General features: G+C 43.1%; 59 protein-coding genes, 1 tRNA gene and 1 pseudogene (1 of these 61 running past the window's edge). 35 read left to right on the top strand and 26 right to left on the bottom strand.

The window, feature by feature from the left end; translation table 11 throughout:
- The 3 genes from dnaK to lpxD all read right to left on the bottom strand — a co-directional run.
- On the bottom strand, positions 1–333 hold the 5' portion of the coding sequence (gene dnaK, locus IGQ44_13180; protein ID HIK38928.1) for a molecular chaperone DnaK. 1,683 nt of this gene lie to the left of the window's left edge; the window shows 333 of its 2,016 coding nt (coding positions 1–333); it begins with the start codon at positions 331–333; the stop codon falls past the left edge of the window.
- 72 nt (positions 334–405) lie between these two features.
- A complete protein-coding gene (grpE, locus tag IGQ44_13175; GenBank protein HIK38927.1) occupies positions 406–1,218 on the bottom strand; it encodes a nucleotide exchange factor GrpE in 813 nt (270 codons plus the stop codon).
- Positions 1,219–1,558: 340 nt separating this feature from the next.
- Positions 1,559–2,593: a UDP-3-O-(3-hydroxymyristoyl)glucosamine N-acyltransferase gene (gene lpxD / locus IGQ44_13170; GenBank protein ID HIK38926.1), complete on the bottom strand. Its 1,035-nt coding sequence runs from the start codon at positions 2,591–2,593 to the stop codon at positions 1,559–1,561.
- 28 nt (positions 2,594–2,621) lie between these two features.
- Between lpxD and IGQ44_13165 the strand changes: the two genes are divergently transcribed.
- Positions 2,622–3,194 carry a TerD family protein gene (locus IGQ44_13165; protein HIK38925.1) on the top strand — a complete coding sequence of 191 codons (573 nt, stop codon included), beginning with the start codon at positions 2,622–2,624 and terminating at the stop codon, positions 3,192–3,194.
- 8 nt (positions 3,195–3,202) lie between these two features.
- Here the strand turns inward: IGQ44_13165 and IGQ44_13160 are convergent, their stop codons facing one another.
- Positions 3,203–3,730, bottom strand: coding sequence for a DUF1269 domain-containing protein (locus tag IGQ44_13160; GenBank protein ID HIK38924.1), 528 nt, complete (start codon positions 3,728–3,730; stop codon positions 3,203–3,205).
- Between the two features lie 34 nt (positions 3,731–3,764).
- Positions 3,765–5,369: a radical SAM protein gene (locus tag IGQ44_13155; protein HIK38923.1), complete on the bottom strand. Its 1,605-nt coding sequence runs from the start codon at positions 5,367–5,369 to the stop codon at positions 3,765–3,767.
- 129 nt (positions 5,370–5,498) lie between these two features.
- Here IGQ44_13155 and IGQ44_13150 point away from each other — a divergent pair, with 129 nt between their 5' ends.
- Positions 5,499–6,329: an inositol monophosphatase family protein gene (locus IGQ44_13150; protein ID HIK38922.1), complete on the top strand. Its 831-nt coding sequence runs from the start codon at positions 5,499–5,501 to the stop codon at positions 6,327–6,329.
- A 247-nt stretch (positions 6,330–6,576) separates the two neighbouring features.
- On the top strand, positions 6,577–7,377 hold the full coding sequence (locus tag IGQ44_13145) for an RMD1 family protein (GenBank protein ID HIK38921.1): 801 nt from the start codon (positions 6,577–6,579) through the stop codon (positions 7,375–7,377).
- A gap of 40 nt (positions 7,378–7,417) precedes the next feature.
- On the opposite strand, the gene rpsJ is transcribed toward IGQ44_13145, so the two are convergent.
- The 7 genes from rpsJ to IGQ44_13110 all read right to left on the bottom strand — a co-directional run bounded on the left by rpsJ (position 7,418) and on the right by IGQ44_13110 (position 13,328).
- A complete protein-coding gene (gene rpsJ / locus IGQ44_13140; protein HIK38920.1) occupies positions 7,418–7,732 on the bottom strand; it encodes a 30S ribosomal protein S10 in 315 nt (104 codons plus the stop codon).
- A gap of 115 nt (positions 7,733–7,847) precedes the next feature.
- Positions 7,848–9,077, bottom strand: a complete 1,230-nt coding sequence (gene tuf, locus IGQ44_13135; protein HIK38919.1) for an elongation factor Tu — start codon at positions 9,075–9,077, stop codon at positions 7,848–7,850.
- A 38-nt stretch (positions 9,078–9,115) separates the two neighbouring features.
- A complete protein-coding gene (fusA, locus tag IGQ44_13130; GenBank protein HIK38918.1) occupies positions 9,116–11,191 on the bottom strand; it encodes an elongation factor G in 2,076 nt (691 codons plus the stop codon).
- Positions 11,192–11,332: 141 nt separating this feature from the next.
- Positions 11,333–11,803, bottom strand: coding sequence for a 30S ribosomal protein S7 (gene rpsG / locus IGQ44_13125; GenBank protein ID HIK38917.1), 471 nt, complete (start codon positions 11,801–11,803; stop codon positions 11,333–11,335).
- 65 nt (positions 11,804–11,868) lie between these two features.
- The gene (locus IGQ44_13120) at positions 11,869–12,243 is read right to left on the bottom strand and encodes a 30S ribosomal protein S12 (protein HIK38916.1); all 375 of its coding nucleotides are present in this window, start codon (positions 12,241–12,243) and stop codon (positions 11,869–11,871) included.
- A gap of 129 nt (positions 12,244–12,372) precedes the next feature.
- Entirely contained in the window at positions 12,373–12,732 is a 360-nt protein-coding gene (locus tag IGQ44_13115) for an iron-sulfur cluster assembly accessory protein (protein ID HIK38915.1), read from the bottom strand.
- 155 nt (positions 12,733–12,887) lie between these two features.
- Positions 12,888–13,328, bottom strand: coding sequence for a phosphomannose isomerase type II C-terminal cupin domain (locus IGQ44_13110; protein ID HIK38914.1), 441 nt, complete (start codon positions 13,326–13,328; stop codon positions 12,888–12,890).
- Between the two features lie 172 nt (positions 13,329–13,500).
- On the opposite strand from IGQ44_13110, the gene purS reads away from it, so the two are divergent.
- The 8 genes from purS (at position 13,501) to grxD (ending at position 18,760) form a co-directional block, all read left to right on the top strand.
- Complete coding sequence (gene purS, locus IGQ44_13105; GenBank protein ID HIK38913.1) at positions 13,501–13,758, top strand: phosphoribosylformylglycinamidine synthase subunit PurS; 258 nt, start codon at positions 13,501–13,503, stop codon at positions 13,756–13,758.
- Between the two features lie 12 nt (positions 13,759–13,770).
- Positions 13,771–14,451: a phosphoribosylformylglycinamidine synthase subunit PurQ gene (gene purQ, locus IGQ44_13100; protein HIK38912.1), complete on the top strand. Its 681-nt coding sequence runs from the start codon at positions 13,771–13,773 to the stop codon at positions 14,449–14,451.
- A gap of 177 nt (positions 14,452–14,628) precedes the next feature.
- On the top strand, positions 14,629–15,312 hold the full coding sequence (locus IGQ44_13095) for a uracil-DNA glycosylase (protein HIK38911.1): 684 nt from the start codon (positions 14,629–14,631) through the stop codon (positions 15,310–15,312).
- Position 15,313: 1 nt separating this feature from the next.
- Positions 15,314–16,603 carry a competence protein ComE gene (locus IGQ44_13090; GenBank protein ID HIK38910.1) on the top strand — a complete coding sequence of 430 codons (1,290 nt, stop codon included), beginning with the start codon at positions 15,314–15,316 and terminating at the stop codon, positions 16,601–16,603.
- Between the two features lie 44 nt (positions 16,604–16,647).
- The gene (locus IGQ44_13085) at positions 16,648–17,424 is read left to right on the top strand and encodes an HAD family hydrolase (protein ID HIK38909.1); all 777 of its coding nucleotides are present in this window, start codon (positions 16,648–16,650) and stop codon (positions 17,422–17,424) included.
- Positions 17,425–17,481: 57 nt separating this feature from the next.
- Complete coding sequence (locus tag IGQ44_13080; GenBank protein HIK38908.1) at positions 17,482–18,054, top strand: hypothetical protein; 573 nt, start codon at positions 17,482–17,484, stop codon at positions 18,052–18,054.
- 64 nt (positions 18,055–18,118) lie between these two features.
- The gene (locus tag IGQ44_13075; protein HIK38907.1) at positions 18,119–18,373 is read left to right on the top strand and encodes a BolA family transcriptional regulator; all 255 of its coding nucleotides are present in this window, start codon (positions 18,119–18,121) and stop codon (positions 18,371–18,373) included.
- 63 nt (positions 18,374–18,436) lie between these two features.
- Positions 18,437–18,760 (top strand): Grx4 family monothiol glutaredoxin, encoded by a 324-nt coding sequence (grxD, locus tag IGQ44_13070; protein HIK38906.1) that lies wholly within the window; start codon positions 18,437–18,439, stop codon positions 18,758–18,760.
- 50 nt (positions 18,761–18,810) lie between these two features.
- Here grxD and msrA read toward each other — a convergent pair whose 3' ends face one another.
- Positions 18,811–19,473: a peptide-methionine (S)-S-oxide reductase MsrA gene (msrA, locus tag IGQ44_13065; GenBank protein HIK38905.1), complete on the bottom strand. Its 663-nt coding sequence runs from the start codon at positions 19,471–19,473 to the stop codon at positions 18,811–18,813.
- Between the two features lie 188 nt (positions 19,474–19,661).
- On the opposite strand from msrA, the gene IGQ44_13060 reads away from it, so the two are divergent.
- Positions 19,662–19,734: transfer RNA gene (locus tag IGQ44_13060), tRNA-Ala, on the top strand.
- 360 nt (positions 19,735–20,094) lie between these two features.
- On the opposite strand, the gene bioF is transcribed toward IGQ44_13060, so the two are convergent.
- The gene (bioF, locus tag IGQ44_13055; protein HIK38904.1) at positions 20,095–21,264 is read right to left on the bottom strand and encodes an 8-amino-7-oxononanoate synthase; all 1,170 of its coding nucleotides are present in this window, start codon (positions 21,262–21,264) and stop codon (positions 20,095–20,097) included.
- 62 nt (positions 21,265–21,326) lie between these two features.
- Here bioF and IGQ44_13050 point away from each other — a divergent pair, with 62 nt between their 5' ends.
- Positions 21,327–22,031: a 2-C-methyl-D-erythritol 4-phosphate cytidylyltransferase gene (locus tag IGQ44_13050; protein HIK38903.1), complete on the top strand. Its 705-nt coding sequence runs from the start codon at positions 21,327–21,329 to the stop codon at positions 22,029–22,031.
- A 7-nt stretch (positions 22,032–22,038) separates the two neighbouring features.
- Here the strand turns inward: IGQ44_13050 and IGQ44_13045 are convergent, their stop codons facing one another.
- Positions 22,039–22,653: a 7-carboxy-7-deazaguanine synthase QueE gene (locus IGQ44_13045; protein HIK38902.1), complete on the bottom strand. Its 615-nt coding sequence runs from the start codon at positions 22,651–22,653 to the stop codon at positions 22,039–22,041.
- A 160-nt stretch (positions 22,654–22,813) separates the two neighbouring features.
- On the opposite strand from IGQ44_13045, the gene polA reads away from it, so the two are divergent.
- The 4 genes from polA (at position 22,814) to IGQ44_13025 (ending at position 28,726) form a co-directional block, all read left to right on the top strand.
- Positions 22,814–25,648, top strand: a complete 2,835-nt coding sequence (polA, locus tag IGQ44_13040) for a DNA polymerase I (GenBank protein ID HIK38901.1) — start codon at positions 22,814–22,816, stop codon at positions 25,646–25,648.
- A gap of 31 nt (positions 25,649–25,679) precedes the next feature.
- Positions 25,680–27,452 (top strand): ABC transporter substrate-binding protein, encoded by a 1,773-nt coding sequence (locus IGQ44_13035; protein HIK38900.1) that lies wholly within the window; start codon positions 25,680–25,682, stop codon positions 27,450–27,452.
- 155 nt (positions 27,453–27,607) lie between these two features.
- Positions 27,608–27,916: a hypothetical protein gene (locus tag IGQ44_13030; protein ID HIK38899.1), complete on the top strand. Its 309-nt coding sequence runs from the start codon at positions 27,608–27,610 to the stop codon at positions 27,914–27,916.
- Positions 27,917–28,033: 117 nt separating this feature from the next.
- Positions 28,034–28,726, top strand: coding sequence for a hypothetical protein (locus tag IGQ44_13025; protein ID HIK38898.1), 693 nt, complete (start codon positions 28,034–28,036; stop codon positions 28,724–28,726).
- Here IGQ44_13025 and glgX read toward each other — a convergent pair.
- Positions 28,681–30,753, bottom strand: a complete 2,073-nt coding sequence (gene glgX, locus IGQ44_13020; GenBank protein HIK38897.1) for a glycogen debranching protein GlgX — start codon at positions 30,751–30,753, stop codon at positions 28,681–28,683. The genes IGQ44_13025 and glgX overlap by 46 nt on opposite strands.
- A gap of 249 nt (positions 30,754–31,002) precedes the next feature.
- Here glgX and IGQ44_13015 point away from each other — a divergent pair, with 249 nt between their 5' ends.
- The 10 genes from IGQ44_13015 to IGQ44_12970 all read left to right on the top strand — a co-directional run bounded on the left by IGQ44_13015 (position 31,003) and on the right by IGQ44_12970 (position 36,327).
- On the top strand, positions 31,003–31,827 hold the full coding sequence (locus tag IGQ44_13015; protein ID HIK38896.1) for a PAS domain S-box protein: 825 nt from the start codon (positions 31,003–31,005) through the stop codon (positions 31,825–31,827).
- The gene (locus IGQ44_13010) at positions 31,773–32,246 is read left to right on the top strand and encodes a PAS domain S-box protein (GenBank protein ID HIK38895.1); all 474 of its coding nucleotides are present in this window, start codon (positions 31,773–31,775) and stop codon (positions 32,244–32,246) included. Before IGQ44_13015 ends, IGQ44_13010 begins: the two co-directional genes overlap by 55 nt.
- Before the next feature lie 73 nt (positions 32,247–32,319).
- A complete protein-coding gene (locus tag IGQ44_13005; protein ID HIK38894.1) occupies positions 32,320–33,117 on the top strand; it encodes a hypothetical protein in 798 nt (265 codons plus the stop codon).
- Positions 33,020–33,634, top strand: a complete 615-nt coding sequence (locus IGQ44_13000; GenBank protein HIK38893.1) for a hypothetical protein — start codon at positions 33,020–33,022, stop codon at positions 33,632–33,634. Before IGQ44_13005 ends, IGQ44_13000 begins: the two co-directional genes overlap by 98 nt.
- Entirely contained in the window at positions 33,598–34,173 is a 576-nt protein-coding gene (locus tag IGQ44_12995; GenBank protein ID HIK38892.1) for a PAS domain S-box protein, read from the top strand. The genes IGQ44_13000 and IGQ44_12995 overlap by 37 nt, the downstream gene beginning before the upstream one ends.
- A complete protein-coding gene (locus tag IGQ44_12990) occupies positions 34,170–34,289 on the top strand; it encodes a hypothetical protein (GenBank protein HIK38891.1) in 120 nt (39 codons plus the stop codon). Before IGQ44_12995 ends, IGQ44_12990 begins: the two co-directional genes overlap by 4 nt.
- Positions 34,243–34,644: a hypothetical protein gene (locus IGQ44_12985; protein HIK38890.1), complete on the top strand. Its 402-nt coding sequence runs from the start codon at positions 34,243–34,245 to the stop codon at positions 34,642–34,644. The genes IGQ44_12990 and IGQ44_12985 overlap by 47 nt, the downstream gene beginning before the upstream one ends.
- 133 nt (positions 34,645–34,777) lie before the next feature.
- Positions 34,778–35,287: a response regulator gene (locus IGQ44_12980; GenBank protein ID HIK38889.1), complete on the top strand. Its 510-nt coding sequence runs from the start codon at positions 34,778–34,780 to the stop codon at positions 35,285–35,287.
- Between the two features lie 16 nt (positions 35,288–35,303).
- Positions 35,304–35,912: a response regulator gene (locus tag IGQ44_12975; GenBank protein ID HIK38888.1), complete on the top strand. Its 609-nt coding sequence runs from the start codon at positions 35,304–35,306 to the stop codon at positions 35,910–35,912.
- The gene (locus IGQ44_12970) at positions 35,860–36,327 is read left to right on the top strand and encodes a hypothetical protein (GenBank protein ID HIK38887.1); all 468 of its coding nucleotides are present in this window, start codon (positions 35,860–35,862) and stop codon (positions 36,325–36,327) included. The genes IGQ44_12975 and IGQ44_12970 overlap by 53 nt, the downstream gene beginning before the upstream one ends.
- A gap of 75 nt (positions 36,328–36,402) precedes the next feature.
- Here IGQ44_12970 and IGQ44_12965 read toward each other — a convergent pair whose 3' ends face one another.
- Positions 36,403–37,506 (bottom strand): threonine synthase, encoded by a 1,104-nt coding sequence (locus IGQ44_12965; GenBank protein HIK38886.1) that lies wholly within the window; start codon positions 37,504–37,506, stop codon positions 36,403–36,405.
- Positions 37,507–37,613: 107 nt separating this feature from the next.
- Positions 37,614–38,315, bottom strand: coding sequence for an energy-coupling factor ABC transporter ATP-binding protein (locus IGQ44_12960; GenBank protein HIK38885.1), 702 nt, complete (start codon positions 38,313–38,315; stop codon positions 37,614–37,616).
- Between the two features lie 71 nt (positions 38,316–38,386).
- Here IGQ44_12960 and IGQ44_12955 point away from each other — a divergent pair, with 71 nt between their 5' ends.
- On the top strand, positions 38,387–39,328 hold the full coding sequence (locus IGQ44_12955; GenBank protein ID HIK38884.1) for a hypothetical protein: 942 nt from the start codon (positions 38,387–38,389) through the stop codon (positions 39,326–39,328).
- 35 nt (positions 39,329–39,363) lie between these two features.
- Here IGQ44_12955 and IGQ44_12950 read toward each other — a convergent pair whose 3' ends face one another.
- Positions 39,364–39,885 carry an adenine phosphoribosyltransferase gene (locus IGQ44_12950; GenBank protein ID HIK38883.1) on the bottom strand — a complete coding sequence of 174 codons (522 nt, stop codon included), beginning with the start codon at positions 39,883–39,885 and terminating at the stop codon, positions 39,364–39,366.
- A 98-nt stretch (positions 39,886–39,983) separates the two neighbouring features.
- On the opposite strand from IGQ44_12950, the gene IGQ44_12945 reads away from it, so the two are divergent.
- The gene (locus tag IGQ44_12945; GenBank protein ID HIK38882.1) at positions 39,984–40,226 is read left to right on the top strand and encodes a hypothetical protein; all 243 of its coding nucleotides are present in this window, start codon (positions 39,984–39,986) and stop codon (positions 40,224–40,226) included.
- A 7-nt stretch (positions 40,227–40,233) separates the two neighbouring features.
- Here IGQ44_12945 and IGQ44_12940 read toward each other — a convergent pair whose 3' ends face one another.
- The gene (locus IGQ44_12940; GenBank protein HIK38881.1) at positions 40,234–40,683 is read right to left on the bottom strand and encodes a DUF3531 family protein; all 450 of its coding nucleotides are present in this window, start codon (positions 40,681–40,683) and stop codon (positions 40,234–40,236) included.
- A gap of 10 nt (positions 40,684–40,693) precedes the next feature.
- Between IGQ44_12940 and IGQ44_12935 the strand changes: the two genes are divergently transcribed.
- Positions 40,694–41,356 (top strand): ComF family protein, encoded by a 663-nt coding sequence (locus tag IGQ44_12935; GenBank protein ID HIK38880.1) that lies wholly within the window; start codon positions 40,694–40,696, stop codon positions 41,354–41,356.
- A gap of 2,769 nt (positions 41,357–44,125) precedes the next feature.
- Here the strand turns inward: IGQ44_12935 and IGQ44_12930 are convergent.
- Positions 44,126–44,503 carry a hypothetical protein gene (locus IGQ44_12930; GenBank protein HIK38879.1) on the bottom strand — a complete coding sequence of 126 codons (378 nt, stop codon included), beginning with the start codon at positions 44,501–44,503 and terminating at the stop codon, positions 44,126–44,128.
- 432 nt (positions 44,504–44,935) lie between these two features.
- Between IGQ44_12930 and IGQ44_12925 the strand changes: the two are divergent.
- From IGQ44_12925 to IGQ44_12910, 4 genes and pseudogenes are all read left to right on the top strand, one after another.
- A pseudogene (locus tag IGQ44_12925) lies at positions 44,936–46,208 on the top strand (NAD(P)/FAD-dependent oxidoreductase).
- A 58-nt stretch (positions 46,209–46,266) separates the two neighbouring features.
- Positions 46,267–48,852 carry a M1 family metallopeptidase gene (locus tag IGQ44_12920; protein HIK38878.1) on the top strand — a complete coding sequence of 862 codons (2,586 nt, stop codon included), beginning with the start codon at positions 46,267–46,269 and terminating at the stop codon, positions 48,850–48,852.
- The gene (locus IGQ44_12915) at positions 48,849–51,209 is read left to right on the top strand and encodes a CHASE2 domain-containing protein (protein HIK38877.1); all 2,361 of its coding nucleotides are present in this window, start codon (positions 48,849–48,851) and stop codon (positions 51,207–51,209) included. Before IGQ44_12920 ends, IGQ44_12915 begins: the two co-directional genes overlap by 4 nt.
- Positions 51,210–53,111: 1,902 nt before the next feature.
- Positions 53,112–53,258, top strand: coding sequence for a hypothetical protein (locus IGQ44_12910; protein ID HIK38876.1), 147 nt, complete (start codon positions 53,112–53,114; stop codon positions 53,256–53,258).
- 183 nt (positions 53,259–53,441) lie between these two features.
- Here the strand turns inward: IGQ44_12910 and IGQ44_12905 are convergent, their stop codons facing one another.
- The 4 genes from IGQ44_12905 to IGQ44_12890 form a co-directional block, all read right to left on the bottom strand.
- Positions 53,442–53,597, bottom strand: coding sequence for a hypothetical protein (locus tag IGQ44_12905; GenBank protein HIK38875.1), 156 nt, complete (start codon positions 53,595–53,597; stop codon positions 53,442–53,444).
- A gap of 720 nt (positions 53,598–54,317) precedes the next feature.
- The gene (locus IGQ44_12900) at positions 54,318–54,563 is read right to left on the bottom strand and encodes a hypothetical protein (GenBank protein ID HIK38874.1); all 246 of its coding nucleotides are present in this window, start codon (positions 54,561–54,563) and stop codon (positions 54,318–54,320) included.
- Positions 54,564–54,618: 55 nt separating this feature from the next.
- A complete protein-coding gene (locus IGQ44_12895; GenBank protein ID HIK38873.1) occupies positions 54,619–54,759 on the bottom strand; it encodes a hypothetical protein in 141 nt (46 codons plus the stop codon).
- 741 nt (positions 54,760–55,500) lie between these two features.
- Positions 55,501–55,653, bottom strand: a complete 153-nt coding sequence (locus tag IGQ44_12890; protein ID HIK38872.1) for a hypothetical protein — start codon at positions 55,651–55,653, stop codon at positions 55,501–55,503.
- On the opposite strand from IGQ44_12890, the gene cofH reads away from it, so the two are divergent.
- Positions 55,652–56,809 (top strand): 7,8-didemethyl-8-hydroxy-5-deazariboflavin synthase subunit CofH, encoded by a 1,158-nt coding sequence (cofH, locus tag IGQ44_12885; protein ID HIK38871.1) that lies wholly within the window; start codon positions 55,652–55,654, stop codon positions 56,807–56,809. The genes IGQ44_12890 and cofH overlap by 2 nt on opposite strands.
- Before the next feature lie 118 nt (positions 56,810–56,927).
- Here the strand turns inward: cofH and IGQ44_12880 are convergent, their stop codons facing one another.
- Positions 56,928–57,131 (bottom strand): hypothetical protein, encoded by a 204-nt coding sequence (locus IGQ44_12880; GenBank protein ID HIK38870.1) that lies wholly within the window; start codon positions 57,129–57,131, stop codon positions 56,928–56,930.
- Between the last annotated feature and the right edge of the window lie 540 nt (positions 57,132–57,671).

The raw sequence follows: 57,671 nt of genomic DNA, 5'->3' as shown, positions 1-57,671 counted from the left end.
TTGGGGGGTGTATTGTTTCCCCATCACTTCCACATTGACAGTGTTGTCTTTCCCGCGAACACACTTGTAGGTAACCCGTTTTCTTTCTTCTTCTGTTTCATCCCATCGCAAGCCGATAAAGCGTTTGATGCTGTAGATGGTATTTTCGGCGTTGGTGACGGCTTGTCGCTTGGCCAGTTGTCCTACCAGCCGTTGGTTATTTTTGCCAAAGGCGACGATACTAGGAGTAGTCCTGGCCCCCTCCTGGTTTGGGATTACCATGGGTTTGCCCCCTTCCAAGAAGGCGACGCAGGAGTTGGTGGTGCCCAAATCGATTCCAATGATTTTTCCCATAGTTGCTACTGGCTTTGGACTAGAGGGTTTGCGGGTGAACTGTGGCTTAGGTAGCTATAGCCTAGAGGGGTGTTAGTTGTTTTCCTCTCCCTTTTCTTCCTGGGGTTGTTCAGGAGGGGATTGGCTTTCTGCTGGTGCTGATTCTGTTTCCAGGGGCACAGCCACTTTTACCTGGGCATGGCGCAGCACTACACCGTCCAGCATATAGCCTCTAGTAAGTTGTTCAATTACGGTACCTTCTGGATATTCATTTGTAGGCTCCCGTAGTAGGGCTTCATGGTAGTTGGGGTCAAAGGGTTGATTTTCGGCGCGCATAGCTGAAACGCCCAGTTGTTTGAGCCCTTCTACAAAGGTCTTGTACACTCCCTGGTAACTTCTATGGATAGCCATTTCCCCGTCGTTGGCGGGTTTAATTTGACTCCTTGCCCTTTCAAAATTGTCTACTGTTGGTAGTAGAGCGGTAATTACCCTCTTTTTCACTTGGAATTCCAGTTCTTGTTTTTCCTTGCTTGTGCGCTCTCTAAATCGGTCGAAGTCTGCTTGAAGGTTTCTGTATTGGGCTATAGCCGCTTGTAACTGCGCCGTAGTTTTTTCTAATTCGTTTTTAGTTCTAATTAATTCTTGTTTTAGGGATTCTATAGTTGCCTCTAGGTTTTGAATTTTTTCATCTGGTGACAGTTCCTGCTGCTCTTGTGTTTCTTGTGTAGTTTCTTTTGTCTTTTCTTGTGGAGCTTCCCCTTCTGTAGTGGTGGTTTCTGGGGATTCCGTGGCTGTGGTGGCACCGGCACTTTCTGTTGCCACTTCCGGTGTTGCTTCTGGTGCCACTTGCTCTTCCCTAATTTCTGTTTCTTGTGCTATTTGGGTGTTTTTTTCTTGGTCGTTCATCATAATGAAGGCTGTTTTGATTGGTATTTTAGAGAAGGATACTACTGTCTGGGGTCTTAAATCAAGACGGGGTAATTGGTGTTTTTTTTTTCTTCGTATTTTTGCTACCTTATTCTATTATGCTAGCATATTTATCTCCTTGCAGTCTATCATTTGGCTATTTTTTTTGCTATTCTTTTTTGGCTTTATGGGTTCTGTTTTTTTGTTATTTCTGTAATTTGGGCTAGTGTTTTTTTTGTGGGCTTTGTGGGTAGAATACCCAATTTTGTCTTGGGTACTATCATGGTAGCCAGGATTTTTCATGGTTGTTTTCTAACGGGCTCGTCGCTATTGAAAAGGTTTAAAGATTCTTCTTTAGTTTTTTAAAGGCTTCGTAAATTTCAGGTAATTTCTTGTAGATGGCCGAGGCTTTTAGATATAACTTGTTGCTGACGGCGGGGGAGCCAGAAACTACTTCTCCTGGTTTAACATGGTTATGGATGCCTGTTTGGGCGGAGGCTACTGCCCCGTCACCTATTTGTACTTGATTTGCAACACCAACTTGACCGGCCAGAATAACGCGATTGCCGATTCTGACACCCCCTGCTAGTCCTACCTGGGCGGCTAAAATACAATTTTCGCCGATGGTAACGTTATGTCCTACATGAACGAGGTTATCGAGTTTTGTATTTTTGCCAATACGAGTAACACCGACAGCGGGACGATCTACTGTGGTATTACATCCTATCTCCACCCCGTCTTCCAGAATCACATAGCCAGACTGGGGCATTTTATACCAGCCTTCGGGGGTAGGCACAAAGCCAAAACCTTCACCACCAATTACAGCACCACTGTGGATGATACAATCGGCGCCGATTTGTGTCCTTTCTTCAATGGTAACGTTACTATGGATGATAGTACGGGGGCCAATGACTACATGGGGATAGATAACCACATTGGGGAAGATGCAAACATCGTTGCCAATTTTAACCCCCTTCTCTATCACCACATGGGCGCCGATGGACACATTCTCTCCCAATTCTACTCCCTCGGCAATTACTGCTGTGGGGTGGATTTGGGGTTGAGGTTTAAAGGGTTGGTAGAATAGGTTAAGGGCTTGGGCAAAGGTTAAACGGGGATTGGGGGTGGCTAACCAGGCAATACCTCTGGCGGTGGCTTTCTTTTGCAGTGAATTGGCCTCTTTTGGCAAAATCAGGGCGGAAGCCTTGGTGGTATTAATCCAAGAGGCGTATTTGGCTCCTTCAATATAACTTAGACTATTGGCATCTGCTTCTTCCAGGGACGCCAGGTGGGTGATTTCTGGGTTACAATCAGGATTGGTCTGTAAACTGTTATTTTGAACTGATAGCCTGGCAACTAGTTCACTAAATTTCATAATTGAATTTCATAATTGGGGTTGGTATATGGCTATATCTTTGAAGAAAGGAGAAGGGATTTCCCTCACCAAAGCCGCACCCAGTTTGACGGCGGGGTTTGTTGGCTTGGGATGGGATGTCAACAACACCACTGGGGCAGACTTTGACTTAGATGTGTCAGTCTTTATGTTAGGGCAAGATGAGAAGCTGGTCTCCGATAGACATTTTATTTTCTACAATAACCTAGTTAGTCCCGATCCAGATCACTCGGTTAAACTTTTAGGGGATAATCGCACTGGTGAAGGGGAGGGGGATGACGAGGGTATTATCATTGACCTGCGCAAAGTACCTCCCGAGGTAGCTAAAATGGTTATTGCCGTTTCTATCTACGAGGCAGATAAGCGGAAACAAAATTTTGGCCAGGTACAAAATGCCTATGTCCGTCTTGTGGATGTGCAAACCAAGGAGGAAATCCTCCGTTATGATTTAGATGAGGATTTCTCCACGGAAACCGCCGTAGTTATGGCTGAAATATACAGGGACAACGGTGACTGGCGGGTAAGGGCGGTTGGTGCTGGTTATCCTGGGGGTTTGGAGGGGCTTCTCAACAGATACCAGTAGTGTAATTCTTACGCACCTGGTTGGCTGGAAGAGGTGTCTAAGGGTTTAAGCCCACGATTATTTAACACCTCTTGTAATTGTCTTTCATCGTCTTTGCTGAGGGAGGTGCGTAATATTTTCCCCCCGTATTTGCTAATTTCGTCTAACACCTTGTCGGGGGTTACTTTTTTGACTAGAATAAACAGGGCGGAGGTATTGGGTTGCAGAGTTTCCCCCAATTCTCGCATGAACTCATCGTCAATACCAATGTCACTCAAAGCCCCACTAATTGCTCCAGTGGCTGCCCCCACCGCTGCCCCGAGGAGGGGCACTAAAAAAAGGGTGCCAATTAGCAGCCCCCAGAAACCGCCACTTGCCGCCCCTGCCGCCGCTAGGTTGATAGACTGATTCAGTTTTACCTTCCCGTCTGCAGTCTTTATGACTACGGCGGCATCTTCTAGTTCGATCAGGTGTTCTCTTTGTAGTTTGAACAGTGTCAATCTTACCTCTTCTGCCTTAAATATGTCATCATAGGCTATAGCTATTAGATCACTCATAGATATTTCTCCTTTAACTTCACTACCAAACATTCTAAGGGGTCGAGAGGGACTGGTGTAGATGTTTAACCAATGTTTCCTCACTGAGGGCGGCTTTTATGTGTTGCCAGGGTAGTACTTGTCCTATCGGCCAGTTTTCGTATACATAGTACTCTAGGGGTGGTATTTCTCCTTTTAATTCCTTGAATGCCCTTTTGTAACTCCCTAGACTATCACCATAATTGCGGGTAAGTTGTAGTATTTTGCTTAAACGTCTGTCTCCTCTGGAAATTAGGGCTTGGATTACTGACCAATTGTAACTTTCTGGCCGAAAATCTACCCCTATCTTCCTCAAATTTTTCTCTAAATACTGTAGTCTTTTGTTACCATCTTTGCTTACCCCAAACCATTGAAATGGCGTATGAGACTTGGGCACAAATGTACTGCAGCCTAGGGTAATTTTAAGACTGGGGGCAGCCTTTTTGACGGCCCTAAGTATTTCTACTGTAGCATCGAGGTCTTCATACTCTTCCTGGGGTAACCCCACCATTCCGTAGAATTTTATACCCTTTAACCCTCCTGCCTGGGCGTTTATTGCAGCTTGGATAATCTCTTGGTTAGTGAGTTTTTTGTTGATAATTTCTCTAATTTTTTCACTGCCACTTTCCATGGCAATAGTGATGGACTTAGTATCTCTTTTTGTCAAAAAGTTGGCCAGTTTTTCTGTTACTGTATTGGTACGTACTGAGGCTATACTTACTCTAACATTGTCAAATTGTGGTTGGCTCAAATAGTCTATTAGGGCTTCAAATTCGGGGTGTTGAGTGACTGATGCCCCTAATAATCCCAGACGATTAGTCACGGTTAATCCTCTTTCTATGGCTGGGATAAGAGAATTTTCTACACTGGCTACCCGGAAAGGAAGGGTTAGATAACTTGCCAGACAAAAACGACACATTTCCGGGCAACTTCTCACCACCTCTACCATGTAAATGTTTTCCCAGGCTGCCCTGGGGGTTACCACTGTAGATGCCGCCAGAATATTGCCTCTATAGGTTTGTTTTTCTATTCTCTTTGGCAGGGAATCATTTACGGGTTTTATTGCTTTTATTTTCCCTGTTTTGTCTTCATATTCCACTGAATATAAACTGGGGACATAAATCCCCGGTTTGGTGGCTAAATATTCTAGTTTTTCTTCCCTAGGGGCGTTTCTAACCTCCTGGTAACTGTCAAGAAAATTGTCTACTAAATTCTCGGCGTCTCCTAGGAGGATAATGTCAAAGAAATCGGCAAAAGGCTCGGGGTTTGCTGTTAAAACTGGCCCGCCTCCGAATACCAAGGGATGGTTGTCATTTCTGTCTTTACTGGTAATTGGAATGTGTAGATATTCTAACAGTTTGAAGATATTAACATAATCTAATTCCCAAGAAAAAGAAAACCCCACCAGCTCTGGAAATCTGGGTAGTTTTTCATGAATATCAGTAAACAGACGTCTGACATCTACGTCTTTTCTTAAGCAAAAATTTGCCCATACCAATTGATAGCCTAGACTGGTGATTCCCACAGAGTAATCACTGGGAAAAGCGTAAATTACAGGTATGGCATTAATGTCTTTAGAAACGGGTTTGAATAGGATTTTTTCCTCGGCAAATAGATTCATGGTATTTATCTAGGAAGAAATATTGTACTTAAACCAGAACTCTATGGTAAAATGTTAGCGGTTGTAGGAAAGAGAACCCATGGGTGAAAAAATTAAGACAATAAACAAGCAGCCAACAGTGGTGAAGAAATGATATATTTCTGGTATCAGGTTTACAATTTCTGTGTACAAGTAACTCAAAGGGTGGGGGAAACCCTCTTAAGGAATTTCGCAAGAGTGGAAGCCACCCGCAAACCGGATGGTAGTCTTGTAACCAAAGCCGATAAGTGGGCGGATGACGAGTTAAGACGGGCTGTCAAACAGTGCTTTCCCACCCATGGGATTTTGACTGAAGAGACAGAACAGATTTTGCCAAGCAATGAGTGGTGTTGGGTAATCGATCCTATTGATGGTACTACCAATTTTACTAGGGGCATACCAATCTGGGGGATTTCCATAGGCCTATTGTATCGGGGGATGCCAGTATTTGGCTTTGTGCATTTCCCTCAAACTGGACAGACTTACCACGGCTACTACTTCGCCAACACGGGCCTAACTGGCCCCAAGGGGGCTTATCTTAATAATACTCCTATATATACCAGTTCAGCCACTCCCAGTCCGAATCATGTAGTAGCTTTGTGTAACCGGAGTCTGGAAAAGCTGAAACAACACTTGCCTTGTAAGGTGAGGGTTACTGGTGTTACCAGCTACGACTTAATTTCTGTGGCTTGTGGTGCCACTTTAGGGGCTATTGAGGCGAATCCGAAAATCTGGGACATTGCCGGCGCCTATCCCATTCTCTTGGCAGCAGGTGGTTGTTTTCTGCATCTTTCCCCTGATTCTACTTTCCCCTTAACCCCTGGCAGGGATTATGGCAAGGTGGGTTTTCCCTCCCTTGCCCTGGCCCATGAGAATCTTATCCCTATATTCAAACCACTAGTAGCTCCAATTGTTCCCCCTAAATCTGTGGTTATAGGCTGATATACACCTCTTTTGGTTAAAATATTTCTAACTTCATTTTTAGGTTTAAATTTTTGGCCGACTGTAGACTTTTGGTTCAAATATGGTTTGTTTCGGGAATAAGGCAGGCTCTAAAAGGTGGCACTGGTTTTATTGTCATGCTTTTATATTTCATTTTTTTGAGAGGAAAACGGGCGGGAGGAAAAGTATTTGAGCAGGGAAGAGAGAGCTGTTATATTTTTAAGATGGAAGAACTGGAAAAAATTTTATGGAAGAAACTATATTTGCTAACAGGGAAACAATCAAAGTAAGGGCGTTATTTTTAGGACAAAGAATAGACTTAAGGGCATTAGAAAATGTTGAGCGAGTAGCCACCAATCCATTGACAGTTGCCGCCGGGGAGACGGGATATGCAGTTTTATTCCGTTATGGGGTTGCGGTTTTATTTGACCTACAGCCCATTGAGGAGGCAACATTTCTGAATAACCTAAAGCCCCTTATTTCTTCGCCTTTTGAGAAACCGGAGGTGGAAGATACGGAAATCCAATTGGAGGGCAAGGGGGAAAATATGGCCAGGGTAGTCAATGGCAATATTGTCCTACCGCAGTTGACTATCAGTAGTCTGCAGATAGTGGCAGACGTGCTAGCTAAAAGTGTAGTTTTAGCCCACTACGAACAACAGACAAGCGCGGCTTTTGACAGAATCGAACCCTTTGCCACGGGGTTACAAAATGCCAGCTGGAGTCGCAAACAAGTGCGGGAATTACTAAAGCTACTTGGTACTACTTTGTTAATACAGAATGAAGTAATGGGGAGAGTGGAGGTGATTGACAAGCCAGACTTGTTGTGGGATTGTCCGGAGTTGGAAAGACTATATTTGCGTTTGGAGAGTGAATACGAGATTAGAGAAAGGGATCAGGTTTTGGAGAAAAAACTGCAGTCGGTATCCCGCACAGCAGAAACTGCTTTGGGGTTACTGAAACACAATGCCAGTTTGCGGGTGGAGTGGTACATCGTGTTCTTAATTATAATGGAGTTGGTTCTGTCTTTGTATCAACTGTTTCGCTAAAGGGGGTTGGGCTGGCGAAGGTAAACCCAACCGATTAGCCTTACAGTTTTACTTCAATGTCAACCCCTGCTGGCAGGTCTAACTTCATGAGGGCATCGATGGTTTTGGAGGAAGGTTGATAAATGTCGATGATACGAATATGAGTACGGGTTTCAAAATGCTCTCGGGAGTCTTTGTCGATGTGGGGTGAGCGCAACACACAGTAGACTCGACGTCTGGTGGGGAGTGGGATAGGGCCTACTGGTTTAGCGTTGGTCCTATTGGCGGTTTCTACAATTTTATTACAAGAGGTGTCCAACAGACGACGGTCGAATGCCTTTAGACGGATACGAATTTTTTGTTGCAGGGTAGCCATAGTAACACTCCTTTGTTTTTAATTGTCAAGGTGCGATGGAAAAATGGAGGGAAAACAATAGAAGAAAAAAGGGCGCACGGGGATGATAGGCACGCCCTGTAGTTTATAAAGTCAACTACTCGATAATTTTAGAAACGGCGCCGGCGCCGATGGTACGACCCCCTTCACGGATAGCGAAACGCATCCCCTGCTCGATGGCGATGGGGCTTATCAACTCTACAGTCATTCTGATGCGATCGCCAGGCATTACCATTTCTGGTTTGCTGCCGTCGTCGGCGGTGAAGTCTGTAATAGTACCGGTTACATCCGTTGTACGAACATAAAATTGGGGGCGATAGCCGGTGAAGAAGGGGGTGTGACGGCCACCCTCTTCTTTTTTTAGAACATACACCTCGGCTTCAAACTTGGTGTGAGGGGTGATAGTGCCGGGTTTGGCCAATACCATGCCCCGCTCAATTTCATTTTTCTGAATACCCCGCAGCAGTACACCCACGTTGTCGCCGGCAATGCCCTCGTCCAGGGTTTTCTGGAACATTTCTACCCCGGTTACAGTAGTAGTACGAGTTTCGCCGAGGCCGACGATTTCCACGGTGTCGCCCACTTTGACCCTGCCCCTTTCAATACGGCCGGTGGCAACGGTTCCACGACCGGTGATGGAGAAGACGTCTTCTACTGCCATCAAGAAGGGCTTATCCACGTCACGCTGAGGAGTGGGGATGTATTCGTCCACGGCGTCCATCAATTCGTAGATCTTGTCTACCCACTCATTTTCCCCCCTTTGGGTGCTGGGGTTAGCAGTCATGTGTTCCAAAGCCTTGAGGGCAGACCCCTTGATGACGGGTACTTCATCCCCCGGGAAGCCGTATTGATTCAACAAGTCACGGACTTCCATTTCCACCAGTTCCACCAACTCGGGGTCGTCTACTTGGTCTTCCTTGTTCAAGAATACTACAAGGTTGGGAACGCCCACTTGTCTAGCCAGAAGGATGTGTTCCCTGGTTTGGGGCATAGGGCCGTCAGCGGCGGATACCACCAGGATAGCACCGTCCATCTGAGCGGCACCGGTGATCATGTTTTTCACGTAGTCAGCGTGTCCAGGGCAGTCTACGTGGGCATAGTGACGTTTTTCGGTTTCGTACTCTACGTGGGCGGTGTTAATGGTAATACCCCGTGCTCTTTCTTCGGGAGCGGCATCAATTTCGTCGTATCTTTTGGCCTTAGCACGACCTTGAGCGGCCAATACCATGGTGATAGCCGCAGTCAGGGTAGTCTTGCCGTGGTCAACGTGACCGATAGTACCGACGTTTACGTGTGGTTTCTTTCTTTCAAATTTTTCCCGTGCCATTTTTGCTGTGTTTCCCTATTTTTGGCTAATTAACTAATTTATAGAATTCCTTTACTTTTCGCAATGATATTGTTAGCGACATTGCCGGGGACTTCGGCATAGTGGCTGAATTCCATGGTGAATATGCCACGCCCTTGGGTCATAGAGCGGATATCGGTGGCATATCCAAACATGGTTTCTAGGGGCACTATAGCGGTTACCTTAGCGATGCCGTTTTCGGTGGTCATGCCTTCGATGAGGCCACGACGGGAGTTAAGGTCCCCCATTACATCGCCCAGGTAATTTTCCGGCACTTCTACTTCCACTTTCATCATGGGTTCGAGGAGTACCGGATCGGCCTTTTGGACGGCTTCTCGGATGGCGATGGAACCGGCGATTTTGAAGGCCATTTCCGAGGAGTCCACCTCGTGGTAGGAGCCATCCAACAGGGTCACCTTAAGATCGATTACCGGGTAGCCGGCGATGACCCCTGATTCACAGGCTTCTCTTACTCCCTGTTCCACAGCGGGGATGAACTCCTTAGGTATTACCCCACCCACGATTTGAGAGACGAACTGTAAACCGCTGCCCCTTTCTGCGGGTTCGATCTCGATTACCACGTGACCATATTGACCTTTACCACCACTTTGACGGATGAATTTGCCCTCAGCGCTTGCTTTTTTGCGGATGCTTTCTCGGTATGCCACCTGTGGTTGTCCCACATTGGCTTCTACCTTATACTCCCGCAACATGCGATCTACCAGGATTTCCAGGTGTAGTTCACCCATCCCAGCGATCACAGTTTGGTTAGTTTCTGGATCCACCTTAACCCTGAAGGTGGGGTCCTCATCGGCGAGACACTGAAGGGCTTTGGACAGCTTGTCCATATCTTGGACGGTTTTTGGTTCCACCGCCACGGAGATAACCGGTTCGGGGATGTAAAGGGATTCTAGGATAATGGGGTGTTCTTCGTCGCAGAGGGTGTCACCGGTGGTAGTTTTCTTCAGGCCAATGGCTGCCCCCAAATCTCCGGCTCGTAACTCGTCCACCTCAATGCGCTCATTGGCTTTGAGTACTATGAGTCTGGATACCCTTTCTTTGATGTTCTTGGTGGAGTTGTACACATAGGAGCCCTTAGTTAGTACACCGGAGTACACTCGCAGGAAGGTGAGACGGCCAAAGGGGTCAGCGGCTATCTTGAATGCCAGAGCGGAGAAGGGCTCGTCGTCACTGGAACGACGGGTTGCCTCTGTTCCATCTGGTAGTACCCCTTTAATATCTGCTACTTCATCTGGGGCTGGCAGGTAGTCTACCACCGCATCTAGAAGTAGCTGAATGCCCTTGTTTTTGAAGGCCGAGCCGCAGAGCATTGGCACTAGTTGGCCGGCGATGGTGCCTTTGCGGATGACAGCCTTGAGTTCCTCTGGGGTGATTTCTTCTTCTGCTAGGTATTTCTCCAACAACTGCTCATCCAACTCAGCGACGGCTTCCAACAGGATATTGCGGTATTCCGCCGCTTTATCTTTGTAATCCTCCGGTATTTCTGTTACCTCTATGTCTTTCCCTAGGTCGTCTTTGTATATGTAAGCTTTTTGTATAACTAAATCCACTACGCCGTGGAAATTATCTTCACTGCCCAGAGGTATTTGGATGGGTACAGCTGGTGCTCTTAGCCGCTCTTTGATTTGCTGGTATACCTTGTAGAAGTTAGCGCCCGTGCGGTCCATCTTGTTGACGAAGGCAATACGGGGCACCCGGTAACGATCGGCTTGTCGCCATACCGTTTCCGATTGAGGTTGTACTCCCCCTACAGAACAGAATACAGCGATCACCCCGTCTAGCACTCGCATCGAGCGCTCCACCTCAATGGTGAAATCCACGTGTCCTGGGGTATCTATGATGTTGATTTTGTGTCCACGCCAGCTAGTACTGATAGCCGCGGCGGTGATGGTGATTCCCCTTTCCCGCTCTTGTTCCATCCAGTCGGTTACAGTGGTTCCCTCGTGGACTTCCCCCATTTTGTGGACTACGCCGGAGTAAAAGAGTATTCTTTCTGTTGTCGTTGTCTTGCCCGCGTCTATGTGAGCGGCTATGCCTATATTACGGACTTTCGACAGGGGGACTGTACGAGCCACAACTACCTCCTATGAGCGAATCCACTTATGCTTCCATTACAATTCTACACTTTTCTTTACACACAAAAAGGGGGGCAACTGGTAGAACTAGATAATGGTTTAGGCCACGGCCTTCCTTGATAGTTAAAATGGTTAATGGCCTTAATAGCGGTAGTGGGCAAAAGCCTTGTTGGCCTCAGCCATTTTATGGGTTTCTTCTTTCTTCTTAATTGCCCCTCCTGTTTCATTGGCGGCATCCATTATTTCATTGGCCAATTTCATGGACATGGTTTTGCCGCTTCTTTTCCTGGCAAACTGGACTATCCAACGGAGGGCTAGACTTACCCCTCTTTCTGGACGCACTTCTACTGGTACTTGGTATGTAGCGCCCCCCACTCTTCTTGCCTTTACTTCCACAAGGGGGGTGACGTTTTTGACTGCTTTCTCAAACAATTCTACCGGGTCGCCACCAGTTCTTTCGGATATGAGCTTAAAGGCATCGTAGAGGATTCTGGATGCCAGGGATTTTTTTCCGTCTTTCATAATCCGGGTTATAGCCATGCTTACCAAGCGGCTGTTGTATACCGGATCTGGTGGCACTTCTCTTGGTTTAGCTCTTTTTCTGCGAGACATTAACCTTTACCTCTTCCTCCCTATTGCTATATTGCCATGGAAAGCTCTTGTTTATCTTTGATTGTTTAGGACTTAGGACGTTTTGTCCCGTATTTAGAACGTCCTTGTTTTCTGTCCTTTACCCCGGTAGCATCGAGGGTTCCCCTAATAATGTGGTATCTTACACCGGGCAAATCTTTTACCCTTCCCCCTCTTATCAATACTACCGAGTGTTCTTGTAGGTTATGTCCTATCCCCGGGATGTATGCCGTCACCTCGAATCCCGAGGTTAGACGCACCCTTGCCACTTTTCTCAGGGCTGAGTTCGGTTTTTTGGGCGTTGTGGTGTATACTCTGGTGCAAACACCTCTACGTTGGGGACATCCCTTTAGTGCCGGTGATTTTGTTTTTCTCTTTACCCTTATACGCTCTTGGCGTATTAGTTGTTGTATTGTTGGCATGAGACGATTTTTTTTCTACTGCCTTCCGTATATACGAATATATCCTGCCCCTAGTATAATGCTACCAGTGACAATCCCCTATCATATCCTATTTCCGGAAGGCTTGTCAACAGTTCTTTTTCTCGCCCTTTAGGATTTTTCCGTGGTTCCAGTCCCGTTTTCCAGACAGAATGACAGTCCACAGGTACATTGTCGTGCCATAGTAACACCCTTAAATTGAAACGAGCCCCCCATTAAGTCTTCCAGGTAGTCTATTGTTAGCCCTTCCACGTGGGGGTAACTGTCATAGTCAGTAACGATGGTTATTCCCGAGGGGTGGGTTAGGGTTACATCTGAGTCTTTTATGTGGGAGTCAAACCTTAAATTGTAAATGTAGTCCAGACAACCACCCTTTACCAGTTCCACCCTCAGATATGGCTTTTCTTGGTTTAGCTGACTACTTTTTAGTCTTTTTAATTCTGCTAGTGCCCTTTGTGTTATGTTAACCATGGGGGGTTGAGGATTGGGGCCGGCCATTAAAATCACAAGCCCGCATGGGGCCTACGTCAATAGGCTTGCCTTCTTTTGGAGGCTGGAAGCCTACAGGGGTATGCCGTTGCGGGTTAGACTATAGGAATTATTTTCTCTCTATTTGCCCGTTGTTGTCAAGTTTCTCTTTGTGGACGGGCGTAGTCATCTTGTAAACGGACTATGTCATCTTCTCCTAGGTATTCCCCGTTTTGCACTTCAATTATTACTAGTTTTATCACCCCTGGGTTTTCCAATCGGTGGGGAGTACAAGGAGGCACATATGTTGATTGATTTGGCCCTATTATCTTCTCTTCGTCTCCACATATTACTTTTGCTGTGCCTGATACTACTATCCAATGCTCACTACGATGGTAGTGCATCTGTAGGCTGAGACGGTGGCCGGGATTAACCTCAATGCGTTTAATCTTATAGCCAGGGCCTTCTTCTAAGACGGTAAAACTGCCCCATGGACGAGTTTCGGTGACTTGGATTTCTGACTTATGGGGGTGGAATGTTGTGGCTGTCAGAGAAGTATTTGCCATGGTGTTTTGTTGGTTATCCTTTGTTTTGCTCATTTTTCCTCCTTTGTGGTGGATTAGCTCTTTCCTGTTTCACCTCCTCTTCTTATAGAATAGCAATTCCCCATTATTTTCATCTATTTTCCTCCATGGGTCTGCCATTGGGAGATATTGTCTTTTTGTCCCCATCCGCTAAAATAAACAGTGTTTAATCGGTCACACTCGCTTTATGACTCAAAAGTTCCAGTCGCGTATTTATATTACTTTACGACCATCTGTTTTGGATACCGCCGGTGTTGCCATAGAAGCGGGTTTGCATCAACTGGGTTATCAGGGGGTGGAAAATGTCCGTATTGGTAAATACATTGAATTGGTTTTGACTGCCAAAGACGCTGAAGAAGCAGATAAACAACTACATCAGATGTGTCAGCAACTATTGGCTAACCCTGTCATTGAAAACTACCGTTTCGAGTTTACACCCCTATAGAGGCTGGAAGTCATGAAATTTGGCATTGTAGTCTTTCCTGGGTCTAATTGCGATCGCGACGTAGCTATGGTAACACGGGGCCTACTCGGACAACCCACCCGTATGGTGTGGCATCAGGATACCGACATCGACGACTTGGATGTGATTATCCTCCCCGGTGGCTTTAGTTATGGAGACTACCTTCGTTGTGGAGCCGTAGCACGCTTCTCCCCCGTCATGAGGAGTATTATACAACACGTGGCCGCTGGCAAGTATGTTTTAGGCATTTGTAATGGTTTTCAGATTCTCACCGAGGCTGGTTTGTTACCTGGGGCACTGATTCGCAATCGGGATTTACACTTTATTTGTGACCAGGTGTATGTTAGAGTGGAACACAATCGTTTCATCTGGACGAAAAACTATCAGCCACACCAGGTAATTTGCTTGCCCATTGCCCATGGAGAGGGCAATTATTATGCTGATGAGGATACCCTCAAACAGTTGGAAGACAATGGTCAAATTCTCTTTAGATATTGTAGTCAAAATGGGGACACTTCCCCCCAATATAATCCTAATGGTTCCCTTCATAATATTGCCGGTATCACCAACAAACAGGGAAATGTGTTGGGCATGATGCCTCATCCTGAAAGGGCTAGTGATATTCTCCTCGGTTTTACCGATGGTAAGGCTTTATTTGAGGCTTTAGTTAACTAGTTTTTCTCCCCTACGGTCTATTTTTTGGTGACCCTATTCTCTGCCTATTCTTTTCTTATAAATCCCCGCATTTTTTTATAATATTCTATTTTTCTGTTAGAATTGTACTAGCATTACTTTTTAGACAATGGTAATAATTGCCTTAAGATAGTATAAAATGGCGTGAAATAGCAAGAAATGTGCACGATAGAATGGCTAATAAAACGAATTAAGGAGGAGGCAGAGAGAGAGGAATTTCCCATTGACCTTGCCACTTATCGGGAGTACAATAAAAACCCAACTGAGCCCATACTATACTTTGGCAATTTAAGGAGTACTATTTGTTTTTTTGGGAGGGATTTAGGCCGAGATGAAGTCAGAACGGGACAGCCTCTGATTGGCGCCGCAGGTAGCATGGTAAGAAGAGGTTTCTTTAAGGCATTGTATAAGAGAAAACCACAAAACGAAGAGGAATTGTCCTCCATCAAAAACCATGTTATCTTAACCAACACTGTACCTTATAAGCCCCCAGAAAACAAGGCATATAGTCTGAAGGTAAAACAGAGATTTCGACCATTTATAGAGCAGTTGTTGGTGATATTTTGGCGGGGAAATCAGATAATTACTCTAGGCACTGAGGCTTTTAAATGGTTTCAAGAATATGCTACTTTCAAGGAGGAATTTGATGCTTTTTGGAATCAGGGGGATTCTCGTTATGAAAAAAGTATTAGTCTAACTATCTCCGCCAAAGACGAGGAGGGAAATATTCACCAAAAGCCAGTGACAATCTACCCGTTACCGCATCCCTCTCCTCTAAACCAGAAATACTATCAGCGGTTTCCCCTCCTTCTAGAAAACACCCTCTCTAGATTGGCCTTCTAACATGTTTAAAAATTCTATCTATTTGGCAATAGCATTTACCTTTTTTTCCCTAGGAGGCTGTAGTCAGCCGCCGGTAAAACCACTGCCTCCCCCTCAGGATAAATACATTCAAGTCTATTTTAATCACAACCAAGCCCGGGGTAAAGAATACACTGAAAAATATCGCAATTTAAAACGTTTCGGAGATGACTTGGAATCAGTGCTGATTAGGGAGGTAAATTCTGCTAAATACTCCATAGATATAGCTGTGCAGGAGTTTAATCTCCCCCAATTGGCGGAAGCAATAGTAAAAAAAAGAAAACAAGGAGTAAAAGTTAGAATAGTTTTGGAAAACCTCTATAATTTTCCTCTTGAAGGATTACCAGAAAACCACGGTTTAGCTATTTTAAAAAGAAACAATATCCCCATAATCGACGACAGGGAAGACGGCTCGAAGGGAAGCGGATTAATGCATCATAAGTTTGTGGTAATCGATGGGAAAAAAGTAATAACAGGCTCGGCTAATTTTACCACCAGTGACATACATGGGGATGGGGAAAATCCAGAAACTAGGGGGAATGCTAACCATTTAATATTAATTGATAGTCCGGAATTGGCCAAGGTTTTCACAGAGGAATTCAACTATATGTGGGGAGATGGCGTCGGAGGCAAGGAAGATAGTCTTTTTGGGGTTAAAAAACCGGCAAGGGGATACAGGATGGTTAAAATTGGTACTGGCATTGTGCTGGCAAAATTTTCCCCCAACAGCCGCAATACTTTTTGGAGATATACTAGTAATGGCTTCATAGCAAGTCAACTGGAAAAAGCAGGCAATTCCATTGATATTGCCCTGTTTGTGTTCAGTGATCAAGGAATAGCTGATACCCTAGAAAGACAACATATCAAAGGGGTAAAAATTAGAACATTAATTGACCCAGGTTTTGCCTACCGCTATTATAGTGAAGGTTTAGATTTGCTAGGAGTAGCTTTGCCAAACAAATGCCAGTATGAAAAAGGAAATAATCCTTGGGAAAACCCCGTTACGACTGTGGGAATACCTAGTCTGGCTAAGGGAGATAAATTACACCATAAATTCGCTATCATCGACGATTATATAGTAATAACTGGCTCTCACAATTGGTCCGATGCGGCAAATTATATCAATGATGAAACAGTCTTGGTTATCTACAACTCTGTTGTAGCCGCCAATTTTGCAAGGGAGTTTGAATACCTATACAGTCAGGCAATATTGGGCGTTACCCCCTCTCTGGAAGCCAAAATCCGTAGGGAGAAGTCTAAATGTGGAATGTAAGTGGCCTATTATAATGGTGACTTGGTTTTAGAAAAGGGTTTTATATGAGTCTAAGGGCACTGATTTTTGACGTAGATGGTACACTAGCAGAAACAGAAAAAGATGGACATAGGGTGGCATTTAATTTGGCTTTTGCGAAAAAGGGGTTGCCATGGCATTGGGATGTGGATTTATATGGCAGTCTCGTAGAAATAGGGGGTGGCAAGGAGAGAATTAAGCATTATATATCCCATTATCAACCATCCTTTGCCCCTGACCAGCCCCTAGAAGAGTTCATAAAAGAGTTACATTCTTTAAAGAATCGTTATTATCGTCAAATCCTAGAAAACCACTCCCTTCCCCTGAGAATAGGAGTAAAACGTCTGATAAGAGAGGCAAAAGATGAGGGGATAAAATTGGCTGTGGCTTCCACCGCCAGTGAAGACAATGTCAAAGCCTTGTTGGAAACCCTTTTCCCCGAAGAGAAAGGATGGTTTGAGGTGATAGCGGCGGGAGACATGGTAGCCAACAAAAAGCCTTCTCCAGATATATACCTGTTAGCCTTGGAAAAACTCAATCTCTCCCCAAGGGAATGTCTTGCCATAGAAGATACTCAACAGGGGTTAAAAGCAGCAGTAGCAGCAGGATTGAAAACCGTTGTCACTGTCAGTCAGTATAGCCAGGGACAGGATTTTCAAGAAGCTATATTAGTATTAAACCATCTAGGGGAACCAGATTTCCCCTTTCAAGTCATAAAGGGAAACCCCCATGGCTACCAGTTTTTTAGTATCAGTCTAGCCAGAAAAATAATTGAACACCCCTTTGTTGCATACAAAATTTGATGTAAAAATCCTGTAGAATTTTTTGGCAGGAAAATAGTCTAATTCAAGTGGTTTGCACTGATGAAATTCAATGGTATTTTGCCGTCAATAGTGGGAGTGGCAGTTAGTCTAGTGTCTATTCCTACCTCTCTGGCTGAAACACAACCACTGATGAGTCAAAACCTTAACAGAAATCCCCAAATAAATCTGGAGGAGGAGAATATTGTAACCCCTCTCACCCCCACAGATACCCTACTGAGTCTGGAAGGAGGGAAAAAATTGATGCGGGAGGCAGAAGAGGCAATCAAAAAGGGGAATTATGACTTAGCGGCAACAAAATTACAACAGGCAAGACGTGTCTTCAATCAGCTATCTAATTTCCATCTCCAACTGGCAGAGAGTTTTTCTGGTATAAACAATCGTATCACGGAACAACAGAGACGAGACGCTCTAGAAACCGCTAATTTGCGAGACGAATCCACCTACCAACTGGCGTTAGTACATAGGGCACAAAACAAACCAGAGTTGGCAATACCCCTTCTGATTCAGATTATACGCTCTCAAAACCCCACTAGCGAGTTGGGCAAGAAGTCTTATCAACAATTATATGAGATTGGCTTTGTCAAAGTGCCTCTAGATAACCCCAACTGAGACAAGATATTAAGATATGATAAGAATTGTTGGCGATTGTTTAAAAACTAACCCAGGATAGATTATGGTGACTTTAGAACAAGTGAAAAATACTATCAAACAAAAAATCCCCGACGCGGAAGTGGTAGTTAGAGACTTGACAGGCACAGGTGACCATTTGGAAGCAATTGTAATCTCATCAGCCTTCGAGGGGAAAACTAAAGTACAACAACACCAGCTGGTGTATAGCGCCCTACAAAAAGAGTTACAGAGTGAGGCAATTCATGCCTTAGCCTTGAAAACTTACACCCCCTCTGCATGGTCTAGCCTCAACAGTTAGAATGGGGAAGTGGTGGTACTTTGATTTAGCGTTAGCCTTATCTAGAGGGAAACAGTAGCAGTTATGACTCCAGAATTGAAAAAACGCATTGAGGATATTATTAATAGCGACAAGATAGTAGTATTCATGAAGGGGAGTAAGTTGATGCCCCAGTGTGGCTTTTCCAACAACGTAGTACAAATACTCAACCAATTGGGAGTGCCCTACACAACCTTCGACGTGTTGTCAGACTATGAAATTCGTCAGGGAATAAAAGAATATTCCAACTGGCCCACTATACCCCAAGTGTACATCAATGGGGAGTTTATTGGTGGCAGCGACATTATGATTGAACTATACCAGAGTGGTGAATTGCAACAAATGATTGAGGTAGCCTTAGCCTCATAGATGGCCAATAGGGGGGAAGCATCAATAGTCCCCCTCCTATTATTATCTCTCTAAGACAGTAATTTTTCTAAGGGGAAGGGTACCTTTGTCCCACCCAAACCACAGTAGCCGTTGGGATTTTTGGCTAAATACTGTTGGTGGTACCCTTCAGCATAGTAGAATTCTGGTGCAGGCAGGATTTCTGTAGTTATCTCCCCATAGCCTGCTTTTCTTAACTCTTCCTGGTATATAGCCTTGCTTTTCTCTGCCAATTCTTTTTGTTGGGGAGTATAAGTATAAATACCTGAACGATACTGAGTACCAATGTCGTTGCCTTGACGCATGCCCTGGGTGGGATCATGATTTTCCCAGAAGACTTTTAATAGTGTCTCATAACGGATAATTTTCGGGTCGTATACCACCAAGACTACCTCATTATGTCCAGTTAGACCAGTACAAACCTCCTCATAGGTGGGATTAGGGGTATAACCGGCAGCATAACCCACCGCCGTTATATAAATGCCCTCTCCCAGTTGCCAAAATCTTTTTTCGGCCCCCCAAAAACACCCCATCCCAAACATGGCTAATTCCATATTCTCCGGATATGGCGGCCTCATGGGGTTTCCGTTAACATAATGTTTGGCTGGAATGGGCATCTTCTGGCTTCTTCCAGGCAATGCTTCTTCCGGTTTGGGCATAGTTAGTTTTTTCCCTTTTTGGCCAAATAGGAACATATTTCCCCCTTTTGTAAGATTTCTTTACATTTAACTCCATCTTATCCCATCTTCTGCTCCCACTGCAGATATGCCCCACCCCCCCCCACACCTTCACACTTGTTTTTTTTTCCATTTTGTTTTATAATGTCAAATGTGCCTGTGATGAAAAGCAGCACCTCACTGACTAGAAAATATCTACGTCTCAAGGGGGTATAGCTCAGTTGGTAGAGCGTCACAATGGCATTGTGAAGGCCAGCGGTTCGAATCCGCTTACCTCCATTTTTTTCTTGCCTGTCTCAAGGGTTTTATTTGTCTGACGACCTCCTTATCCCGATCACCCTTTTGTCTCTAGCACTTATAACAGTCTGTCAAACGGGAAATAAATCTTACCCCTACCCCTCCTGGTCATTCCTTTATTCCCCTTCCCTCCCTAGTGTTTTCTCCCACCACCCCTCTAGTTGCAATACTTTTTAAACAAAAATATTCGCAGCCCAAGTGCCTTGGTAGTACCTGCGCCTACCGCCCCTTTTACCTTTACACCCCCCATCCTACCATAAAATACTCTACCTTGTGACAAAATACTAAGAAGTGTAAAGATAAGAAATGTAAAGGAGGCGGAATTGTAAACCCAACAGGGATTCAAAGGGGAAAATGGGATAAGACAGATGCAAGCTGTTGGAAGTGTTGTGGCAGATGGGTGGCCATGACGGAAAAACGAAGACGACTGGTGGGCACTGTGGGAGGACGAATGGCAGGCACGAAAAAGCCTTCTTTCTGTAGCTGGAGGCTGAGATGTAGGGCGTGGGGGGGATTGTGACACTTGAGACAAATAATGGCGGAGTCTGAGGGGAGTGTGGGTAATTGGAGACGCCGGAATATCTGTTTGAGGGTGTTAATATTGTGCCACAGCTGTTCCCTCCTGTTGGCCTCCTGTTGGATGATTTCTATGGCGGCTATGGCGGCAGCAGTGTCGGCAGGGGAAAGGGCAGTAGTATAAATCCAAGTGGGACAGCGGTTGCGGAGAAAGTCGATAAGAAGGGCACTACCAGCTACATACCCCCCTAGACTCCCTATGGCTTTACTGAGAGTACCTACTTGGATAATATTTTTTCCTGTAACGTCTATGCCAAAATGTTCCACACTGCCTGCCCCGGTTTTTCCCAAGACACCCGTAGCATGGGCATCGTCGAGCAAAAGCCAACAGTCGAATTTCTCGCTAATGGCTATCAATTCTGGAAGAGGACATAAATCGCCATCCATGCTGAAAACACTGTCGGTGACAATGAGACAGTGACGATGTTTTGGCCTCAATTTGGAGAGTTTTTCGGTTAAATCGGCACAATCGCAGTGTTTATAGCTGACTATCTTAGCCTGACTAAGTTTAGCCCCGTTTTTCAGACTAGAATGATTGTACTCGTCTTCTAGTATTAAGTCTCTCCCTTTTACCAGGCTACAAATGGTGCCTATATTAGCACTATAACCTGAACTAAATACTAATGCTTTTTCTGTCCTCTTCCAAGAGGCAATGGCTTTCTCTAAATCCTCATGTAGTTTCCTATGCCCACTTAATAATCTGGAACCAGTGCTACCTGTGCCATACTTATATAATGCTTGGGTGGCGGCTTCAATAACACGTGCGTCTCCGGCTAAACCGAGATAATCGTTACTGGCAAAGTTTACTAATAGTCGCCCTTCTATTTCTACTACCCCGCCGGGAAGGCTACTGATTAGTTTTTCTTGGCGATACCAGTTGGCCTTTTTTATTGTCTCTAGAGACTTGGCAAGATAATCATGTAGGGAAGAAGACATATATTGACAAGGAACAAACAATGTAACAGGATACTCTAGAAGGAAATTAAACAGGAAAGACTATGTACTTGTTGATTCCAGCAGCAGGAATGGGCAAGAGGATGGGTAGCCCCCGTAACAAACTTCTTTTAGAATTAAAGGGCAAACCCCTATTAGCCTGGACTATTCTGGCAGCAGAGGCGGCAGAAAAAATTACATGGATAGGAATAATGGGTCAAAGTCACGACTTCCCATTCTTTGAGGAGATTATAGCACAAATTAAGCCTAAAAAACCTATTCGGTTGATTCAGGGGGGCCAAACTAGACAACAGTCAGTCTATAATGGCTTACAGGCCCTGCCCCAGGAGGCAGATAAGGTTTTAATTCATGATGGGGCTAGGTGTTTGGTAACCCCCCAACTGTTAAATCGTTGTGCGGAAGCCCTGCATGACTGTCAGGCCTTGATTGCGGCCGTCCCGGTGAAGGATACTATTAAGGTGGTTAATTCTGACTTGTTGATTACTGATACGCCTGTAAGGGATTTTCTTTGGGCGGCCCAGACTCCTCAGGGTTTTGATGTGAAATTGTTGAAGAGATGTCATGAGCGCGGTTTACAAATGGGGTGGCAGGTGACTGATGATGCCTCCCTCCTGGAAAAATGTGGTTTCCCTGTACGTATAGTAATGGGGGAGGAGACAAATATCAAGGTTACCACTCCCATCGATTTGACTATTGCTGAATTTATCCTCAATCAGCGGTATAGTAATAGTCTTTTTTCCGTTGGCTGATTTCACTTTATTGGATTTTTAAAAACTTATGGGTTTGAAGACTTAAACGCCAGTGGGGATGAGTCAGTATGTAATTAATAACTAACTCTTGACTTGCCTTGTTATTCCACTGGGGTTGTAGATATTTCCAACAACTTTTCCTGACTTTTTTCGCCTCTGATTCGGCCCAAATCAAATCAGACTCTTTGTCCACCACTACCTTCAATTCATCGGCATATTTATAGATAGCCTCCAGCGGCTTTTTGTAGGGTTTTGGAGATAGGGTAATCCAATCAAAAACACCTGTTAAATCCCTACTACCCGATGTTTCCAAGTGGATTCTATAGCCCTCCCCCTTGAGGGATTTTGTCAGGGGTAAAAGATTGTAAAGTAATGGCTCGCCTCCGGTTACAATGACAACATTGGCTGTGGTATTTTTCGCCTCTTTTATTATTTCCAATACAGTCAATAATGGATGTCCTCTTGTTGACCAAGTCTCTTTCTGATCACACCAAGGACAATATACATCACAGCCAGCTAAACGGATAAAAAAGGCATTAGTGCCTGTCCAAAATCCCTCACCTTGCAACGAGTGAAACATCTCCACCACCGGATACTCAAAATCTAAATATACTCCCCCCATCTTCTGTTCTTCTGTTAATAACATTTTTGCCAAAAATATTCAATTTAAAATGAAAAGATGGTAAAAACATGTTAGAATAACATTATACAATTTGCCGGGAAATATAAAGCGGTAGGCGTGTAAAATTCAAGTGTGTATAAAATAAATCTGACCAACTCCCATGAGTGACAGTGATAAACCTCTATTGTTAATTGTAGATGGCCATTCTCTAGCCTATCGTGCCTACTATGCCCTGGCCAAGGGAAAAAAAAAGCCACTGTACACCTCTGATGGAATTCCTACCAGTGTCTGTTTTGGTTTTCTCAATTCCCTGTTTACCATCATCAACACCTATTCTCCCCATTATTTGGCTGTGGCTTTTGATGTAAAAAGTCCTACCTTCCGTCACACCACCTACAACGACTACAAGGCTAATCGACAGGAAACCCCCTCCGACTTCCTTGAGGATATTACCAACCTACAACAGGTTTTGAGGGCTTTGAATATTCCCGTTATAACTGCAGAGGGTTATGAGGCTGATGATGTTATTGGCACTATAGCAACAAAGGGGGCCCATTCTAACCTTCGTGTTTATATTCTAACTGGAGATCGAGATCTTTGGCAACTGGTGAATGACAAGGCGGAAATTAGTGTTTTATATGCCGATAAGACCTGGGGAAAATATGAACTATATCACGAGAAAGAGGTACTGACTAGGCTAGGGATAAAACCAAATCAAATTGTCGACTATAGGGCCCTATGTGGGGATAAATCTGACAACATTCCGGGGGTGTTGGGAATTGGGGAAAAGACTGCCTGTCAACTGATTTGTGAGTATGAAACTCTAGATGGCATTTATAATAATCTAGACAAAATAAAACCGGCAATTAGAAATAGGTTAATCCAAGGTAGGGAAGATGCATATCACTCCCAATCCCTGGCTAGAATAGTCACCAGTGTCGACTTATCCTTTTCTTGGGATGAGTTTCGGCTAAAGGGATTTGCCCAGGAGAAAGTTATTCCCCTGTTTCAGCGGTTGGAATTACATAGTTTCCTGAAAAGGATTGACGAAATTCAACAGAAGTTGGGTGGCGTTGTTGCTAATAAGAATACGGAGGAAAAATCAGAGAATAGTAGTAAACAAATGTCCCTGTTTGAATGGGGTGAATCTAATTCACCATCGGCCACAATTGTTGTAGATGAACTTCCTAAACTTGCGCGGATAATAGATAATATCAAAGAGGCAAAACTTACTGCCTGGGATACAGAAACTGACTCCCTTGAGACTCAGTATGCAAATCTTGTCGGTATTGGGGTTTGTTGGGGGAAGAGTTTAGAAAATACCGCTTATATACCCCTGGGACACACCAGTAGAAAACAATTGGATTGGGAGTTAGTAAAACAGCAGTTGAAGCCTATTCTTGAAGATGAGAAATACCCGAAGACTTTCCACAACACCAAATTTGATAGACTAGTTTTACTCCATCACGGAGTAACTCTCAGGGGAGTTGTTTTTGATACTATGTTGGCAAGTTATGTTTTACAACCAGAAGAGAGCCATAAACTGAGCAATTTATGTGTTAGGTATAGGCTGGATTTCATAGCTAGGGATTATGGAGACTTAAAAATAGATAAAAACCAGACGATTGCCCATTTATCCCCCGAAACGGTAGCACAATATTGCGGTTTGGATGTTTTGGCGACCTTCCACCTCACGGAAAAGTTGCGGGAAGAGTTGGCGAAAATACCTTCATTGCAGACGGTATTCAACCTGGAGTTAAAACTAGAGTCCGTTTTGGCAAAAATGGAAGCAAATGGGGTGTTAATAGACACAGATTATTTCCAAAAATTGTCAGAAGAAATGGAAGGGGAGTTGAAGGAAATTGAAACAAAGATATTTGCCATAGTAGGTAAATTTAACCTGGCTTCCCCGAGACAACTTAGTGAGTTGCTGTTTGAAAAATTAGGTTTAGATAAAAGCAAGTCCCTCAAAACCAAAACGGGATATTCTACCAACCAAGATGTGTTAGAAAGACTAATAGGTGCCCATCCGGTAGTGGAGTTGATTTTACAACATCGAACCCTAAGCAAATTGAAGTCTACCTATGTGGATGCCCTCCCCACTCTAGTTAACCCCAAGACTAGAAGAATTCACACTAATTATAATCAGACAGTAACCGCCACGGGGAGACTATCATCTTCTAATCCTAACTTACAAAACATCCCTATTCGCACTGCCTTTTCTAGGAGGATTCGTAGAGGATTTATACCCGAAGAGGGATGCCTATTTTTAAGTGCAGATTATTCCCAAATAGAGTTAAGAATACTGGCCCACTTGAGTGAGGAGGAGAGACTGATAGACGCCTACAAAAATAACCTGGACATCCACACAGTAACGGCGAGAATCCTCTTGGGAAAGGAAGATATAACTCCGGAAGAAAGAAACATCGGCAAGACGATAAACTTTGGAATAATATACGGAATGGGCGCGCAGAAATTTGCCCGGGAAACTGGGGTTGATGTGGCCACAGCTAAGAAATTTATTGATATTTATCATCAAAAATACCCCAAGGTTTTTGAATACCTAGAAAGAGTGAAGAAAGAGGCGATAATAAATGGTTATGTAACTACCATTCTGGGGAGAAGAAGGTATTTTCATTTTAGCAATGACGTGATAAAAGGACTGAAAAACAGGGACATTAATTCTTTTGATTTAACAGCCATTAAATTGGACAATCAAACGGCACAGATGTTGAGGGCGGCTGCCAACGCCCCTATTCAGGGTTCTAGTGCTGATATAATAAAACTGGCCATGATAGCAGTGGATGAAATCTTAAACCGAGAAGGGGGCAAACTACTGTTACAGGTACATGATGAGTTGGTGTTTGAAATACCCTCTGAAAGAATTGATTGTTTGACGCCTAAAATCAGGGCGGCAATGGAGAGTGTCATTTCCCTAAAAATTCCCCTGGTTGTAGACACTCATGTGGGGAGTAACTGGATGGATGCCAAATAGGAAACTATAATTTTATACAGAGATTTAGGGTATGGTATTGACGGCTAATAGGAGACAAAACAAGAGAATAAGTTCTATAATATTGGCAGTAATTTTTGCTGGGATAGTTGTAGGCATCAACTCCTGCAACTGGCGGGGAAACATTTATAGTAAATCTAGAATTGTACAGGCAATATTAAGTGATCCAAAAACCTTTAATGTAGCCCTGTCTCAGGAATCTCCTAACATTTTTGGGTTAACCTATGAGGGGTTAGTAAAGGAAAATCCCCTGACGGGGGAAATCTTGCCAGCATTAGCAGAAAGTTGGACTATTTCGGATGACAAACTGAGTATAATTTTCACTCTTAGGAAAGACTTAAAATGGTCAGATGGCCATCCCTTAACGGTAGATGATGTGGTGTTTACCTATAATGATGTCTATCTTAACCCGGAAATTCCTACTAATGTGAGAGACAGTCTTCGTATTGGTAAAAGTCGGAGTTTTCCCAAGGTGGAAAAAATCAGTGATAGTCAGGTTAAGTTTACCATTTCTGAGCCTTTTGCGCCTTTTTTACAAAGTGCGGGTTTAGCTATCTTACCAAAACATATTGTAGAGGAGAAGATTCGTAAAAGAGACAGGGATGGTAGGCCCCTTTTCCTATCCTTTTGGGGTGTAGATACGCCGCCAGAGGAACTAGTAGTTAATGGCCCCTATAAACTAAAAGAATATATAACATCTCAGAGGATTGTTTTTACTAAAAATCCCTACTACTGGGAAAAAGATGAAGAGGGAAATCAGTTGCCGTATATAGAGGAAATTGTGTGGGAAATTGTGGAGTCGACCGACACAGCCTTACTACAATTTCGCTCAGGCAGTTTGGACTCAATAGCAGTTTCTCCGGAGTATTTTTCTTTGTTAAAGAAGGAGGAAAAAAGGGGGGATTTTACCATTTATAATGGTGGGCCAGCCTACGGGTTGACCTTTATGGCATTTAATTTGAACAGGGGGTATCGGGATGGCAAACCCCTAGTAGAGCCAATAAAGTCCAAGTGGTTTAATAATGTCAATTTCAGACGGGCAGTAGCCTATGCCATAAACAGGGATAGGATGATTAATAATATCTACCGAGGCTTGGGAGAAAAACAAAACTCCCCCATCTCCATGCAATCTCCCTTCTATGATCCTACCATAAAGGGGTACGATTACAATCCGGAATTGGCGAAAAAATTATTACTAGCCGAGGGTTTTAAATATGATGAAAATGGCAGACTTTTAGATGCAGATAATAACCCTGTAAGATTCACTCTTTTAACCAATGCTGGCAATAAAATAAGAGAGGCATTGGGGGCACAAATAAAACAGGATTTGGCAAAAATTGGGATACAAGTAGACTTTACTCCTATTGCTTTTAATGTACTGGTTGATAAACTTACTAACACACTGGACTGGGAAGCGCATATAATTGGATTCACGGGAGGGAATGAGCCAAATGATGGTATCAATTTGTGGTCTCCTGATGGCAATTTACACTTGTTTAATCAAAAACCACAACCCGGCAGAAAACCAATTGAGGGGAGAGTTGTTGCCGACTGGGAAAGAAAAATCGGGGAATTATATGTCCAGGCAGCCAGTGAATTAGACTTTGAAAAAAGAAGGGAAATCTACCGACAAACCCAACAACTTGCTTCCGAATACCTACCCCTTATTTACCTAGTAAACCCCTACTCTTTAGCCGCCGTTAGAAATCGCATTCAAGGCATACAATATTCTGCCCTAGGTGGGGCTTTTTGGAATATTGAAAGACTCAAACTACGTGATTTTTAATTCTACTTCCGGGGATTGTTGAAAATTTTGTTACTAATCTTGACCCCAGTAAGGCCTTATAATCATAATCCCCCACTACCCCCCACCCATACCCCACCCCCTACCCCCTATCCCCTATTAGCATAGAAGAGAAACGACACCAATAACAAGGGGGTATGAAGTATTTTTTTCTGACGGCAGGTTGGACTTATAATCGAATTTGGGAAAGAGGAGGATTGTGGAATGAGGTAGCCTGGCGACGAAAACCCCATATCCGCTGTCTGCCTTTAGGCATAGTGGAAAACAATGAGACTCTTTGGCTATACGAGGTGGAAGATGCAGTGATTATGGTGGAGGTGATACCACTGTCGGAAAGTGTCAAGTTAGATCGAAACATAAAACAGGTAGTGTTGAAAAGACTGATGAATCCTCAGCAGGTTATAGAAACCCTTGTAAAAGCACAAAAGGTGGTAAAACCGGGATAATGAATTTCTCCACACCCTTTTAGCAGCCGGAAAAATATAGTCAAGGCTATAATCATGGCCGTGCCTTCTTATAATTGATGGATGTATGAATTTTAGGATGTGTTTTTTGTGAGGGAAATGACTGGAAAGAGTAAGAAGAAGTATCCATTATATCAAGACAAAAAACTATATTATTTCCTCCTGGGATTGGCCGTAACAGCAGGAGACTTCGACTTGGTTTGTTCGTCTTTCGTCTTCATAGCCACCCTCCTGTTATCTGCCAGAATGAAATGGTTTCTTCTACTGAAAAATATCTACCGCACAAGGGAATTTTTACAGTCAGAAAACGGAAGTCTAGTGGCTTCCGTAATCGTAGCGGGCTTGTTGTCACTAATAACATATTCCGCCCTGAATATCTGGTCAGAAACTGATAACAAGTGGCTGGCATTGGGGGTAATTTTGCAGTTACTGTTGGCAGGGGGTGGGATATTTGTGTCCTTTAATAGGTGGCTGGAGAAAGAAAAAGAATCGGAGTTAGGGGAGATTTTATATGACTTAACCGGGGAGTCTAATCTGAGACGACTGTGGGCAATGAATCAGATTCTATTGATGGTGGATAGGGGGAGGCTAAATGAGAAACAAATAGAAGAAATAAGGGAGTATTTGTTGCTACTAAAAGAGGCAGAAAATGAGCCTATTATTATCAAGAAAATTGAGCATTGTCTCAGAATTATCAACCCACCTTTGCCTCCATTGAGGGTGACTGTAAAAAATGACTCATCCCCCTATTTAGCTATAAGAACTACGCAAGTGCGATCATGTACTAAATAATGCTCACTGTTGACGGGGATTGCCCTATCCACCTCGTAGAAATCGTGGGGAGAGGGGGCAGAGGTGTCCACAATGCGGTATAGTTTTTTACCATGAGGAGGGGTGGGTAACTGGAATTGGAGAGATTCCCAGTAGGCGTTGAAAATCACATGTAAAAACTCCCCTTTTTTGGGGTGATGAAGGGTAAAGGCAATACTATGGGAGTAATCAGACCAGTCCGGCTGATATAATTTTACACCATGCCAGATAAGATAAGGCTCTTCACTGTTTTCCTCGGTTTTGAGTAGTTTTTCCTGTTGGAATAAGTCCAAGGATTGGATAAAATGAATCAATCCCCTGGCAAACCGGAATAACCCCTGATTTCGCTTTAGATCATCCCAATTAACCCAACTAATCTCGTTATTCTGACAATAGGCGTTATTATTTCCCCATTGTGTGCGCCCCATCTCATCCCCCATATTAATCATAGGCGTCCCCTGGGCTAAAAGCAAGATAGTCCAAAAATTCTTCATCTGTCTTTCCCTCAGGGCACTAATATAGGGGTCTGTAGTGGGTCCTTCTATGCCATAATTGGCACTATAATTCTCGTTACAGCCATCCCGATTATTTTCCCCGTTGGCTTCGTTGTGTTTGCGACTATAACTGACTAAGTCTGCCAAGGTAAAACCGTCATGACATGTGATAAAATGGATGCTACGGTTGGGCTCTCTGTCTGGCTTTGTGTATATATCTGAACTACTCAGTATCCGAGCCGCCAGATTTCTAACAGTCCGATTATCTCCTCTTACAAAACGACGTACATCATCGCGAAAAGGCCCATTCCATTCAGCAAACCAGTCGCTGTGGTTGATAAATTCGCCTACTTGATACAAGCCGGCGGCATCCCAAGCCTCGGCAATAAGTTTGGTGCCAGCAAGTACCGGATCTGCCTCTATTTGTGCTAAAACAGAAGTAATTAGCTTAGGCTCCCCTAATAGATCCCTCCCAAGGATGGAGGCTAAGTCAAAACGAAAGCCATCCACATGCATTTCCGACACCCAGTAGCGGAGGGAGTCGATTATGAGATTACGCGCTACGGGGTGGTTAGCTCTAAAGGTGTTGCCACAGCCGCTAAAATTCTTATACTTGGCCGGGTTTTTCTCGTCCAGCAGATAGTATACACTGTTGTCTATACCCTTGAAGGAAATGGTGGGACCCCTTTCATCCCCCTCACTGGTATGATTGAAGACAACATCTAGAATTACCTCGATTCCCGCTTTGTGGAAGGCTTTGACCAAATCCCGAAACTCGTTGATAGGCCCCATTAAACTCTTATCATAACTATATTGACGATGGGGAGCAAAAAAACTAATAGTACTATAACCCCAATAATTTTCCAGCTGGGGATTGACTACATCTTTAACATCAAATTGGTGTATAGGCAACAATTCCACTGCTGTTATTCCTAAATCCTTAAGATAGGGTATTTTTTCGATCAAACCCGCATAGGTGCCTCTTTTTTCCTTGGATACCCCCGAATTTTCCCTTTTGGTGAAGCCAGCAACATGCATTTCGTAAATTACTGTTTTTGAGAAGGGTATACGGGGATGAGTAGTGCCCTCCCAGTTATAATTACGAGTATCCACCACTACTGCCTTTAGGGATTGACGACAGTTATCCACACCATAACGTTTTGCTAATTCCCTGTCAAAAGTCTCTACCCCCACTATTGCTTTTGCATAGGGATCTAATAGTACCTTAGAACCGTCGAATCTATGTCCTTTTTCTGGCTTATAAGGGCCATACACCCGATAGGCGTAAATTTGTCCACTCCCAATTCCATGTACAAAAACATGCCAATAATGGTAGGTTTTATTTACTTTTGGCTCTAGACTAATAACTTCTGTTGGCTCGCCTGTTGGCTCATCAAATAACAACAATTCTACTCTCTCTGCATGTTTAGAAAACAGCGAGAAATTTACCCCTCCTTCTTCTACTCTTGCTCCTAAAGGATATGTATTCCCCGGGCTCGTTTTGTGTCTTCCCATTCCCTATTTTCTCTCTCCTCTGCCCTTTTTGCCTCATATTATTATAATATTAATTGCGAGAAAAATCAAGATAAATGAACAAGTTTAAAACAGAAAATAACAGCCAAAATTCTCCATTTTTGGCTAACAGCTGTCAATTATCAGAGGAGGATGTTATAATGGACAAAAGAGGTGAAAAATGAGAGAGTATCATCATAAGCCGAGGGAGAAGGGCGAGTGGGTGCAGGGAATTTTGGCAATAGGAGGGAAATGTACCCACAAACTTCTCTCATCATCATAAACAATGAAAGGATAAGCAGAGCCACACGGGAGTTGCTGGCTTTCCTAAAGGAGAGGGGGGTTGTTTGTTACTTGGCAAAAGCCATTGAAAGTGCGGAGGAAAATAGCAACGATAGTATAGACATAATTTTCGTCGAATTTGCAGCTTTTATTGCCAAGAAATCGGAGTTAATTAGATTGGCAAAAAACGGTGAGATCCCCTTGTTAATAATAAGTGAAAAGTTTGAGGAGAAAGAGAAGATGGAGGCGTTTGCTGCTGGGGCAACTGACTACATTACCCTTCCTTTTTCAGACAGAGAATTAGAAAGCAAGTTGGCTTACTACGGGAGAATAAATTACAATAAAAAAGCCGGCAGGGATATTATTGAGATTAACCCCAATGACTTGTATCGTATAACCTTTGAAAAGGCAGCCATTGGTATTGCACACGTGGGGTTAAAAGGCAAATGGTTAAGAGTAAATCAACGACTGGCAACAATGTTTGGTTATACCCCCGCAGAAATTGTTAATAAAACCTGGTGGGATTTGACTTATCCTGAAGACTTATATCTGGATTCCGATTTGATGACTCGACTGTTGGCTGGGGAAATTGACAGTTATTCCCTTACTAAGCGTTATCTGCGAAAAGATGGCAGTGTTTTTTGGGGTTTGTTAAATGTTTCCCTCCACAGTGATACTGACGGCAATCCCCTCTATTTTATCTTCACCCTACAAGATGAAACTAGCCGACACCTGGCAGAATTGGCGAAGACAAAGAATCAGAACAATTATACCGTTGTATCCTGGAAAGTATAGGGGATGTGGTTTTGTTGACTGATAGGGAAGGAAAGTTTACTTTTGTTTCCCCCACTGTTTCTACTGTCTTTGGCTACAGTGTCGAAGAAGTCAAAGCCATGGGTAATATCTACAACCTGTTGGGGAAAGACTGTTTTTCCCCGAAACAATTGTGGGAAGGAGGAGAAATTTGTAATCGGGAATTAGTGGTTACAGACAAGTATAATCGTCAACATTATCTGTTAGTCAACGTCAAGATGATTCCCAGTAGGGAGAATACTATTCTATTTGCCGCTAGGGATATTACTACTATAAAAATTTTTCAAAAGGAAAAGGAGGCATTACAACAAAGAAATCAACTACTAGTTAACACTATTGGTCAAATTATATGTGAATATTCCCCAGACAAAAAATTGCAATTGTCGGGGGGCATATTCTGATTTACTAGGTTACACTCTATAAGAAATGCCTCAGCAAAATCCCCTCTGACTGGATAAAATTCACCCAGATGACGTGACAGAAGTAATCCAGGCTAAAAAGCCTACTAAATATCCTCAAACTTCCCACAGTTGCGAATATCGTCTTAGGAAAAGAAACAACCAATATATCTGGGTGTCGGATAGGGGCGTCATCAAGACTTCCCCTAACTTAGAAATAGAAAAAGTAACAGGCATTATCAGCAGCATAGAGGAGAGAAAACAAATAGAAAATGCCATCCGCCACATAGCAAGAGGAGTGACAGGAGAAACAGAAGAAAAATTCTTCCAATCTCTCGTGGAATACCTGGCTAAAATCCTCCCGGCTGACACGGTATGCCTATCAGAAATTCAACCGGAAACCCCCCATGTGGCCACTACTATCATCTACTACCACAAGGGAGAATTTAAGGAGAATTTCAGCTACTCTCTAAAAGCAACTCCCTGTCAAGAAATTCTAGAACAAAACGATCCTAGTTATTGTCTATATGTTACCGATATTCGCAACAAATATCGTCATAATCCTTTTTTCAAAGAAGGAGAAAATTACAGTTATTTGGGCATAGGATTATACAACAGCAAGAGGCAAGCAATTGGCTTTTTGGCGGCTTTGAGTCAGCAGGAAATCCCTGACATCCCTGTCAAAAAAGAAATACTGCACTCTCTTCGCCTCTCGCGCCGCCGCCGAAATAGAAAGAAGAAAAGCTCGTCTAGAATTGGAGAAATTAAATGTAGAATTGGAAAGTCAAGTAGCAAAACGCACCGCCGAATTGAGGGAAGCATTAGCAACAGCAGAAGAAAAAGCAATCGCACTCCGTTACCTAAACGAAATTGAAAGACTAGTTTCGGAAATTGCTACTAATCTGTTTATAATACCAGCGGAAAAAATAGATGAATACATTAATTCCGCCTTGACTGCCATCGCCCTGTTTTTGAAAATAGAACAAATCAGCATTTTTGAATTTGACAAGGAGAAACATACATTTTCCCTCTCCCACCAAAGTCAATCCCGTATTAGCGACGTAGATTTAAGTGATTGGCAAATCTCAACACGTTTGATTTCTTGGCTAGTACAACAATTACAAACCCAATGGATAGTAATGATTAATTGCCTGGAGGATTTCCCTCCACCGCCACTTGCAGAAACGGAAAAAGCATTATTCCAACAGTTAAAAATTAAATCCTTTGTGGCATTACCTATCCAAATGTCCAATGAGATAGTAGGATTTTTAACTGCCATTGCTGTCAAAAACCACCATCACTCCAGTAGTTGGGGAAACCAACCTGTTACAACTAGTGGGCAAACTCTTCAGCAATGCCATCGCGCGAAAAAAATCCTCTCGTCACCCTAAAACAAACCCAAGCTGCCTTATTCTCCACTAATCAAATCCTCATGCAAGAAGTTAAAGAAAGAGAAGCCCTATACTTCAAACTACAAGAGAGTGAAAATCGCTATCGCACCCTGTTTGAGTCATCCAATGACGCGCTTTCCCTTATTTCCGTCACCAGCGGTAGATATATTGACTGTAATCAAGCCTCTTTAGCTCTACACGGCTGTATTACAAAACAAGACTTTATTGGCAAAACCCCCGCTGACTTCTCCCCACCCTACCAACCAAATGGCAAACCATCTTCCCAGTTGGCAACAGAGTATATCCATCAAGCGTTAGAAGACGGCAGTTGTGTGTTTGAGTGGATTATCCAACGGCAAGACGGCAGCCAAATACCTTGTTTAGTATCTCTCAGTGCTATTCCCAGTCCTAATGAGAAAATTATACTAGCTATCTCCCGTGATATTTCCCACATTAAGAAAGTACAACAAGAGTTAGAAAAAGCCAAAGAAGCTGCTTTCTTTACAACAAAGCTAAAAGCGAATTTCTCGCCTCCATGAGTCACTCCCTTCGCACCCCCATGAATGCTATCCTTAGTTTTACTAGATTGGCCTTACAAACCCCCCTGGATGAGAAACAGAGAAATTATCTTACCTTCAATCGAAAAAGCCTGTGAATCCTTGTTGTTAATCATCAATGACATTCTCGACTTCTCCAAGATTGAAGCTGGAAAACTAGAGTTGGAGAAACACGAGTTTTGGCTGGATAATATCCTAAAAGATGTAGCCAATTTATTCAGTTTGAAATGCGAACAAAAGGGGATAGAATTGATATTTGACGTAGATGAGGGAATTGATTTCAGTTTGAAGGGAGACTCTCTTCGCCTATCCCAAATCCTGATAAATCTGGTAGGAAATGCGGTAAAATTTACGGAGAAAGGACTTTCTTCTCGTCAAGCTGAGTTGTCAAGCAAGAGAAAACAAAAAAGTAAAACTCTACTGTTGCGTAGAAGACACAGGAATAGGGATTAGTAAAGACAAAATCAATAAACTGTTTCAACCCTTCACTCAAGCCGATGGCTCGATTACGCGTAAATACGGTGGCACAGGATTAGGTTTAGCAATATGTCGTCGTCTGGTAGAAATGATGGGGGGAGAGATATGGGTGGAAAGCGAGGAAGGAAAAGGTAGTAAATTCCACTTTACCATCCAGTTGGAAGAGGGAGAAAGCAAGGAAAATATAATTCCCCATAGCCTTTCCCCTCTAACTGTTAAACCAATTTTAGTAGCCGACGATAATAGCGTCACTAGAGAGGTAATTGCTAGATTTTTGGAATCTTATTCCTTTGTAGTCAAGACGGTGAAATCAGGATTAGAGGTAATTGCCGAATTAGAAAAAGGGGAGGAAGAATATCAACTTCTCATCCTCGACTGGCATATGCCACGCCTCAACGGCATCGAGACTTTGCTGGCATTAAAAGCCAATCCCCGTATCCAAACCATTCCACCAGTGTTGCTGATTACTGCCTACCCCTCCCCCAAAAACGGTGTCAAGGCTATTCTCACTAAACCCGTCACCAAATCCAGTCTTTTCAATGCCATTATCAGCATCTTTAACACCAATTCACATCTCTGTGATTCCCTCCAAGCCTATCCCTCCGAAGAATTGTTTTAAACACTGTCGTTTTCTGTTGGTAGAAGATAACGAGATTAACCAGGAGATAATTTTAGAGTTGTTACGGGGGGTAGAAATTGACATAGCAGAAAACGGTTTCGTCGCCATAGAAAAAATCCAGTCACAGCAATACGACTTGGTGTTGATGGATATTTCCATGCCACTGATGGATGGGTTAGAAGCCACAAGGAGAATTAGACAGTTAGAGGGGGAATACTACAAGAAGATACCCATTATTGCCATGACTGCCCATGCCATGTCAGGGGATAAGGAATTAAGTCTAAAGGCTGGCATGAATGACCATCTTACCAAACCTATTAACCCCCATCAACTGCGAGACACCCTTTTAAAATGGCTACCCCCGGAAAAAATCTCCTCTTCTGTTGCTCATGATTATCATTACCCTCCCCCCTGTCAAGGGGAAGAAATCCCCCCATTAGAAGGCATTAATACCCAATCTGCCCTATCCCGTATAGGTAACAATAAAGATTTATACAAGAGACTATTGATTCAGTTTTTTGAGAATAATAAAGACAAAAACAACCAAATACAAAAATCAATACGAGAAGGAAATGCATGCAAAAGCAAGGGAAATTGTTCACTCCCCAAAAGGAGTTTGTGGTAGCCTCGGAACAGAAGAATTATTCCTGGCTAGCAGAGACTTGGAAATGGCAATTATAAACCAAAATACCACTCAAATTCAAACCATTTTACCCTCCTTCAATGCCGCTTTTGACCGAGTTTTCAACTCCTTGTCCCTATGGCTAAAACCGGGATACGCAGATAATACAACTCCCCAAAATTTCTCGCCAAATACCCTTGAAAATTGGCCAGAAATTCAGTCTATCCTCAAAAACATTCCCTCCCTCCTAGAGTCTGATTTAGTAGAAGCAAAAAAACAACTACTTTCCCTTCAAAAACTCACCCAAGACACTCCCCTTTCCCCCTTAGTCTCCCTCCTTTTACATCACTTCCACCAATTGGATTTTGACTCCCTCCTCTCCCTTCTTCGCCAGTTAGAGGGGGGAGGGGGATTATGAGGCAAGTCAACGCTAATTGTTTTCAAAAAGCGAGGAAATTTGTCAAGCCTCCCATCCCCTTTTCTGGAAGAGTTTCTAGGAAAGAAAGCCCATAATGCGGGCAATTTCGTTGATGTCGGGCTTTATGCCACCCCTAATGCCAGTTTCCCCCACTTTCATGGCACTGTCGGGGTCTTTTAGACCATTGCCAGTTAAAACACAAACCACAGTACCCCCATCGGGAATGCGGTCCTTTAATTTTAACACACCGGCCACAGAAGCGGCACTGGCCGGCTCACAAAAAATGCCCTCTTCCCTTCCCAAAAGGCGATAGGCTTCCAGAATCTCACTGTCGGTGACGGCGTGGAATTCCCCCTTCGAAGCGTCTCTGACACACAGGGCCCTTTCCCAATTAGCGGGATTGCCAATCCGAATGGCGGTGGCAATGGTGTCAGGTTGTAATACAGGATGCCCCTGGACAAAAGGTGCTGAGCCAGAGGCTTGGAAACCCATCATTTTAGGGAGGCGATCGCACTTGTTTTCACTGTAGTACTGACAGAAGCCCATCCAATAGGCGGTAATGTTGCCGGCATTGCCAACGGGAATGGCTAACCAGTCGGGGGCGTATCCCAGAGTATCTACTACCTCAAAGGCAGCGGTTTTCTGCCCTTCTAGACGGTAGGGGTTGACGGAGTTGACAAGGGTGACGGGATAATTCTTCGCCATCTCCCTGACAATGGTAAGGGCATCGTCGAAGTTGCCGTCAATGGCTAACACCTCCGCGCCATAAATCAATGCCTGGGCAAGTTTACCAAGGGCCACGTAACCGTCTGGTATAATTACATAGGCCCTCATGCCGGCGCGAGTGGCATAGGCAGCGGCGGCCGCGGATGTATTACCAGTGCTTGCACAAATAACCGCCTGAGCCCCCGCCTCCTTCGCCTTGGAGATTGCCATTGTCATACCCCTGTCTTTGAATGAGCCAGTGGGGTTTAATCCATCGTATTTCACATATACCTTTACCTGGCGCCCAATTCTCCTAGCAATGGAAGGCACAGGAATAAGGGGCGTATTCCCCTCCCTTAGGGTTATAATAGGCGTGGCCTCTGTTACCGGCAGGTATTCTCTGTATTCCTCGATTATGCCTCTCCAACCTGTTTTGGTTCTGTAACTGCTATTGTCATCCTTTGTGCTATGCAAACTCTTCAAAGCGGTATCGCCAACAATAAATTGTTTTTTTTTCGTTCCTACCACGGGATGTCAACAGTTAACTTTTGTTAATACTAGTATTTTGACATAAAAGGGGACTATTTTACAGTAACCTCTAGGGCAGACAAGAGAATATTAGCCTTTGTTTTTCTGAACAATTGCCAATCTCTCCTGTCTAATGGGTGAATCCTCCCCCCCTCCAACCGCCAACAATAGTCGGCAATTGCCAATAAGTCGCCAGCATCATGAGTTACAACTAGTATCGTCCAGTTTTGCTTTAGTCGAGACAGAAGATGCACCAATTGTTGTTTTATCTCCCAATCCAGTCCGGCAGTTGGCTCGTCTAGTAGTAGAATATTAGGTTGTCGGATCAGTTGTACTGCTAAGGATAAGCGTCTTTGTTGTCCCCCACTAAGAGCATGGGGAGGTGTATCATAGCTGATATATTCTAGGCCCACCTCCGCCAGGGCTTCCCTAATTCGACTGGCACTAATTTCAGGGTGTCCTAGTCTTAACTCCTCTAGTATATTACTACCACAAAAATGTCTTTCTGGAAATTGAAAAACAATACCACTAAGTTGTTGCAAATCCTCAGAAGATAGCGGCGTGGCATTCCAACAAATCTCGCCACTGGTTTTCTCTGCTAGCCCTGCTAGAATCTCTAATAGGGTGGTTTTGCCGGCACCACTTTTACCCACAATCAATCCCAGCTTCTGGGGTGGTAAACTGAAGCTTATGTCTGCCAAAATGGGATGAGCTGTAGTAGCCGGATGATAAAACACATTTCTTAGATTCAGCATAATGTCTTAGATTCTCGGTTACAATTCATTCATGGTTGTCTTGAGTTGGCAAACATAAAAGGAGTGTTACTATGCCTTTTTTCTCCCCCCTACGCCATCCTATCCACCTCCGCCTCCTCTCCGTTATTTTAACCCTTTCTTCCCTTCTGTTAGTGTCTAATTCCAGTTTAGCAGGGGATCCCTTCCGCACCACCAATCGTCGTAACATCAGCGACGAAACTGAGGCTGCCTTCCGCATCCTCTTTGAAGAGGGAAATTATCCCCTTGCCAAACAACGTCTAGTTGCCTATCTTGATAAGAATAATACTAATAATCGTTATAAGGTTGACCCCCTTGCTACCGCCCTGTTGGCTTCCCTGGCCTATACTGAAAATAACTGGGAGGCTTTGGCTTCTTTCGCCCAAAAAACCATAGATAATGCCAAATCCCTTGCCTCTGTTGACCCCCTCCGTAGTAATTTATACTTAGCAGTAGGAAATTTCCTCATGGGTGCCAGTGTATATCAAATTCGTGGACCTATTGCCGCCCTGGAAAGGTTACAATTGGTGTTAGACTATTTAGATAGGGCTAAAAAAATAGACCCCCAAGATCCGGAATTGAATCTAATCCAGGGTTATCTTAATCTATTTTTAGCACTAAAACTGCCCTTCTCTAGCCCCCGACAGGCCATTGCCGACTTTCAATCCTATGCTGCCCCTTCTTACCTTGTCAACCGGGGTATTGCCATTGCCTATAGGGATTTGAAAGAATATGATTTGGCACTAGTTTTTGTGGACAAAGCCTTACAGGCTACCCCCTCTAACCCAGAATTGTACTATCTAAAAGGACAAATTCTAAGGGCCAAAGGCACTAAAGAGAATAACATAAATCTCCTCCAGGAGGCTTTAAGAAATTTTGAGATTGCCCTGAGTAAAAAAGAGCAACTACCCCTCGAGAGCGCCAGGAAGCCTCTGGAAAGAGAATGGAGGAAAACTAAGGAAAAGATTACTGAATTAAGCCAAAAATCCGGTTAGTTCTGATTATTTTTCCAGTTAAAAAGAATCGAAAATCAGTCGTATTCTACAAGGGTTAAACAGGGCACATCGGGCAGTTTATTCCTCCCCCCTAATCCCTTTAATTCCACAATAAAACCAAAGGCCACTATTTCACAACCAATCCTGGTAAGCAAATCGGCAGTGGCTTTGGCTGTGCCTCCTGTGGCTATTACATCGTCTACAATCATCACTTTAGCACCCGGATGGACTGCATCTTGGTGTATTTCCAGTGTGTCTGTTCCGTATTCTAGGGAGTATTCGATACTATAAACTGCGGCGGGGAGTTTCCCTTTTTTCCGCACAGGCACAAAACCGGCATTGAGATGATATGCTAAAGCAGGGGCGAATATAAATCCCCTCGACTCAATGCCTACAACATACTCAGGGAGACTAGGTAGTTGTTCACATTTATAGGCCAAAGAGTCAATGACATATTTTAACCCCTTAGCATCCTTCAGCAGGGTGGTAATATCCCTAAAAATAATACCCGGCTTGGGAAAGTCAGGAATATTGCGAATTAAAGCCTTTATGTCCATTTTCTCATCATGTATGTGGGCACACCGGGAGTTTTTTTCCCCCTTAATTATATAATTGGTGGGGGATGAGTAGATCATTTTTTCCCTCGGTTTTGCTCATGAAAGAAAAACTATTGTTGTGGTTAGAAACATTCTTAGTAGCAAATGTTTTTGTGGTTATTATTGGTTTTATTTGGTTTGTGGTAGCCTTAACTGGTAGATTTTTGGGCATTCCCCTGGGTTGGGAGATTTGGTATCGACTATGGCAACCCCTATTCAATCCGGCAATTGGTATTCTCCTTGCTGGAATTTTTCTTTCTTGGGGGTTGAAAAAGCTGGGAAATTTTGCCGGTAAAAGGTGAGCAATTATTAGTAGGAATCAAAACCGGCACATTCGTCCCTTCTCTCTACCTTCCAGTCTTCATTTTCCCCCCCGAAAATCACCTGTTTTATAGCTACATAGTCTTTCGATAATTCCCTAAGAGAATTAATAAGAATGTCTAAGGCAATTAAATCACTGGTACCCAAATCAAACCAACACCTTGCCCAGTTGCCTAAATATTCAAATTCCCCCATGTTGTGCATAGGCGCCATCATAGCATTATCAGCGTATTCTTCGTCATATTCCAGATAGCTAATGTCTACTCCCCTTTCTTGAATTTGCAAATTTTCAGCATTAAATCCCCCTAGTTTACCTATATAAAACCAGGAGTTGAACAGTTCCTCCACATATTGTTTTTCCATTTCGGATGGGGCATGTTCAAACTCTAACCAAATCCACAAGTCAAAAGGGTTGAACTCTCTAAATTTAACTTCCATTTTGCCGATAATGCTTAAATTATTCCTAGACCTATTTCTAAAGCAAAATTGCCCACTATGTGGCACAGTAGCAGAGGACAGGCTCTGTTATTATTGTCAACAAAAACTGGCAGATTGTCAACTGGAAGGAGATTTCTTCTGGTTGGAGGAGGGGTTTTTCCTTTTCTCCTGGGGAAAATATGATGGCCATTTAAGACGATGTATAACCCTTTTAAAGTACAATGGAAGGAGAGAATTAGGGGAATTATTTGGACAATGGTTGGGAGAAAAGTGGATAGTCTGTAACCACCAGCGACGGTATAAACAACTAATAGTTGTACCTATTCCCATCCATGAGCAAAAATTAAAAACTAGAGGCTATAATCAAGCTGAATTAGTAGCTCAAGGTTTCTGTAAAATAACTGGTTATACCCTTCAACCCCATCTCCTCCTGCGGGTTAAAAACACAAAGGCAATGTTTGGATTGAAGCCAACAGAGAGACAAGAAAACATCCGGCAAGCCTTCCAATTGGCTAAAGACTACAAAAGGAAAATAAACCCAAACACCCCCATTCTCATTATGGACGACATTTACACCACTGGAACTACCGTCAGGGAAGCTAAAGCGGTATTAGCCAAGGGGAAACTAAAAACAGTGGGTGTTGCCACCCTGTCACTGTCTTCCCACTCCTGATTATTTGCGATAAACCCTCACCCCCATTCCCATTGACTTTCACTAGTAAAATAGCCTCCCCCACCGTCTACCATATCCCCCTAATCCTCCTATTGCCCTGGCTGCAATAGTACCCGATTTATTGATATTTTTTTTCATGGTTTTCCCCTATATACCCGGCCAAAACCACATATATTGCCGTTATTTTTCAGTGGCCTCTTGAAATTGTAAATTATTATCATTCCTCATTGCCTATGACTATTGACGGGAGAACTATGATTGGTATACAAACTGGTTACTATCTTTGGGGGGATTGTTGTCGGTTGATAGACTAGCTATTTCCCCTCACCTGACAGAAGGGGGATTGTCATTACTAGCTTTGTATACAGTCTCCCCTTTGGGGTGGGGTGTAGAAAATGGGGATTTAAGGTAGCTAATAAAACATGGTTGGTGGTAGACGATGCTAACAAGAAATACAAATTTAATAAGATAACAACCACAACAATGGTAGACTAAGAAAGAAATAGTAAGCATCACACATGTCGGGTAACCCCCCTCAGGAATACGGCGACTAACGGAAAAAAACAAATTTATTGCAACAAGACGCCGGCAACCCGATTTAGCCAGTAAGGAGAAACAACCACGGAGGAAATAATTAACCAGTTAACTAACGAGATAGCCACCCAGTGGCAAAAAGCAGAGTCAACCAAAAACCGGTATGATAATCAGTGTTACTCGTCTATACCACCTATGGCAAACGGGGAAACCAATGCAATCACCAGCAACATACGAGAAATCACGACAAGATGACTGACAACAAAAAAGTCTGATAACTCCCCTTCCCCTGATAAATGAATGTCAAGACGGTGACGTGTAGGAGGAAAAAAGTGGTGTTTTTAAAAAAAACCACTATGAAGGCTATTGTCTATTCTGGTAACTGATAGCAGACACTACTGGGAAATAATACAAATACAACTCACCCATTATGGGAGAATAACGCCATAAAACAGTCATGCTAAAACAACATGCTAAAGACACTATCCCCCGTATAGAGGTTAATGACAGGGAATAATAGAATATTAGCGTGGAAGTCAGTCTATCGTTTATAGTGGTTGAGGGGAGAAACAACTAGGATGCCAAAATAACAGTCAGTAGTTTCATCCCTGACAACTAATTGGCGGCAAGAATCAACCGGCAACCTAAAACAACAACCCAATATCCGATAACCAGAAAATAAGAAGGCAATTGCAGTGACTTGGCAGAAACTAGTAATCAAAGCAACTCATCCTACATGGCTACCAAAACCAAAAACAGGAACGAGCTACAATAAAAACAACCTATTAGCAATCCATTTTATTCCCTGACAAAAGACACCAATAGTCACAGAAACAACCCACTAGCCATCAATTCTCCCAGTGGCTAACAAAAGAAACCAATGGCAAGTAGAATGACTTAGACAACTAGTAGACAATAAACATACTGGTAGCAAGATGGCAATTAATAGACACTGCCGGAAAACAATATGAGTTAAAACCAGAAAACAAACAGATAATGGTAGCTGGCAAACAGAGATGACAAATAAACAGGGATGACAAATAAATAGGTGGTAGACAAGACAAACATCACAACCAACGGCCATCTGCCGCATAAACAGATGGTGGTAGGTAGACGATGATGCTAGTGACAGCTAGACAATAAGGAAAACAAATAAAATAGCAAACACACAACACCAGTTGGCAAGACAAATACTTAGCAATAAGACACTGGCATTATAATTCACAATTGCCACCCATGCCGGAGATGACTATGACAACAAATAGACAATATAGGCTGGCGGCAAAACAAATTACTATTACAAAGCCATGCCAAAAAGACAACTAATCTCATATTAATGGCTAACACCGGCAACCAATTAGATAGCCAGCAGAAATGACTAGCAAGACGTGGTAATCCACACTTTTGCCTTCACAACAGTAATAACCGTAAACAGAAATGAGTAACCCGTAGCAGAAGTAAATTATTTAACAAAACATATTTAACAAAATACTGGAATGGTAGGATAAATCCTAACACATAACAGTAACAGAAAACTGAAAACCACCCATCGAGGGAGTAATAACTTGGCGGGGGAGGCCAGTCTGACAGTTTATTCCAGACAATACAGTATTACCATCCAAATCATTCTCCCACAAGGGCAATAATTTTTACAGCCGACAACTCAAAAAACCATTAGCAATCCAAATCTGCCGGCATTAATAAAATAAAACAAGACAATTATCAAACGCCTCTGAAAACAAATACAAACATAACAGGGGTATGAGTATATAAATAAAAAGACTACGGCTGGCGACAGGGATGTCTGACAACGGCAATAAAGTCAATAGTTACCTCCTTATCCCAGTAAATGGCAATAGCTAGCAGTAGAAACAATCAATTGGCTGACACCACGGCATTAGCTATAGACACTGGCATGACCATCAACGCCGATGACGTATGGAAAAAAACAACAGTATGATAACAAGAAACCACCAGTAATACATTGCCAACTGACAGCAGCCACTTCTAGAAAACAATGCAATTATCAACAAAAAGGGAGAAAAATGATAAGCCAACGACTCACAACAACATGCTAGGAGAATACCAAGATAGTAGTATGACAACAAACGCCAGTTGCCTGCCATTGTGACAAAGCAAATTAAAACACTGACATGACAACAAGACAACTTTTTATGTAGTGGTTAATGGCAGAAAAAACTAAGACACTAAAATGACAGTCATTGGTTGTCGCTTCTACCTGAGACAACCATAATAAATAGATGTTGTCGGCAAATTGCCGGCTGCAAAAACCAACCAATACAACAAACCAATCCTGGAATGCTGGGATGAAAATCCACCCCTGCTGACAGATGCTGTCACTATAATCAACACTACCACTGTATAAGGTAAATGGGCCATTCTAACAACCCCTAACAAGCATGGCAGAAAGACAAGTGGCAGACGGAAGACAACACTGGCATTTGTTGCTACTGAGACAACCAACGAAACAGACGATACTAGCTGACAGAAAAGGGTAATAGTGTGGCAATCGACTCTTACAGCTAATGGATTCTTCCTTATATGCAATCCATATAAACCCAACAAAACACTGGAAATACAAAAGTTACACATACCAACCCCACTTAACTTACTGACTAATAACGGCAATCAATAGTCTAATAACCACCATAAACAAATACCGGTGGTAAGTAGGAAAGACAAATTAATACAAACTAGTTATCTTAGTAACTTGTGGCAGCGAGTAATACCCGGCAACTACAATAAACAAATACTGATGGCAAACAGAAAATACCTTCATAGCCTGATGGGAATCAACAGACTTTGGTATAACCCCCCTGCAGCTGATGACCACAACAACTCCTCTCTTTTCTTTAGCCTTGGCATATGCCACTACTCTAATTGCCTCCTTTTGCTTCCCAAACTTCTCACTATGTTTTCCTACATCTAAAATACAATTCCCTTTTTGAATATTTTCTTAGAGTATCATATAGTAATATAATGAAATCATAAGAAATGTTAAAAAACTGAAAGGGAGGAAAAACAATGGAAAACATCATCTATAGCCATCAAATAGTAATAGTGGGTGGAGGTAGTGGGGGAATTACAACAGCAGCTCAATTGTTAAAAAAAGATAAGAATTTAGACATTGCTATAATAGAACCCTCAGAAAAGCACTATTATCAGCCAGGATGGACACTAAGGGGGGTTGATGAAACCCGAGGAAATGGTAAAAGATAAAAAAGATGTTATACCCAAGGGGGTAAACTGGATTAAAGACTATGTAGTGTCCTTTGAACCAGAAAAGAATTTGATTATAACAGCATCAGGCGTGGAGGTAAGGTACCAGTATCTCATACTCTGTCCGGGAATTCAACTGGATTTACACCTAATAAAGGGTTTAAAAGAAACCCTTGGCAAAAATGGGGTTACTAGCAATTATGCCGGCTATGGTGCCTACAGCTGGGATTTAATTAAAAACTTTAAGGGGGGTAATGCCATTTTCACCTACCCTGCCACCCCCATCAAGTGTGGTGGTGCTGCCCAAAAAGTCATGTATATGGCAGACTATGTATTTAAGAGTAAAAGTGGCGTCGGTGTTAACACCAAAGTAATGTTTTGTACCGCAGGCACCAAACTGTTTGCAGTACCAGCCTGTTCTAAAGTCCTGGAGGAGATTGTAGCAAGACGGGGTATTGAAGTCAAGTATCAACACAATCTCAAGGAGATTAAACCGGAAACCAGAGAGGCAATATTTGATGTCACCACCCCTGATGGTATTAAGGAGGTAAGTATTAAATACGAATTGCTACATGTAGCACCTACTATTAGGGCCCCTGATTTTATCAAAAAAAGCCCCTTTGCACAACAAAATGGTGACGGTGGTGGCTGGATAGATGTGGCTCAATACACTTTACAACATAAGCGTTACGCAAACGTCTTCGGCTTGGGAGATGCCACTTCTCTACCCACCTCTAAAACTGCTGCGGCCGTGCGGGCTCAAGCACCAGTTGTGGTAGAAAATTTATTAGCGTTGATGAGTGGTAAACCCCTTACTGCCCGTTATGATGGTTATACTTGTTGTCCCATTATAACCGGCTACAACTCCGCCATCTTTGCCGAATTCGACTACGAGAATATCCCCATTTCCTCTTTCTTCATGGACCCCACTAAGGAACGTTATAGCATGTTTTTGGTCAAACGTTATCTGTTGCCCTGGTTATACTGGAATCGTATGCTGAAAGGCAAACCCCTTGAAACGGAAATATACAAGAAACTAGGATTGCGTCAGTGGCGACAAAAGGCACCATCAGTATAAGAGAAGCCATCAGTTATACTAGAGGAAATCCACCATACCATCAGGGTTTCCTCTCTCTATGAATTATTCCCTATATTTTGACGCCGACAACAAGAGGGATTTTGAGTTACCCGGCAGTAAGCCTCATTATAATCCAGACATCTACGGCAAGGTACAACACATTTCCCTTCATTTAGACTTAGACATCTCCCGTCAAAGTCTCAGCGGCATATGTCACATCACCCTTACCCCCATCCGCCAAAATATCACCCACCTAACCCTCGATGCCGTTGACTTAAACATCCATTCAGTCTCAGTAGACAATGTCAGTCACCCCTTTGACTACGACGGCAAAACCCTCACCATCCACCTTCCCTCTCCCCCTTCCCCCTCCCAAGACTTAACTATTACCGTCTCCTACCATAAGGAAAAACCACAACGGGGGATTTATTTCATCTCCCCTGATGAATATTATCCCCACAAACCCACTCAAGTGTGGACCCAAGGGGAGGATGAAGACTCCCGTTATTGGTTTCCCTGTCTCGACTTTCCCGGACAACTGGCCACCTCTGAGATCATAGCACAAGTCCCCTCTGACTACATCGCCGTCTCTAATGGCGAGTTAATCAAAACAGAAGAGAAAGGGGGCAAAACCACCTATCATTGGCTACAACCCCAACCACACCCTACATATTTAATGGCTCTAGCCGTAGGAAAATTTGCCATAATTGAGGAACAGTGGCAGGACACCCCCATTATTTATTATGTGGAAAAAGGCAAAGAAAAACAAGCGAAAATAAGTCTTGGGAAAACCCCTAGGATGATTGAATTCTTCAGTGAGAAATATGGCTACCCCTACCCCTATGAAAAATATGCCCAAATATGCGTAGAAGACTTCATATTTGGGGGGATGGAAAACACCTCCGCCACTATTCTAACGGCCCGTTGTCTTCTGGATGAAAGGGCTTCTCTTGACAATCGTAACACAGAAACTCTTGTTGCTCACGAACTGGCCCATCAGTGGTTTGGCGACTTAGTAGTTATCAAACACTGGAGTCATGCCTGGATAAAGGAGGGCGCCGCCTCCTATGCAGAAGTATTATGGATAGAACACGAATATGGACACGAAGAAGGAATATACTATCTCTTTCAACAGGCTGCCAGTTACCTAGAAGAAGACTCCTCCCGTTACCGTCGTCCTATTGTAACAAACGTTTACCGTGACGCCATCGAATTATATGACCGTCATCTTTACGAAAAAGGCTCCTGTGTCTATCATATGATTAGGGGCATTCTAGGGGAGGAATTATTTACCAAATTCCTTCACACTTTTATCAATGACAATGCCTACAAAACCGTAGAAACAGTCGACTTGTTGAGGGCAATAGAAAAAGCCACTGGTTATAATTTGGTCCCTCTATTTGAGCAGTATGTTTTTAGGGGTGGGCATCCGGATTTTAAAATTACCTACAGCTGGGATAGCGAAACTAGCATTGCTTCTGTCACCGTTAAACAAAACCAGGCTAAAGAGGAAAACGGTAAATATGTTGACTTATTTTCCCTGAAGATTCCCCTCGCCTTTGGCTATATCCAACAAAATAATAAACCCCAATTAAAAACCTTTATCTTAAAACTAGAAAAACCTGAACAAACCTTCTACTTTCCCCTAGATAAAAAACCAGATTTTATTTCTTTTGACGTGGGGAATTACTATCTTAAAACTGTAGAATTAGACTATGGCTTTGCAGAATTAAAAGCACAATTACTCCATGATCCAGATGTAATATCTCGTATTTATGCAGCCAGGGCCATAGGCAAGAAAAATAATATGGAAGCCGTAAACACCCTCAAAGAGGCATTGGAGAAAGAGACATTCTGGGGGGTTAAGGTGGAAATTATCAATAGCTTAGGTAAAATTAGACTCAATCAGGCAACTTCCGTCTTAGTCTCTCATCTGCAAGACGGCAATCCTAGGGTGAGAAAGGCAATAGTTAAAGCCTTGAGTCAACATAAAAATGTCCAAAGTTATGATACCCTTAAAAATATCATCCTCCAGGGGGATGAAAGTTACTTTGTGGAGGCAGAAGCCATTGGTGGCATTGGCAAAATTGTAGCTAGCGGCAATCTACAAGATAAACAAGAAGAAGTTATTTCCCTCCTCCAAATCATTCTTACAGAAAGAGATAGTTGGAATGAAATTATACGTAGTGCGGCCATTAGGGGATTAAGTCATCTCAACACCAATCCCAAAGCCGCCGATATTATCAGTCAATATACCACCCTAGGCATTCCCCAACCTCTACGTCAGACAGCCATCCGTTGTCTCGGAGATGTGGCTGCCGCTCAAACCCCCGATAAAATTACTTCTATTCTGGATATATTGGAGTCTATTCTTCCCGAAACCTTCTTCTTCACCCAGATGTCCTTGATAGACGCTTTGGGTAAAATAGAACATCAAAGGGCCCTTTCCATTCTAACAGATTTGCTGGCCACCACCACCGACGGCAGGGTAAGGCGTCACGGGGAGGAGACTCTTCTGCGTATGAGGGAAAAGCTGGGTAAAGATAAAACCCTTCGGCAACTGCAACAGGAAATCGATAAACTGAAACAGGAAAATCAGGAATTACAAAGTCGTCTTGCTTTGCTGGAAACAAAAACAACATGAAACTCATCTCCCTCAAGTTGGGTAGGGGGGATTGGCATCAAGGCATCCCCAACATACAAATACAACTCTGGTTAACTCCTCATCTTCTCCCCATACAATTTTCTGCCTCCCTACCCCCTAATCCCCCTCTTTTCTCCCTCTATTCCCACTGGCAAACTCTCTATAAACATCTTGTTAGATTAAACATTCATCGTGGTTTACCCGAGGAGGAAATTGAGTTTGAAGAGGAGGATTTATCCCATATATCAACTCACGATTTTGAGGAGGTGTCAGCAAGACTTAAATCAGAATTTAACCGGTGGCTAGACTCGCCATCCTTTGCCTCCACGGAGGCTAAAATAAGATCTCATCTAGGTATTCATGACGAAATCAATTTGATCCTGGAAACCGATAATGACGAATTTCGCAGTTTTCCCTGGATGATTTGGGACTTTTTTGATGACTACCCTCAAGCGGAAATTGCCATAAGCCCCAAAGAATACACTCAGCCTATTGTAACGAAAAAACAGTCTCATAAATACGTGAGAATTCTTGCCATCATAGGCAATAATCAGGGAATCAATGTGGAAAAAGACAAAGAATTTCTGGAAGGTATTTCTCGGGCAAAAATCAGGTTTTTAGTCCAACCGTCTCGCCGAGAATTGGAAGAAAATTTGTGGGATGAGAAGGGATGGGATATACTGTTTTTTGCAGGTCATAGTTGGAGATGTTCCCAACAAGACAATGTCCCGGGATATTTGGCAATTAATAGTAACGAATATATATCAATATCTAACCTTAAAAATGCCCTAAAAAGGGCAATACAATTGGGCTTGAAAATGGCTATTTTCAACTCCTGCGATGGCTTGGGTTTGGCAAAACAGTTGGCAGAATTAAACCTGCCGCAAATGATTGTAATGCGATTCAGTGTCCCAGACGTAGTAGCCCAAGAATTTCTAAAATATTTCCTGTCAAGTTATAGTCGCGGTAAATCATTCTACCTAGCAGTGAGAGAAGCAAGGGAAAGACTGGAAGCTTTGGAAGATAAATTCCCCGCTGCCACCTGGCTACCCGTTATCTGTCAAAATCCCTCCTCCCTACCTCTGTCTTGGCTTGACTTGTGTGAAACCACTACACCCTCTGCCAATTCCACCCCTATCTCCCACTCCCCATCCCCTGTCTTCGTTAGCCATCACAAACCAAAACTAAATCCCCTTATTACTGGCTTACTGGTTAGTATACTGGTTTTTACCCTTAGAAGTCTGGGCTACCTACAGGGGATAGAATTGAAAACCCTTGATTGGCTACAAAAACATAAACAAACCTCCCCGCCAGATAACCGCCTCCTTATTGTGGGAATAGACGAGGAAGACATTAGACGCTATGGCTATCCCATACCCGACAAAACTCTTCTACTCCTACTGCAACGACTCCAATCTTACCACCCCACTGCCATCGGTGTCGACATATTTCGAGATCAACCCACCCCCTCCCCACAAGACTATCACAATCTGGTCTCTTTTATAACCAAAAACCCAAACATTGTAACAGTGTGTAACAGGGGTAATGGTATACAGGAGAGTGTAGGTCCGCCAAAACAGACTACAATGGAACAGGTGGGTTATGCCGACTTATACAACGATTTGGATATCAGTGGCGACTATACTATCCGTCGCTATCTACTTAGTCGTAGTCAAAACCCCATCGAAACGCCAAACTATTGTCAGACTGACTACTCCTTTGCCTGGCATCTAATATACCGTCATCTATCCCACCAACAAATCTCAGTATCTGTAGTAGGGGATAGTTGGCGATTTGGGGAGGTGACTATCCCCCCCCTTTCCCCTGGCAGTGGCGGCTATCAGAGACTCGACACTAGGGGTAATCAGATTATAATAAACTACCGTAACACCCCACAAATATCACAACAACTCGCCCTCAGGGATATTCTGGAAGCGGCAGAATATATTAACCCCCAATGGCTTGAAAATAAAATTATTTTGGTGGGGATGGTGGCAGAAAGTATTCCCGACACTCATGATACACCCCTGGGGAAAATGCGAGGAATCTATATCCACGCCCATGTTATATCCCAAATTCTAGATGCCACAGAAACCAATGGTAAAAATTTAATCTGGTGGTTACCCCCATGGGGGGATTTTCTAGTAATCCTTCTCCTCACCATGATGGGTTTATTCCTCCCCCGCCTACCTCTTTCGAAAAAACTCCCCTACTCCCTTGTTGTTATCTTTTTCCTCCTAATCCTATGGCTTTGCTGTAAAATAGCCTTTCGTTTCTACCTCTGGCTGCCTTTAATTCCCTCCAGTATTGGCTTTTTTTCCTCTGCCACTTTAGTCAAACTAACAGACACCCAGTAGCAATCCCAATCAACCTCTCATCAGCCTCTTTTTACCCAGTATAGTAGCCTTCTTTTTCCCTATCCAGTTACCCCCCATCTAGTTTTAGCCCTTATCTTCAAGGTACAGAACTATTATTGTTATTATTGTGAATAGAGAGAAGGGCTAAAATGTTATACTTCTCTATATGATAACAACAATTTCTCTCTGGTTATCCCTGTGGGCGTCCTATTTTTTGCAGCAATAAACCGGTGGCTATTCATATAGTCTAAAGGGGTGTAAATTTTATCCCTCAACAGACTAGCCTTTGATTTCCGTCTCTAGTTGTCTTCTGTTTATCCCGTTTACAGACTGCAAGTTGAAAGTTGAAGAAAGTAAACCGCTACTAGCAATTCCAACCAGAATTTTTTACCCTCTTGTTTCCACATCCAGTCACCTCTTTGGATGTATGACAAATCCCGGGTGTCAGGAAAAGTTATTAGTCTTTCTCTCCGTTTCTTGTTACTTCGCCTGGTATTGGTTTTTTCCTTTCTACTACTGCCTTAGACTGATAGATATCTGGTAGTAGTAACTCCAAGTATCAAAAAACCTCAGTGAAAACAACCATCCTTTTTTAGTCTCCCATTTTAACTCTCGTTTACACCCATATTACTACTTGCCTCTCCCTGCTACTAAGACAATTAGATGCCTGACGACAACCCCCCGGTTATAAAAACAACAATTCCATTTCTATTTCTCTAATTACACTCCCTCTCCCAGTTGCTGTAACAGATAAGCGGTGATAATCACAACCAACGCCACGCCAGCTGCCGGCTGGCGAGTAAACCCGCTTTCTGTTTCCATATCCAGTCACCCCTTTGGGATGAGTGGCAAATCTAAATTATCAAAAAAAACCCATCGAGTTAATGGCAACACCAATCCAATATGTGGTTATCCCCTCATCGGCATCCTTTTTTGTAATTCCAGACAACCCTATAGCTATCCACAAGTCTCAAGAAGTGTCAATTTTGTGCCTTAGTAGGCAGGCTAGCCTTTTATTTCTGTTTCTATTCACCTTTTATGCTTTTAAGTGTCAGTTTTTTTCCTCTACTGCTTAAACAGCCAATTAAAAGAATATTAACTTTTCACCGCCGACTGCCTGGTAGGCTAGAGGAAAGTTTCTTCTGTGTATGGCTATTCTCTTTATGCTTTATATGATATGTATCATGTCGGCTTTACTCTTCCCTATAACTGAGACTATAGAAACCTCACAACAACTAAACTAGCCTTTTGTTTCCTTTTCCAGTAACCTCCTCGTTGTTGGCTTAACTTTTTTTGCCATTGCAGTCAGACTGGTTGATGACTGCCGGCTATACTACAATATCAATTCCCTTTTAGGAATCCCCATAATTTCTGGTTATCCTCTCTTCTGGCGTCAAATTTTTTATCCACGTGACTGCAGTTAAACTATAGAATAACCAGTGAGAATAACCAGTGGCAATTCTAACCAACTTCATTCCTCGCCTCTTCAACCAGCATCCCTATATCCGGTTGCTTTCCTGTCGTCTATGGTTAGACTATGCCTAAAAAATCCTAACCCCAATACCAACTCTCTTTTAGTCTTTATGTTTGTTTTTGATTGTCTTTTGTCTAAGGTATATCCCCTACCCATAGACATTACAATAATTTTCTCCCAGTCTTCACTAGGTAAACTATCTTCTACCCCCACCCTAGGAGGTTATCCTCTCCATATTGGCTTTACTCTTTTTTACCACTAAAACCAATATATAACTAGTAGTAAGTAGTCCAGAGTGTCGGAAAACACCAATGGCAATACCAATTCCCTTTTATTCTTCACCATTATTTTATAGCTTACCTCTTTTTATCCTATCCAATTTCGGCTTCCACTATTAGATGCTTAATTTCCTCCCCCGGCAAATAAACATGTCTTTCGTTTTTGTTTCTAGCTGCCTCCAATTCCTAGGTGTTAACTTCTTCTCCCCCACTACCTATAGTGACAATCAAAAGAAAGTGTCAGACTACATCAACGACAATGCCAATCCCCAATCCCACTCTTTTTTTCTAGTCTAGTTACTCTCCTTAAAGTAGGCTTTTTCTTATCCCACAGACAATTCGTCGGCCATATGGAATGCCAAAAAAAATGTGAATTTCACCCCCCTGTAACATCCAAACCCCACTCCTTTCCCCACCGTTGGGATAAAAACAATAGACACCCACCAGCAACTCCTCATAAATGGCAACACCAACTCTATTTTATCCCCCAGCGGGCAAATTAATTTCTTGTTCTCGTCTCTTATTGTTGTTGTTTTCCGGGATTTTAGCCTTATTCTCCCTAGCCACGACGTCAAGACAATTAGACACTTTAAGCAATCCTAAGATGTCAGAAAACATTATAGGATATGGCAACATCAACTCCTGTTTTAACCCCCGCTGGGTAAATCAGCCTTTCATTTCTGTCTCTGGTTATCCTCCTAATTACCCCCCTCACCACTAGGATTATACCAAGGGACAACTGGTAGTAATCTCAAGTATCAAGAGACACTGACTTTTAATGTCTTTGGTTATCCCCAGTGTGGTGTTGGCTTTTCCCCTGAGATACCCAATGTCAATTCCAACCAACGTCATTGTTATTGTTATATTTATCCCTCACCGAGTAAGATAGCTTTTAATTTCTATTTTTAGCTGCCAGGCGTTGGCTTTACTCACCAATAGATACCTAGTGGTAAAGTCGGGAAACGCCAGTGGCAATGCTAATTCTCCCTTATTCTTCCTTATTCTTCACTAAAAGTCTCCAATTATATTGGAAATCCCTATTACTAACCTTACCTGAGGATAAAACAACCCCAATCACCATATCAATTACCCTTTCTCCTCCCCTGCAAACTATTGTTTATTTATACCCTTTTTTATGCCATTCAGTTTCGGCTTCTGTGAGTGGTAATGTTAACTTCATTTCACTTTCCGGTGGATAAACCTGTTTTTTATTTTGTTTTCCTCTCCGGCTACTTTATAAATGGTATTCCCTTTACCAATAAACACAATTCAGTAGTCATCCGAAGGCTAGGAAAAAAATATAAATCCTAACTCTCAGCAAGTAGACTTTCTTTCTGTTTTCATTTTCTTTTCCCCCTAACCTCTCACTGACAGACGGCTGAGAATAATCTCTAATATCAGAAAATACCACTCACTGGGAAGACAAGCTTGAGACTTCCACCCCCAGTTAAACTTCTCTTTTTTATCTCCTCTTCCTCTGTCGCCATAAACAACCAAGTAGCCATCCCAATTATCAAAAGGTAGACTTGGCTTCCGTTTCTGTCTAACCCCCCGCTGTCTTCTTTTCTCTGCCGTTGAAGTTAAACTGATAGATGACAGCATATGCACCCGAATATAAACAAATAGTGGTATCAAAAAACATCACTGGCAATGCCAATTAATTTTTATTTCTTGCCAGATAGACAAGCCTTCCCGCGTGGTATTGACTTCTTTTTGCCGCCAAAAACAACCAAGTAGCCATCCCGATTTCATTTCTGTCTCTGATTATCTTTAATCCCCTGTAAGATTGGCTTTTCATTGTCTGCCGGTGGTAGATGCCTAGTATTAATCTGGATTATGGGAAAAAATAAATGGCAACACCAACTCCATCTTTTTCTCCCACATAGTATACTCGTCTTTCGCCTATATCTCTAGTAACTTATAACCCCCAGGCGTTAAATTTTTCCTTTCCACTATCTTAGCCAAGACTGATAGGCAACAATGCCAACTCCGTCTTATTCTTTGTCTTAAATTAAACCAGCCTTTCTATTCTTTTCATAGTTACTTTCTGTCGGTGTTGGCTTCTTCTCTCATTTTTCTGTAGTCAAACCAACTAATAGACACCAGGTAACAATCCAAAGATAAGACATCAATAGTAACAGTAATCTCTTTCTAGTGTCTGATTTTAGACCATGCACGCCTTCCTGTAGCCTCTAATTCTTTCTTTCAATTCTTTTTTCTTTCCTTCTGCTAGTGTGGTTGTACTAATAGATGCCCCTTAGTCATCCCAACCAACTCCCTCCATTATTGTAATATAACCTGGGTGTTTATGTGTTCGATTTCCCAGTATTAGCAAGTATTGGCATCCTCTTTTTTTGTCATCGTGATTAAATAGACAGCCGGTGGAAGTTTTAGGGTGTAAGGGAGAGTGATATAATGAAACCAACCTCCGTTTTATTCATCAAGTGATTGGTTTTTCGTTTCCGTCTCTGGTTACCATAAAGTTAACCCTCTTTTCCCTGCTAATGTGGTTAAACAGATAAACGCCTAGTGGCAACCTCTAGTCTAAGACAACCCGCACGGCAACACTAATACTCTTATATTCTTCTTTCTGGCATCCTATCCTTCTTTTTTCCACTACTGTAGTTAAACTAGTAGAGGGGCACACAGTATTAGTCTCCACCAATGGGCAACCCAGAATAATAAAACTCATGAATAGCAACAGTATAACCATTACAAACCCTGTTTTATCTTTTGCCGAAGCTGTCACCCTCCTTAAATCCACAAACCCTGCCGATATCCAGTGGCTGAAAACCACCGCCGATAGTATGCGAAAACAACAAGTGGGGGATACCGTCACCTATGTTGTTAACCGCAATGTTAATTTTACCAACATATGTGAAAAACACTGCAGTTTTTGTGCCTTCCGACGAGACTTGGGGGAAAAGGATAGCTTTTGGCTTTCTTTGCAGCAAATCCTAGAAAAGGCAGAAAAGGCAGTAGAAAATGGCGCCACGGAAATCTGTATACAGGGAGGGTTAAATCCCTACGCCAAAATCCAGGGTAGCACTCTGAGGTATTATACCCGTCTGGTGACAGAAATTAAACAAGCCTTCCCCCAACTCCACCTCCATGCTTTCTCCCCCCAAGAAATCCAATTTATTGCCCGTCAGGATAACCTGAGCTATGATTATGTTATCGCTTCCTTAAAAGAGGCTGGTGTTGCTTCTCTACCTGGTACTGCTGCCGAAATACTGGATGATAACATAAGAAGAATTATCTGTCCAGAAAAAATTAACACCCAAACCTGGATGGAGATAGTATCTTGTGCTCATCGTCACGGTTTATATACTACTAGTACCATTTTGTCGGGTCATATCGAAACTCCTGAACACCAAGTACTACACCTGTATAAGATAAGAGCTCTTCAAGAGTTGGCTATAGAAAAAGACTATCCTGCTAGAATTACTGAGTTTATCATACTGCCGTTTGTAGGGGAAAATGCTCCAGTTTTTTTGAGAAAAAGAGTGGGAAGGCTACAACCAGATTTACAAGCCACCTTGAAATTGACTGCCGTGGCACGTATACTGCTGGGTGATATAATAGTCAATCATCAGCCGAGTTGGGTAAAATTGGGTGTGGATGGGGCCAAAGAGGCTTTAGACTGGGGTTGTAATGACTTTGGTGGAACTCTGATGGAAGAACATATTACCACAATGGCAGGCGCAAGGGGAGGCACTTGTTTATCCGTATCACAAATACAACAGGCAATCGCCTCAAAGAATCGTCCATATGCTCAAAGGGATACTCTATATAACCTTATCACTTCCCCTACCCCCATGGAGCTATCACCCCATGCCCCGGTATAATCAAACCACATCCTCCCGAAGGCATAAGTTTACATCCCCATGGGCATTGCCCTAAACCCCGCCACAGAGGCATCTTTTCATATATTCTCCAACACTCACTGGCATGCCGGGTGTGTGTTTATACATTCCCCCACAAAGAGGCATATCTTTTGACTATCCCCCCTAAAGACATGTCTTTATAAACCCCAAACCTTATCCAATACCACTTAGATATTCCCTTATACACCTCCACACAAGGAGATACCCTGGCTAAACCAACACACTGTAACTCATCTCTACAAGGGGATACTATCATCTCCACCCCGTACAGAAATGCTGTCACCCACCAGGCATATCCCTATTCCGAGGTATAGCGGTGCGTTGCCTATCCCCACCATAAACATGTCTTACATCCACAGCATTTTCTTCTTCACTTCACACGCTACAGAGACATCATATACCTCTACACCAGCATGCCTTCATCCTCTCCTACCCCAGAAATGTCTTTATATTCTCCCTTCTGTAAGGGCATAATGTTACCCCCATCCTCCTTGTATGGATATGTGTTTATATCCCGTAACACGGATATACTGTTGCCTCCAACTCCACACAAACATGTTTTTATAAACCCAAAAGAGACATGCTGTCACCCTCCAGGCGTTTGGACAACCCCGGGGCGTATTATTACTAACCCTGGTATAAAGGCATGTCTTCTATTCCCCACTTCCACCTACCCCTACCCCGGGTATGTCTTTACTTTATATAAACCCCACCAAAGGTTACCCCCTTGCCGCGGCATGTCTTTACACATCTTCCACCTACCTATCCCCACACAGACATGTCTCCATGAATCCAAAATACCTTGCCAAAGCTGTATGTATTC

Source organism: Geminocystis sp. M7585_C2015_104 (assembly GCA_015295805.1).
In the GTDB taxonomy this organism is placed as follows: domain Bacteria; phylum Cyanobacteriota; class Cyanobacteriia; order Cyanobacteriales; family Cyanobacteriaceae; genus DVEF01.
Note: the sequence above shows the minus strand (reverse complement) of the source record. Positions and strands in the feature narration are given on the sequence as shown.

Excerpts from the sequence above, each read along its gene's own strand:
- IGQ44_12930 (HIK38879.1), bottom strand. The coding sequence starts at position 44,503 with ATGTGTAACTTTTGTATTTCCAGTGTTTTGTTGGGTTTATATGGATTG.
- IGQ44_13095 (HIK38911.1), top strand. The coding sequence starts at position 14,629 with ATGTGCACGATAGAATGGCTAATAAAACGAATTAAGGAGGAGGCAGAG.
- IGQ44_13160 (HIK38924.1), bottom strand. The coding sequence starts at position 3,730 with ATGAGTGATCTAATAGCTATAGCCTATGATGACATATTTAAGGCAGAA.
- purQ (HIK38912.1), top strand. The coding sequence starts at position 13,771 with ATGAAATTTGGCATTGTAGTCTTTCCTGGGTCTAATTGCGATCGCGAC.
- IGQ44_12895 (HIK38873.1), bottom strand. The coding sequence starts at position 54,759 with ATGAAAAGCCAATCTTACAGGGGATTAAAGATAATCAGAGACAGAAAT.
- IGQ44_12915 (HIK38877.1), top strand. The coding sequence starts at position 48,849 with ATGAAACTCATCTCCCTCAAGTTGGGTAGGGGGGATTGGCATCAAGGC.
- IGQ44_12890 (HIK38872.1), bottom strand. The coding sequence starts at position 55,653 with ATGAGTTTTATTATTCTGGGTTGCCCATTGGTGGAGACTAATACTGTG.
- IGQ44_12920 (HIK38878.1), top strand. The coding sequence starts at position 46,267 with ATGAATTATTCCCTATATTTTGACGCCGACAACAAGAGGGATTTTGAG.
- IGQ44_12990 (HIK38891.1), top strand. The coding sequence starts at position 34,170 with ATGAGTCACTCCCTTCGCACCCCCATGAATGCTATCCTTAGTTTTACT.
- IGQ44_12940 (HIK38881.1), bottom strand. The coding sequence starts at position 40,683 with ATGGAAGTTAAATTTAGAGAGTTCAACCCTTTTGACTTGTGGATTTGG.
- lpxD (HIK38926.1), bottom strand. The coding sequence starts at position 2,593 with ATGAAATTTAGTGAACTAGTTGCCAGGCTATCAGTTCAAAATAACAGT.
- IGQ44_12935 (HIK38880.1), top strand. The coding sequence starts at position 40,694 with ATGCTTAAATTATTCCTAGACCTATTTCTAAAGCAAAATTGCCCACTA.
- IGQ44_12960 (HIK38885.1), bottom strand. The coding sequence starts at position 38,315 with ATGCTGAATCTAAGAAATGTGTTTTATCATCCGGCTACTACAGCTCAT.
- IGQ44_13025 (HIK38898.1), top strand. The coding sequence starts at position 28,034 with ATGACTGGAAAGAGTAAGAAGAAGTATCCATTATATCAAGACAAAAAA.
- IGQ44_13150 (HIK38922.1), top strand. The coding sequence starts at position 5,499 with ATGATATATTTCTGGTATCAGGTTTACAATTTCTGTGTACAAGTAACT.
- IGQ44_12995 (HIK38892.1), top strand. The coding sequence starts at position 33,598 with ATGCCATCGCGCGAAAAAAATCCTCTCGTCACCCTAAAACAAACCCAA.
- IGQ44_12970 (HIK38887.1), top strand. The coding sequence starts at position 35,860 with ATGCATGCAAAAGCAAGGGAAATTGTTCACTCCCCAAAAGGAGTTTGT.
- cofH (HIK38871.1), top strand. The coding sequence starts at position 55,652 with ATGAATAGCAACAGTATAACCATTACAAACCCTGTTTTATCTTTTGCC.
- IGQ44_12900 (HIK38874.1), bottom strand. The coding sequence starts at position 54,563 with ATGCTGTCATCTATCAGTTTAACTTCAACGGCAGAGAAAAGAAGACAG.
- IGQ44_13145 (HIK38921.1), top strand. The coding sequence starts at position 6,577 with ATGGAAGAAACTATATTTGCTAACAGGGAAACAATCAAAGTAAGGGCG.
- rpsG (HIK38917.1), bottom strand. The coding sequence starts at position 11,803 with ATGTCTCGCAGAAAAAGAGCTAAACCAAGAGAAGTGCCACCAGATCCG.
- IGQ44_13050 (HIK38903.1), top strand. The coding sequence starts at position 21,327 with ATGTACTTGTTGATTCCAGCAGCAGGAATGGGCAAGAGGATGGGTAGC.
- IGQ44_13045 (HIK38902.1), bottom strand. The coding sequence starts at position 22,653 with ATGGGGGGAGTATATTTAGATTTTGAGTATCCGGTGGTGGAGATGTTT.
- IGQ44_13120 (HIK38916.1), bottom strand. The coding sequence starts at position 12,243 with ATGCCAACAATACAACAACTAATACGCCAAGAGCGTATAAGGGTAAAG.
- IGQ44_13015 (HIK38896.1), top strand. The coding sequence starts at position 31,003 with ATGTACCCACAAACTTCTCTCATCATCATAAACAATGAAAGGATAAGC.
- tuf (HIK38919.1), bottom strand. The coding sequence starts at position 9,077 with ATGGCACGGGAAAAATTTGAAAGAAAGAAACCACACGTAAACGTCGGT.
- IGQ44_13090 (HIK38910.1), top strand. The coding sequence starts at position 15,314 with ATGTTTAAAAATTCTATCTATTTGGCAATAGCATTTACCTTTTTTTCC.
- IGQ44_13110 (HIK38914.1), bottom strand. The coding sequence starts at position 13,328 with ATGAGCAAAACAAAGGATAACCAACAAAACACCATGGCAAATACTTCT.
- purS (HIK38913.1), top strand. The coding sequence starts at position 13,501 with ATGACTCAAAAGTTCCAGTCGCGTATTTATATTACTTTACGACCATCT.
- IGQ44_12910 (HIK38876.1), top strand. The coding sequence starts at position 53,112 with ATGTCTTTCGTTTTTGTTTCTAGCTGCCTCCAATTCCTAGGTGTTAAC.
- IGQ44_13085 (HIK38909.1), top strand. The coding sequence starts at position 16,648 with ATGAGTCTAAGGGCACTGATTTTTGACGTAGATGGTACACTAGCAGAA.
- IGQ44_12985 (HIK38890.1), top strand. The coding sequence starts at position 34,243 with ATGAGAAACAGAGAAATTATCTTACCTTCAATCGAAAAAGCCTGTGAA.
- IGQ44_12905 (HIK38875.1), bottom strand. The coding sequence starts at position 53,597 with ATGTTGCCATATCCTATAATGTTTTCTGACATCTTAGGATTGCTTAAA.
- IGQ44_13155 (HIK38923.1), bottom strand. The coding sequence starts at position 5,369 with ATGAATCTATTTGCCGAGGAAAAAATCCTATTCAAACCCGTTTCTAAA.
- IGQ44_13035 (HIK38900.1), top strand. The coding sequence starts at position 25,680 with ATGGTATTGACGGCTAATAGGAGACAAAACAAGAGAATAAGTTCTATA.
- IGQ44_12950 (HIK38883.1), bottom strand. The coding sequence starts at position 39,885 with ATGGACATAAAGGCTTTAATTCGCAATATTCCTGACTTTCCCAAGCCG.
- bioF (HIK38904.1), bottom strand. The coding sequence starts at position 21,264 with ATGTCTTCTTCCCTACATGATTATCTTGCCAAGTCTCTAGAGACAATA.
- glgX (HIK38897.1), bottom strand. The coding sequence starts at position 30,753 with ATGGGAAGACACAAAACGAGCCCGGGGAATACATATCCTTTAGGAGCA.
- IGQ44_13115 (HIK38915.1), bottom strand. The coding sequence starts at position 12,732 with ATGGTTAACATAACACAAAGGGCACTAGCAGAATTAAAAAGACTAAAA.
- IGQ44_13165 (HIK38925.1), top strand. The coding sequence starts at position 2,622 with ATGGCTATATCTTTGAAGAAAGGAGAAGGGATTTCCCTCACCAAAGCC.
- IGQ44_12955 (HIK38884.1), top strand. The coding sequence starts at position 38,387 with ATGCCTTTTTTCTCCCCCCTACGCCATCCTATCCACCTCCGCCTCCTC.
- polA (HIK38901.1), top strand. The coding sequence starts at position 22,814 with ATGAGTGACAGTGATAAACCTCTATTGTTAATTGTAGATGGCCATTCT.
- IGQ44_13030 (HIK38899.1), top strand. The coding sequence starts at position 27,608 with ATGAAGTATTTTTTTCTGACGGCAGGTTGGACTTATAATCGAATTTGG.
- IGQ44_13075 (HIK38907.1), top strand. The coding sequence starts at position 18,119 with ATGGTGACTTTAGAACAAGTGAAAAATACTATCAAACAAAAAATCCCC.
- rpsJ (HIK38920.1), bottom strand. The coding sequence starts at position 7,732 with ATGGCTACCCTGCAACAAAAAATTCGTATCCGTCTAAAGGCATTCGAC.
- grxD (HIK38906.1), top strand. The coding sequence starts at position 18,437 with ATGACTCCAGAATTGAAAAAACGCATTGAGGATATTATTAATAGCGAC.
- grpE (HIK38927.1), bottom strand. The coding sequence starts at position 1,218 with ATGAACGACCAAGAAAAAAACACCCAAATAGCACAAGAAACAGAAATT.
- msrA (HIK38905.1), bottom strand. The coding sequence starts at position 19,473 with ATGTTCCTATTTGGCCAAAAAGGGAAAAAACTAACTATGCCCAAACCG.
- IGQ44_12945 (HIK38882.1), top strand. The coding sequence starts at position 39,984 with ATGAAAGAAAAACTATTGTTGTGGTTAGAAACATTCTTAGTAGCAAAT.